The organism is Streptosporangium sp. NPDC006007 (assembly GCF_040614315.1).
In the GTDB taxonomy this organism is placed as follows: domain Bacteria; phylum Actinomycetota; class Actinomycetes; order Streptosporangiales; family Streptosporangiaceae; genus Streptosporangium.
Genome location: NZ_JBEXUG010000013.1, coordinates 1 through 56,523, shown reverse-complemented (window position 1 = coordinate 56,523; position 56,523 = coordinate 1). Strand labels below are relative to the sequence as shown.

Below are 56,523 nucleotides of genomic sequence, written 5' to 3'. Positions count from 1 at the left end.
CGTGGTCCTCACCGGGCACGGGATGCCGGCGGGGCGGTGGCGCGGACGGGTGTCAGCCCGGCATCCAGTCCTTCCACACGATCCTGTTCGCCTCGATCCACTTCCGGGCGGCCTGGTCCGCGGTCATGCCGTTGTTGGTGATGTCGTTGGCCACCGCGTTCTGGTCGGCGTTGGTCCAGGAGAAGTTCCTGACCAGCTCGTAGGCCTTGCCGCCGGTGGCCGCGAACCTCTTGCTCACGATCTTGTCGAGCAGGTAGGGCGGATAGTCGCACGCCACCTTCCGGGGGACGGCGTCGCAGCCGATCGAGTAGGGGGGAAGGCTGATCTTGGCCAGCTTGATCTCGGTGAACAGCCACTGCGGTTCATAGAAGTACAGTAGAAGCGGGATACGCCGCTCGGCCGCCAACTTCGCCGCCTTTATCAGGGCCTTTTCACTTCCCGCGTACACCACTTTGTAGTCAAGGTGGAGATTGCGCACCAGGGCCTCGTCATTGGTGGCGTATGACGCATCGCCGTCGAGAAGTTGACCGAGGTCACCTGATTTTTCGGTCTTGAAAAGGTAGGCGTATTTGTTGAGCCGCCGCCAGTCGGTGATGCCGGGATACTTTTCCGCCATCCACTGAGGGATGTACCATCCGATAACACCTCTGTTGCCGTTTTTCCCGGCAGAAACCGCGACCTTCTTCTCCTCGATGTAGGTCTTCTTCTCCGCCTCCCGGCCCCAGTTCTCGACGATGACGTCCACCGTGCCCTTCGCGAGGCCTTTCCAGGACTGGGTCTCGGTGAGTCTTACCTTGCGCACCGCGTAGCCGAGGTGTTCCTGCAGCAACTGGCTCAGGACCGTGGCGCTCGCCTGGTAGCCCACCTCTGAGGTGATGGCGATCCTCACGGTGCCGCCGCCGGTCTCCGCCGGCACCTCCTGCCGCCTGTCGCAGGCGGACAGCAGGAGAAGTACCGCGCAGGCGCCGGCGAGCCGCCTTTTCAACGATCTTTTCATGGGTGGTGGCCGATCGGTCATCGGGGGGTGATCCAAGCGGTCCGGACGGCCTCGCCGGTCTCGATCCGCTTCCGGACGGCCTGGTCCGCGGCCATGTCGCGGCCGGCGGTGCCGGGGTGTCCGTCCACCGTCCACGCCGTGCCGCCGCCGGTCGCGGACCGCGGCGCCGGGCCGGTGCCGGTCTTCGCTCCGCCGTCGCGGCACGCGACCGGCGGTGCGGGTGCCGGAACCCCGGCGGGCGGGCGGACTCTACGTCCGATCCTCATGCGATCCTCTTCTTTCGCGAGAACTTCCAGGAAGACGTGCGGGAAGACCTTGTGGAACCTCGCGGGCGGCGGGCGCCCGCCGGCCCCCGGGTGACTCGGCCGAACATGGTTCCGGCGAGTACGGCGGTCACCCCGGCGGCGAGTCCCATGCCGGAGCCGGCGCGCCGGGAGAACCCGGAGACGACCGCCGGCCGGCGGGGTCGCAGGACCGCGCGACCTCGACCGCGGAGGGGGAGTGTTCCTGGTGCGGCCGGCCACGCGGTTGTCGGACGGGGGCCGGAGATCTTCCACGGTCCGTGCACCTCGATCGCGGCGGCGCCGGACGCGGCCACTGTCTCCTCCGGAGCGGGACGCTCGGATTTGGTGAGGCTACGGACACAGTGAGCCAAGATATGGGGGAAATATCATGAATCACAATGATCTGCCCCATAGAGAACGTCGCGCTTCCGGTACGTTACCTTCCGTGCATTTCGCTGGACCGATGTAAACGGTCATACGTACCCATGAACGATTGATGGTGTTAGAGGGTGTCCGCGCGGGAGGCCCCGCCCCTAAAGTGGAACCCCCGTCCCTACCCCTTATTGCCTTATAAGTGGGTATTTGTGGATATCTGTTCGATTGGCCCTGCGCGTTGAGATGTGCTCGAATTACCGGGAACCAGGAAATTCGGGCAGAGGGTTCATGCACCGAGAGGTAGCGTTCGGTGAGTACACACAAAATCCACGATGTAGGAAGCGCCTTTCGCCTGCGGAACTGGCGAGTGCGCTCCAGACTGATCGCGCTCATCGTGGTTCCCACGGCCGCGGCGGTACTGCTTGGCGGCCTCCAGGTCCTCACCTCGATGCGCGCCGCCACCGAGTACCAGCAGGTCAACGAACTGGCCCGGCTCTCGGACCACATCGGCGCGCTCACCCACGAGCTGGCCCAGGAGCGTGACCGCACCGCCTGGTACATCGCCCGGGGCCGCCCGGAAAACGAGGCGCAGGCCATACGGCAGCAGATGAACGCGGTGGACACGGCGGCCGCGCACGTTCGCGAGAGCGGCGCCCTGCTCAGGCAGACGGTGACCGGCCGGACCTGGGACGGGATCGAGACCGTGCTCACCCGGCTGGAGGAACTCGGGCCGCTGCGGCAGCAGGTGCTGGGACCGTCGCTGCTCTCCGACGCGGCCATCGACGCCTACTCGCGGGTGATCGACGACCTGCTCTCCCTCCACGACGAGCTGGGCAAGGGCAGCGACGACGACGTGCTGTTCAGCCAGGCCCTGACGCTCAGGGCGCTCGCCCGCGCCAAGGACGCCCTCTCGACGCAGCGGGCGCTGCTCTCGGCCGTCCTGGTCGAGGGCCGGTTCGGGCAGGAGCAGATGGAGAGGTTCCTCGGCGCGATCTCCGCCGAGCGCAACGAGCGCAGAACCTTCATCGCCGAGGCCGGAAGCGCCGAGCGCCGCCTCTTCGACGAGACCGTCAACGGCCGGACCGCCGACCGAGCCGAGTTCCTGCGGGAACTGGTCCTGCTCCGCGCGGACTCCGGGACCTCGCTGAAGGGCCTCGACCGGTCGAAGAAGGACGACGCCAAGGAGTGGTACAGCGCGGTGACGGTCACGATCGACCGAATGCGCGAGGTCGAACGGCGGCACACCCAGGCCATCGTCACCCGCAGCGAGGAACTCGGCCAGGCCGAGCAGACCCACGCCCTGCTGGTCGCCGCGGCCGTCGTGGGCCTGCTGCTGATCGTGCTGCTGATCACCACGGGGGTGGCCCGCTCGCTGGTCAAGCCGTTGCGGCGGCTGCGCAGGGAGGCGCTTCAGGTCGCGGGGGAGCGGCTGCCCGCCTACGTCCAGCAGGTCCGGGAGTCGCGCGACGGCGAGATCGTCGCCGACGTGGCCCCCATCGGGGTCCTGTCCCGCGACGAGATCGGCGAGGTCGCCAGGGCCTTCGACGAGGTCCACCGCGAGGCCGTCCGGCTGGCGGGCGACGAGGCCAGGCTGCGCACCACGGTCAACGCGATGTTCGTCAACCTCTCCCGCCGGAGCCAGACCCTGGTGGAGCGCCAGCTCTCCCTGGTCGAACGGCTGGAGCGCGGGGAACGCGACGACCAGCGGCTGGCCGACCTCTTCAAGCTCGACCACCTCGCCACCCGGATGCGCCGCAACAGTGAGAGCCTGCTCGTCCTCGCAGGTCAGGAGGTGACGCGACGCAGGCGCCGGCCGGTCGAGCTGATGGACGTGGTCCGGGCCTCGCTGTCGGAGGTGGAGAACTACGAGCGGGTGGTGACCCGGATGCAGTCCGAGGTCGCCGTCGTGGGGCCCGCGGTGAGCGACGTGGTCCATCTCCTCGCCGAGCTGGTGGAGAACGCGCTGTCGTTCTCCCCGTCGGAGAGCAAGGTCGCGGTCGCCAGCAGCCCGGTCGAGGGCGAGGGCGTCATGGTCCTGGTGACCGACCAGGGCATCGGCATACCGCCCGACGAGCTCTCCCGGGTGAACTGGCGGCTGGCCAACCCGCAGGCGGCCGACGCCTCGGTCGCCCGTCGCATGGGCCTGTTCGTGGTGGGGCGGCTCGCGCTCAAACACGGAATCCGCGTCCGGCTCCGTCCCCAGGAGACCGGGCTGACCGCCATGGTCCTGCTCCCCGACGCGATCCTCGTCTCCGCCGCGTCCCAGACCGGCGCACCCCAGCTCGGCGGGTCCACGCAGCCCGGCAGGCTCTCCCCGGCGGCCGGCGGAAGGTCCCCGGCGGCCGGCGAGCCGGGGAGCACGGCCGGTCCGGCGCTTCCGGGCGACTCCGGCGCGCCCACGCCGTCGGAGTCCACGGCGCCGACGCTCCCCGCCCTGTCGGCGTCCGTCGCACGGCGGACACGCGTCGTACCGTCGCAGACCAGGCCCGAGCGGCCCGCCAGGAAGAGCGAGCGAGGGGCGCTGCCGAAGCGGCAGAACACCCCCTCCCGGCAGGACGACCGGCCCTCCCGATCTCCCCGGAGGGAGGAGGGCCCGGCCCACCGGCCGTCCCCGGTACCGCTCGGCCGTCCCCCCGTCCCCGGCCCGCCCGCCCCCGACGTCGCCGAATCACTGCCGGGGGTGGGGACCTCGGCACTGGATCCGGGGGAGGAGTTCCTGCCGATCTTCGCCTCGGTCGAGTCGGGCTGGTTCCGCATCGCCGACTCCGCCGGGGACCCCGGCCGGTCCGGAGAGCCCAAACGCCCGGGCGACTCCACCTCCGTCACGTCCGAGCCCGCCACGTGGTCGTCCCCGGGCGACAGCGGCTGGCAGGCCGCCCGGGCCGTGAGCGCCCCGGTGCTCGGCGGGACGACCGTCGCGGGACTGCCCAAACGCACTCCGAGGGCCAACCTGGTTCCCGGCTCGGCGGTCTCCGACTCGCCTCAGCCGGAGCACCCTCCGATCCGCATGACGCCGGAGCATGCCCGTAGCCGGCTGGCGAGCTTCCAGCAGGGCGTGCGCAGGGCTCGTAACGAGATCCCGAAGAGGGAGAGCTGAGCCGTGAAAGGAGAACACCGGGGCGGCTGGGGCGGCTACGGCGCGCCGCAGGGCGGGTTCGAGGGGTACGGCCCGCCGGGGAACCTGCCCTCAGGGTACAGCCCCCTGCAGGGGGGAACCGCGGGGTACGACCCCTCGCGGGAGGGGGCGGAGGGGTACGGCCCGCCGGGGAACGGGTCTTCCGGTTACGGGGCGTCGCGGGATGAGCGCTCACCGTACGAGTGGCTGTACGAACCGTCGTACGGTGGGCCGCCCGGCGAGCCGGACGACGAGCCTGACGAGGAATCGGACGACGAGCCGTACGAGGAGGAGAGCTCGCTGGTCAGGCTCTACACCGTCACCGGGGGACGGACCGTGCCACGTAGCCGGCTCGCGATGGAGGCCCTGGTCTCCTCCACGACCTCCGCGGGGCTCGGCCTGTCCTACGTCCGGGAGTACCGCGCCATCAACGAGCTCTGCGGCCAGGTCCGCTCGATCGCCGAGATCTCCGCTCTGCTCGGCATCCCCCTCGGCGTGGTCCGCGTCCTGATCTCCGACATGGAGTCCGAGGGGCTGGTCCGGGTCCACCAGCCCCGCCTCAACGGGAACGGCCCCGATCTCGGACTGCTCGAACGCGTCCTCAGCGGCCTGCACCGGCTGTGACCGCCCGGTGGTGGTCCGACCACCACCGGGCGGCGATCAACTCGGCCACCAGGGTCTCGGTGAGCAGGGCGACGCCGGGATCGTCGTCGTGGCGGTAGCGGACGGCGCCCCCGGTGCCGGGCGGTTCGCCGCCGACGGTCAGCACCGTGGAGCCGCGCCGCCGGATCCACTCCATGGCCTGCTCGTCGTAGCGGGAGCCGGGGAAGATCAGGGCGCGGTAGTCGAGGGTCTTGGTGAGGTAGACGTCCACGTGGGACCAGTCGCCGGTCTCGCAGGCGTCGGCCGCCCTGCGGGGACCCTCGCGGAACATCAGCGCCGACTGCTCGGCGGAGGAGAGGCGCTCCGCGGGGGCGATCGTGTACACGCCGTCCGGGCCGTCGAGCAGGGCCGCCGCGGCCTCCAGCCACCGCTCGCGGCGTTCCAGCAGGTCGTCGGTCGCCTCGGCGGTACGGCGGAGCAGCGCCGGCACGTCCAAGCCGGCGCCGGTGAGACGGTTCCGCAGGGCCAGCAGCAGGCCCAGGGTGTGCTGGAAGGTCCGGCAGGCCACGCCGCCGCGCTCCTCGCCGGCGAGCATCGGCACCACCAGGTCGGCGCCCTCGGTGATCGCCGAACCGGCCCTGTTGGTCATCGCCAGCACGAAGGACCGGCCGCGATGGCGGGCGAGCGCGTCCAGGGTCTCCCGGCTTCCGCCGGTCGCGGAGATCGCGACGACCAGGGTGTCCGGGCTCGCGGGAGAGGAGACGGAGGCCGAGGCGTACTCGGCCACGGCGTCCACCCCCGCCGCCCGCAGGCGGAGCGCGGCGGCCCCGGCGGCGTACCGGGAGCTGCCCATGCCGAGGAGGACCACCCGCCGGATGTCGTCGGGGAGAGCGGCGAACGGGTCGCCGGTCTCCAGGGTGGCCGCCAGGCCGGTCAGCGAGGCGGGCTTGGCCTCCAGGTCGGCGAGGTACAGCTCGGGGTCCACTTTTTTCTCTCTCCTTCGGGTTGGGGCGCCGGTCCCCTTCATGCCGGGGTCGCCGGTCCGGGACGCCGGCGCTCCGTCACGGATACCAGGACCGCAGGACGCCCATCGGGGCGTAGCGCCAGCGGGGAAGGTGCCGGGCGGCGTAGACGAGCTCCCGGCACTCCTGCTCGATCTCGAACGGGCGGATCAGGGAACGGTCCAGCAGTGCCCCGTGGCCGAGTTCGGCCAGCCGGGCCAGGTAGCCGGTCTCCAGGGCGGCGCGGGCGGCGGCGGCCCACGTCCCGATCCGGGCGGGGGCGGCGCCCCGGCGCTTGATCGCGACCTGGCCGACGTGTTCGAGGCTGGTGGTGAGCTGCGCGAGGTCCCGGGCGGCCGGTTGGAAGGGGCCGGCTCCGGTGACCGTGGGGTTGCCGTCGAAGTCGATCACCGCGTAGCCGCTCCGCAGGCGGAGTATCTGGCCCACATGCAGGTCGCCGTGGATGCGGATGAGGGGGGTGGCCTCAGCCGGGGCCGGTGCGGTGAGCTCGGCGCGGAGCTCGGCGGCGTGGGCCGAGAGCCACTCGCCGTCCGGGCCGCCGGTCAGTGCGAGCGCCTCGTCCACCGCGTCCGCGGCGCGGGCCGCCCAGGGTGCCGGTCCCGGTCCCCGGTGGGCCGGCGCGTGCCGTACCGGGTCGGGGAAGGTCGTGGACGGCGTGGCCATCGCCGCGTGCAGGTCGGCGGCGAGGGAGCCCAGGTCGGCGGCGAAACCCGTGCCGCCGGACACGGCCTCGTCCACGCACCACCTCCAGCCGTCCTCGGCCCCCGGCAGATAGGCGGTGACCAGGGCGAGCAACAGCTCACCGTCATCACCGCCACGCCGTACGCGGCGTGAGATCGCCGCGTACGGCGTGGCGGTGGCGGTGAAGCCGACCGAGGTGAGGTGGGCGAACACGTCGGGGGCCGGGTGGGGGAGCGGCGCGGGCGGGGTGAGCCATTTGACGACCACGCTCTCGCCGACCACCACGGAGCGATTGGTCTGGTCCACGTCGAATCCCCGTTCGCCGGGGTGAGAGGTTCCGGGGGATGCCGTTAGTTGAACTCCGGTTGAAAGGTCTGAGGACGCGGCTGCGGGGAGTGGATGGAATCGGCGGACGGTGAACGGGGCGGGAACATCACAGGTAAGAGCGTTGACAAGCTCGCTGGTCCGCCCGTCACCGGCATGTGGCGCGGTGTCGAGCCGGTTCCATATTGAATCTTGACTCAACTGTCTAACCAAACTTTCCATGGGTGATGTCGCGCAAAGTCTTGCCCAAGTTATGGTTGGCTGCAACACTCCTGATTTGGTCTGCCGTGTCCGTAACGGCCGGTCTGCCCCACTTACGCTGAATTCAGAAGGAGTAGCGGCCGTGTTCAGTGCCCGGTACCCCCGTTCCTCGCCGGCTGCCGCCCTGGTGGCCGGTCTCGCGCTCGCGGTCTCGGCCTGCGGCGGGGGATCCACCGGCGCGGACTCCGCCGCCGACGCCCCCGCCGCCCAGCTCAACCCGAACGCGGACCTGTCCAAACAGGGCCTGACCATCTCGGTCTGGCCGGGTTACACCCCGGAGGACCTGCCCAAGCGGGTCAAGGACAGGCTCAAGGTCGACGTCAAGATCACGCTCCATGACACCAACGAGATCATCATGGGCAAGCTGACCGGGGGAGCCGACACCGGCCTCGACGTGGCCTTCGTCTCCGGTCAGTACGCCCAGGCGCTCAACGAGGCCGGCCTGCTGGAGCCGATCCACCCCGAGCTCATCCCCAACCTGGTCAACCTCTACCCCGAGGCCAAGGAACTCTCCTACGACAAGGGCAACGCCTTCTCGGTCCCCTACACCTGGGGCACCACCGGCATCTGCTATCGGACCGACCTGGTGAAGACGCCGCCGACGAGCTGGAACGACATCCTCGACCCGCCGGCCGACGCCAGGAAGAAGGTCACCATGATGACCACTGAGCGCTGGCTGGCCCTGCCCGCCGTCAAGGCGCTCGGCATGTCGGTCAACACCAGGAGCGACGAGGACCTGGCCAAGGTCAAGGAGAAGCTGATCGCGGCCAAGCCGAACCTGCTCGGCTACGACGACGTCACCTTCGGCGACCGTCTCAAGAGCGGCGAGGCCGTGATGGTCGAGGCGTGGGACGGCTGGTGCCCCACGACTGAGAAGAACATCGCCTTCACGGTGCCCAAGGAGGGCAGCGACCTCTGGGTGGACACGATGGTCGTGCTGAAGGGCTCCAAGAACAAGGAGGCCGCGCACGCGTTCATCAACTTCATCCTGGACCCGGAGATCCACAGCTGGGCCGCGCGGAACATCCTCTACAAGGTCCCGAACAAGGCCGCCATGGACGCCCTCCCCGCGGACCTCAAGGAGAAGAACGCGCCGCTGCGGATGACCCCCTCGCAGCTGCTCGCCGGAGAGTCCATCGTCGACCTGGGTGAGGACTCCACCAAGTTCACCCGACTCGCCACCGAGGTCAAGGCCGCGAAGTGACAGACCCCACCGTGACCGGCGGGACCGTGCGATCGCGGTCCCGCCGGTCACGTGTGCTGGGACGGCTGTTCTTCCTCGGGCCGGGCCTGACCTACCTGATCGCCTTCCTGCTGATCCCGCTGGTGCTGGTCCTCAGCTACTCGTTCTTCCGCAGGGGGCGTTTCGGCGGTGTCGTCCACGACCTGACCGGGGAGAACCTCACCCGGTTGTTCGACCCGCTCTACCTCGACGTCGTGCTCGGCTCGCTGAAGCTGGCCACCGCCGCGACGCTGATCTCCATCCTGGCCGGCTACCCGACGGCCTATCTGATCGCCGGGCTTCCGCGGCGGTGGAAGACGATCGCGCTGATCGCGATCGTGCTGCCCTTCTGGACGAACTTCCTGGTCCGCATCTACGCCTGGATCGTGCTGCTGAGTGGTCCGGGACTGGTCAACAGCGCGCTGGGAGAGCTCGGCCTGGGCCCGTTCGAGTTCCTCTACAACGACGGCACGATCGTCACCGGCCTGGTCTACTCCTACCTGCCGCTCATGGTGCTCCCGCTGTACGCGGCGATCGAGAGGCTGGACCCGCAGCTCCGCGAGGCCTCGGCCAACCTCGGTGCCAGGCCCGCCCGCACGTTCCTGTCGGTGACGCTGCCGCTGACCCTGCCGGGCGTCCTCACCGGCTGCATGTTCGTCTTCGTGCCGAGCTTCGGCAACTTCGTCATCCCCGAACTTCTCGGCGGCGGCCGTTCGATCATGGTCGGCAACCTGATCAGGGACCAGTTCCTCACGGCACGCGACTGGCCGTTCGGGTCCGCTCTCGCGCTGGCGCTGCTCGCCATGCTGATCGTCCTGCTCCTCCTGCAGGCATGGAGTGCCCGCCGTGCGTAGATCCCCCCTGCTGTACGTCCCCTTCTGGGCGACCTACGTGTTCCTCTACACGCCGATTCTGGTGCTCGTCGTCATGTCGTTCAACTCCGGCAGGTCGCCCTACTCCTTCACCGGCCTCAGCCTGAAGTGGTACGGCGAGCTCGCCGGAAACGCGGCCATCCGCGAGGGCCTGCTCAACACGCTGGTCGTGGCGGCCGGATCCACGGCGCTGGCCACCGTGCTCGGCACCCTGCTGGCGGTCGGGCTCGCCAGGCACACCAGGTCACGGCTGCTGGACGCGCTCGGCGTGCTGCCGGCCATCCTGCCCGACCTGGTGCTGGCCATCGGCCTGCTGGTGTTCTACGCCGCGGTCAAGATGACCCTCGGCCTGCACTCGGTGCTGCTGGCCCACACGGTGTTCGGCACGGCGTTCGTGACCGCGGTGGTCCGCACCCGGCTCACCCAGTCCGACACCTCCCTGGAGGAGGCGTCCAGAGACCTCGGCGCGACGCCGCTCACCACGTTCGTCCGTGTCACGCTGCCCCAGCTCGCACCGGGTATCGCGGCGGGTGCCCTGCTGGCGTTCACGCTCTCCATCGACGAGTTCGTGATCGCCTTCTTCACCGCGGCGCCGACCACGCCGACCCTGCCCATCGTCATTTACTCAATGGTCCGCTTCGGGGTCACCCCGGAGATCAACGCGCTGGCGACCCTGTTGCTGGCCGTGAGCTTCACCGTGGTGATCGTGGCCCAGCGGATGACCCGACTGACGGAGTCGCTGTCCTAATGCTGCAGATCACAGGTGTCAGCCGCCGGTTCGGCGACGTCATGGCGCTGTCGAAGGTCTCCCTGGAGATCCGGCAGGGCGAGTTCTTCGCGTTGCTCGGCCCCAGCGGCTGTGGCAAGACCACTCTCCTGCGCATCCTGGCGGGCTTCGAGTTTCCCGACTCGGGCACCGTCACACTCGACGGCGCCGACCTGCTCGGCCAGGCCGCGCACCGCCGCCCGGTCAACCTCATGTTCCAGTCGTACGCGCTGTTCCCTCACATGACCGTGGCCAAGAACGTCGCCTACGGCCTGGAACGGGAGAAACTGCCCAGGACCGAGATCCGCGAGCGGGTCGCCGAGGTCCTGGAGAAGGTCGGCCTGAACGCCATGGCCACCCGCAAACCGCAGCAGCTCTCCGGCGGCCAGCGGCAGCGGGTCGCGCTGGCCCGCGCGATCGTGAAGCGTCCGCGCGTGCTGCTGCTGGACGAGCCGCTGTCCGCCCTGGACAAGAAGGTCCGCGCGGAGATGCAGCTTGAGCTCAAGCGGCTCCAGAACGAGGTCGGCATCACCTTCGTCGTGGTCACCCACGACCAGGAGGAGGCCATGTCGCTGGCCGACCGGATCGCCGTCTTCAACGCCGGCCGGGTGGAGCAGGTGGACGCGCCGGTGGAGCTCTACGAACGGCCGCGCACCCCGTTCGTCGCCGGGTTCGTGGGGGCCGGCAACCTCTTTCCGGGCACGGTGCGCGCCGGCGGGCTCTCCTGCGAGGGACTCGGCGTGCTTCCCGGGGTGTCGGACCTGGCGGAGGGGGCGTCCGCGCTGCTGGCCGTACGGCCGGAGCGGATCGGCCTGGCCGGCGAGGACGCGTCGGCGCGGGGCGAGGGCGTGCTGCGGGGGAAGGTCGCCGACGTCAGTTTCTACGGCGGCGTCTCGCACATCTCGGTCCTCGTGGCCGGGCACCCGACCCCGATCCTGGTGGCCACCCAGGGGGCCACCCAGGTTGAGGTGGGGTCCTCGGTGGCCCTCACCTGGGCTCCCGAGGACGGGGTGCTGATTCCTCAATGAGCTCAATGAGACGTCTTGAGCGGGTTGCCGGTGGCGGTCCTGGCGTAGGCCAGGATCAGCTCCACCGCCTCATCCGGGCCGATCACCGGGTGGCGGGCCGTTATGCGGTAGCCGTACGCGTCCTCAAGCGCGACCAGGTTGCGCGCGATGACAAGGGAGTCGCCGGACAGCTTGAAGATCTCCAGCGCGGCTCCGGTCTCCAGGACGCTCTGGTAGAGCGAGACCTGACGGTCGTAGAGCGTGGTGAGCAGCAGCGCGTACATCCGGTTGCGGGAGGCGGCTCCGCCGAGCTCGTTGAGCAGCCGCACGTCAGGGTCGTCCGGCCCGTGGGGCAGGCCCGAGCGGATGGTCACGACGAGCTTCTCCACGGGGTCGCGCATGCCGCTGATCCGCTTGAGGCGCTGCTCGTAGAAGCGCTCCATCCCGGCGTGGTGGGCGTCCACCAGCAACTCGCCGAGCTGGGGATAGTGGTAGAGCACGGCGCCGGAGGTCAGACCGGCCTCCTCGGCGACATGGTTGAGGTGCACCCCCTCGGTGCCGTGCCGGATGATCGCCCGGTGTGCGGCTGCGATGAGATCCAGGCGCCGGTCCGCCCGCCTCTTGCGCGTCATAATCCCCTACTTGTTGAAGGCCACGCTCTCTGCCGGGGTCCATAGTGACCGTTTTTCAGGGTTTTAGCTAGACCGGGAATTGAACCCCTCTTCAAAGTCGTCAACCACCAGACCATGGAGGCGTCATGTCTCTCACGATCTTGTTCATGCCGGAAAGCGCCTACGGGCCGACGAACAACTGCATCGGCATCGGTGACATTCTTCGCAAGCGCGGGCACCGAGTCGTTTTCGCAGCCGAAGCCTCTTGGAAGGGGAAATTGGCCGCCCTCGGATTCGAGGAGGACCTCGTCGACCTCGCCCCGCCCTCCGAGGAGGAGCAGGACGCCGGCCAGTTCTGGAAGGACTTCATCCGGGACACCGCCCCGGAATACCGCAAGTCCACCGTGGAGCAGCTTGAGACGGTGACCAAGCCGATCTGGGAGGCGCTCATCGAGGGCGCGAAGTACTGCGAGCCGCGGTTGAAGGCGATTGTCGAGCGCGTTCAGCCGGACGTGATCGTCGAGGACAATGTGATCACTTTCCCGGCGCTGCTCACCGCGGGCAAGCCGTTCGTCCGGATCGTCTCCTGCAACCCGCTGGAGGTGCGCGGCGAGGGGGTGGCCCCGGTCTTCTCCGGCCTGCCCGCCGGCGACCGGTCCGAGTGGGGCGCCTTCCGCGCCGAGTACGACCGGACACACCGCGAGATCTGGACCGCCTTCAACGAGTGGGTCGTCGCCCAGGGGGCCGAACCGCTGCCCGACCTGGACTTCATCCACCGGGGCGACCTGAGCATGTACGTCTTCCCGGAGATCGCCGACTACACCGGCGCCCGGCCGCTGGGCGACACCTGGCACCGCCTGGACTCCTCGGTCCGCGAGACCGACGGCGGCTTCGAGGTGCCGGCGTCGCTGGCCGGCGGGGAGGGCGAGCTGATCTACTTCTCGCTCGGCTCCCTCGGCTCGGCGGACGTCTCACTGATGCGGCGGGTCATCGACGTGCTGGCCACCACCCCGTACCGCTTCATCGTCTCCAAGGGGCCGCTGCACGAGGAGATCAAGCTCGCCGGCAACATGTGGGGCGCCGAGTTCGTCCCGCAGACCAAGATCATCCCGCTGGTGGACCTGGTCATCACGCACGGCGGCAACAACACCGTCACCGAGGCGCTGCACTTCGGCAAGCCGATGGTCCTGCTGCCCCTTTTCTGGGACCAGTACGACAACGCGCAGCGCATCGACGAGCTCGGCTACGGCGTGCGCCTGGCCACCTACACGTTCACCGAAGAGGAGCTGACCGGCGCGCTGGCCAGACTGCTCGGCGACACCGGGCTCCGCGAGCGCCTGGCCGCCGCGGGCGAGGAGATCCGCCGCCGCGACGGCCTGCGCGGGGCGGCCGACCTGATCGAGCGGGCCGGGGCCTGACGGCTTTTCGCACCATCACCACGAGGGATGCTTCATGGGCAAGTTGATCAATCCGGCCGACGGCGGACTCCTGCCGGAGGTGCCCGACACCCCTGTGGGGGAGGTGGCGGACGCCGTACGGCGGGCACGGGTGGCGCAGGAGGAGTGGAGCGGGGCCACCGCGGCCGAGCGGGCCAGGGTGCTGCTCCGCTTCGCCGACCTCGTCGAGGCCGACGCCGAGGAGCTCACCCGGCTGGAGGTGGCCGAGACCGGCAAGCCGGCGGCGGTGTTCCGCGACGGCGAGCTGCCCTTCGCGGCCGACAACCTCCGCTTCTTCGCCGGGGCGGCCCGCTCGCTGGAGGGCACCGGGGCCGGGGTGCTCAGCTCGGGCTACACCTCGGTGCTGGTCCGCCGCCCGGTCGGCGTGGTCGGCTCGATCGCCCCGTGGAACTTCCCGCTGGTGATGGCCGTCTGGAAGCTCGGCCCCGCGCTGGCCGCGGGCAACGCGACGGTCATCAAGCCCGCGCCCCGGACGCCGGGCACCACGCTACGGCTGGCCGAGCTGTTCGCCGGGGCAGGGGCGCCGGAGGGGCTGCTCCAGGTCGTCCTCGGCGACGCCGAGGTGGGGGAGGCCCTGGTCACCGACCCCGGGGTGGACATGGTGAGCGTCACCGGCTCCACCGAGACCGGCCGCGCCGTCATGCGCGGGGCCGCGGGTTCGCTGAAGCGGGTCCACCTGGAGCTCGGCGGCAAGGCGCCGGCCCTGGTCTTCGCCGACGCGAACCTGGCCGAGATGGCCAGGGGCGTGGCGATGGGCGCGACCTACAACACGGGCCAGGACTGCACCGCGGCGACCCGCGTCTACATCTCCCGTGACGTGTACGGCGAGGCCGTCGAGGCGCTGCGCGCGACGCTGGAGCGGATCACGGTGGGCGACCCCTGGGACCCGGCCACCGACATCGGCCCGCTGATCTCCGCGGAGCACCGGGCCCGCGTGCACGGCTCCGTGGAGCGGTCGGTCGCGGCCGGAGCCTCGGTGCTCTGCGGCGGCTCCCCGCTCGACGGTCCCGGCTTCTACTATCCGCCGACCCTGGTCGCCGGCGCCCGCCAGGAGAGCGAAATCGTGCAAAGTGAGCTTTTTGGTCCGGTTCTTGTGGCTCTGCCGTTCGACGGTGAGGACGAGGCGGTCCGGCTGGCCGACGACACCCCCTACGGCCTGGCCTCCTCGGTCTGGTCCACCGACGTGGCGCGGGCGCTGCGCGTCTCCCACCGGCTCGACGTGGGCGTGACCTGGGTGAACGATCATCTGCCCATCGCGTCCGAGGCGCCGCACGGCGGGGTCAAGGGGAGTGGTTTCGGCAAGGACATGAGCCAGGAGGCGGTCCAGGAGTACTCGGTGACGCGTCATTTGATGATCAAACACCAGGCTCCCGAGGCCAGGGAGTCGTTTCGGCCCGCCTGACCTTTGATGCCAAATATCCCTTTTATGGTGATATGTCGGCACACACTCCATTCGAAGTGCCATATAAGGATGTGCTCAAATTGCTACCGCCGTATCCAAAACCGGCGAGGGGTTGTCAAGGCCAGTGAAGAAACAAGACCGTCGGGGTCACCGCGCGTCAGCGGTGGGCAGCCGACTCCTGCCTTCGAACTGGCGGGTGCGTCCTCGTCTGGTCGCGCTCATCCTGCTCCCCACGGCGGCGGCGGTGGTGCTGACCGGGCTCCAGCTCACCAGTTCGCTCACCCGTGCCGCGGAGTACCGCAGGACGGCCGAGGTCGCCTCGCTCATCGAGCGGCTCGGCACGCTCTCCCACGAGATCGCCGAGGAACGCGACCTCACCGCCTGGTACATCGCCGAGGGGCGCAGCCCGGCCCGGCTCGCCAAGGTCACCCAGCAGCGCGAGAGCGTCGACCGGATCCGTGCGAAGGTGACGACCTCCATCGAGGGGCTCGAAGACGGGCAGCCGAGTCGCGTCGGCACCGAGACCGCCCAGATCCGCAACTGGCTGAACGGCCTGCCCGGCCTGCGCAAACCCCTCACCGAGGGCGGTGTGCTCCCGCGCGCCTCCCTCGGCATGTACTCGCGGATGATCGCCGACCTCATCACCCTCCACGACGACCTCGGCCGGAGCGGCGGCGACGACCGCCTCACCGGTGACGCGCTCGCGCTGGGCGCGCTGACCAGGGCCAAGGAGCAGGTCGCCCGGCAGCGGGGCATCCTGCTCGTCGGCCGGATCGAGGGCCGTTTCGACTTCGACGACCCCGCCGACTACCTGGGCGCGTACAAGAGCCAGCTGAGCGAGCAGGCCGCCTTCCAGGCGACCGCCTCCCCCGCCGACGTCAAGCGCCTGCGCGACGTGCTCGGCGGGCAGAAGGCCGACCGGGCCGACGCCATGCGCGCCCTGGTCATGTCGCGCATGCGCGAGGGCCTGGGCCTGCCCAGGGTGGGGATCAACGCCTGGTTCGACTCCGCCACGGCGATCGTGGACGGGATGCGGAGCGTCGAACGAGGCCTGGCCGCCTCGGTCGTCACCCGCAGCCAGGAGCTGCAGAGCTCCGAGCAGCGCAGCGCCGTGATCTCCGGTGCCGCGCTTCTCGTCCTGCTGGTCCTGATCCTGCTGATCACCGGCTGGGTGGCGGGCACGCTGATCCGGCCGCTGCGCAGGCTGCGGAGCGAGGCACTTGAGGTGGCCGGTGCCCGGCTGCCCGAGACCGTCCGCGTGCTGCGGGAGTCCGGTGAGCTCGCCCCGAACGTGGAGGTGTCCTCCATCGGGGTGGTCTCCCGCGACGAGGTCGGGGAGGTCGCCAGGGCCTTCGACGAGGTCCACCGCGAGGCCATCCGGCTGGCGGGCGACGAGGCCCGGCTGCGGAACAACGTCAACGCGATGTTCGTCAACCTCTCCAGGCGCACCCAGTCGCTGGTGGAGCGGCAGATCGACCTCATCGACGACCTGGAGCAGGGCGAGCAGGACGACGCCCGGCTGAGCAGCCTCTTCAAGCTGGACCACCTGGCCACCCGCATGCGCCGCAACTCCGAGAACCTGCTGGTCCTCGCGGGCCAGGAGCAGAGCCGCCGGTGGAGCGAGCCGATCCCGCTGAGCGACGTCGTCCGCGCCTCACTGTCGGAGGTGGAGAACTACGAACGGGTGACCCTGCGCGTCGAGTCGGGCGTCTCGATCCTCGGTTCGGCCGTCAACGACATCGTCCACCTGATCGCGGAGCTCGTCGAGAACGCCATCTTCTTCTCGCCGCAGGACACCAAGGTCACGGTGACCGGCAACGCCAACGAGACGGGAGCCGTCATGCTGGCGGTCACCGACATGGGCATCGGCATGAGCGACGAGGAACTGGCCGAGGCCAACCGGCGGCTGGCCGAGCCACCGGCGGTGGACCTGTCGGTCTCCCGCCGGATGGGCCTGTTCGTGGTCGGCCGCCTGGCCCTGCGCCACGGCATCCGAGTCCAGCTCCGCCGCCCGGAGTCCGGCGGCCTGAGCGCCGTCGTCCTGTTCCCGGCCGAGGTGGTGGACCAGCCGCGGATGGTGCCCGAGATGGCGATGGCCGCGCGGAACACGTCCGCCCCGCCGAGCCACGACCCGTTCGGCGCGTCGCCGGACCACGACCCGTTCGGGAGTCTCCCCGCGCACGGCGGTTTTGCCCACGCGCCCGCCGGGCCGGACGCCGGAGCGGGGCGGCCCCCGGCTCCGGCGGTGGCCGACCTGTGGTCGGCGCAGGTGGTGTCCGCCTCCATGCTGGAGGACCTGTGGTCGTCCCCGCTGACGCCGACCCCGTCGCCGCCCTTCCCCGCGCACCCGTCGCCTCCGGCGGGGGGCCCGCCGTCGCCGCCGGTCACCCCGCCCTTCCCGGTGGCGGATCCCGCCGCGTCGGCCCCGAACCCCTCGTTCCCGCAGTCGTGGCCGGAGATCCCGCCGGTCGACCCCTGGACGCCGCGGTCTCAGGGATCGGCGGACGACTTCCGGGCGCTGCCCGAGGTGGAGGTGTCACCGGCGGAGTCGGATCCGGAGGAGTTCCTGCCGATCTTCGCGGCGGTCGGGTCCGACTGGTTCCGCAACGGTTCCGCCGAAGCGGAGGCCGAGGCCGGAGACGAGATCGGAGACGAGAGCGGAGACGAGAGCGGGGCCGGAGCCGATGAGGCGCCCACCGGGCACGAGGCCGGACTCCGGCCGCCCGTGCGGGATCAGCCCGTGCGGGACCGTTCGGCCCTGCCCGTCCGGCGGCCGGGCCGGACGGGCATGGGGAGGCAACCGTGGAGCACCCCCGCCGACCAGGGCTGGGCCGCCGCCGAGGTGGTCAGGACGCCGGTGGAGGGCGGGGTGACCGGAGTGGGCCTGCCCAAGCGGGTGCCCAGGGCCAACCTCGTCCCCGGATCCGCCTCCGCGACACCGGCGGCACAGGCCGCCCCGGTGCCCCCGGTCTCGGCGGAACGGGTGCGCAGTCGTCTGTCCAGTTTCCAGCAAGGCGTACGGCAGGGCCGCGCTGAGATGAGCCGGCGGTCGAACGCCGCCGAGGGGGAGAACCAGTGAACCACCAACTCAGTCAGGCCGCTCGCGGCTTCAATTGGCTGATCACCGAGTTCGTCAAGGAGATGCCGGGGGTCGCCCACGCGGTGATCGTCTCCGCCGACGGCCTTTCACTGGCCTACTCGGAGAGTTTCCCCAGGGACCGCGCCGACCAGCTCGCCGCGATCACCGCCGGTCTGATCAGCCTGACCCAGGGCGCCTCCCGGGTCTTCGAGGGCGGTCCGGTCGTCCAGACCGTCATCGAGATGCAGCGGGGCCTGCTGCTGACCATGTCGATCAGCGACGGCTCCGCGCTCGCCGTACTGGCCTCGCCCGACTGCGACATGGGCCTGGTGGCCTATCAGATGACGTTGCTGGCGGAGCGTGCCGGTCAGGCGCTCACGCCCGCACTCCGAGCCGAACTGCAGTCGGCTCAGCGATAGGGGGGTGGTATGGACGCACCGGGTTGGCGTGGACCGGGGGAGGAATCCCCTCTCGCGCCGCAGGTCAAGAGCGGGCGAGATCGTCTGATCCGCCCGTACGCGGTGACCGGGGGGAGAACGGTTCCCCGGACGCGGCTCGCACTTGAGGCGCTGGTCTCCTCGGCGACGTTCGTGAGCGTGGATTCGGCCACGCTCTCCACGGAGTATCAGGCGATCATCTCGCTGTCCCAGCAGGTACGTTCGGTGGCGGAGCTCTCAGCCCTGCTGCGCATGCCACTGGGGGTGACCCGGGTCCTGATCGCGGATATGGCGGCCGAGGGCCTGGTACAGATTCATCAGCCGTCCCTGGACGCCGGAAAGCCGGATCTCAACTTGCTGGAAAGGGTGCTCAGTGGGCTTCGCAGGCTCTGACGCCGGAATGACCTCGACGAAGATCGTTGTCGCCGGGGGGTTCGGTGTCGGCAAGACGACCTTCGTCGGCGCGGTCTCCGAGATCATGCCGCTGACCACGGAGGCGGTGATGACGGAGGCCAGCGCCGAGGTGGACGACCTCTCGCACATCCCCTCCAAGCGGACCACCACGGTGGCCATGGACTTCGGTCGTGTCTCGCTGGACCGTGATCTGATCCTGTACCTGTTCGGTACACCGGGTCAGCATCGCTTCTGGTTCATGTGGGACGACCTGGTGAAGGGCGCGATCGGCGCGATCGTGCTGGTCGACACCCGGCGGCTGGCCGACAGCTTCCCGGCGATCGACTACTTCGAGGAGGCCGGACTGCCGTTCATCGTGGCTCTGAACGGCTTCGGCGGCACGCACTTCCACGGTGAGGCGGAGGTGCGGGAGGCTCTGACGATCTCCCCGCACATTCCGGTCGTCCGGACCGACGCCCGGTCCCGTGAGTCGGTGAAGTCGACTCTGATCACCCTGGTGGAGCACGTCCTCACCCTCCGGGGCTGACGGGCGGGGCGCGGGATCCGCCCTCGGGTCCCGCACGCGCCCACCGCCCCGGACGCTTCCCCGTTCCGGAATAGCCATCCGGCCCATCCGAAATTACCTATTTAGTTACGACTTAATCCGATAAGTTATGATCATCGGCCTGGGGTGCCGTGAATTGCCTGGCCGGAGTGTGAGGAAACATGCGCGCGTTGATCGTCGGAGCGGGAATAGGCGGTCTCACCACCGCCCTCAGCCTCCATGCCGCGGGAATCGAATGCGTCGTCGCCGACTCGGTCGCGGAGTTACGCCCGCTCGGTGTGGGAATCAACATTCAGCCGCACGCGGTCAGGGAGCTCACTGAACTCGGCCTGGCGGAGAAACTCGCGGAGATCGGCGTTCCGACCAGCTTCCAGATCTACACCGACTGTTTCGGCGGCACGATTCTCCTCCTGCCCAGGGGCAGGGGCGCCGGATATCGCTGGCCGCAGTACTCGGTCCACCGGGGCGTGTTGCAGATGGCGCTCTTCGACGCGGTGCGCGAGCGGCTCGGCGACGGAGCGGTCAGGACCGGGCTCACCTTCCAGGACGTCGTCGAGGGGCCGGGCGGGATCGTCGCCTCGCTGCGGGACGCCCGTACCGGCGAGCCGGTCGAGCTGGCGGCCGACGTGCTGGTGGGCGCCGACGGCGTCCACTCCACCGTGCGGGCACGCCTCCACCCGGACGAGGGACCGCTGCTCTGGGGCGGGGTGCGGATGTGGCGCGGCATCACCGGCAGCCGGCCGTTCCTGGACGGGGCGACCCTGGCCATCGCGGGTTCCAACGACTCGCGCAAGTTCGTGGCCTACCCCCTCTCGCCGGACGGGACCCGCATCAACTGGGTCGCCGAGGTGAAGGTGGCCGAGGGCGGGGCGGTTCCCCCGGCGGACTGGTCACGGCGGGGGCGGCTGGAGGACGTGCTGCCGCACTTCGCGCGGTGGAGTCACGCCTGGCTGGACGTGCCGGGGCTGCTCGCCGGCGCGGAGCGGATCCTGGAGTATCCGATGGTGGACAGGGATCCGCTCCCGTGGTGGGGCCGGGGCCGGGTGACGCTGCTCGGCGACGCCGCCCACCCGATGTATCCGGTCGGGTCCAACGGCGGCTCACAGGCCGTGCTCGACGCCCGGGCGCTGGCCCGCCACCTGGCCGAGTCAGGGCCGGTGGAGGGGATGACCGCCTACGAGGAGGAGAGAAGGACGGCCACCACGCCGCTCGTGCTCGCCAACCGGGAGATGCCGATGGAGCGGACCGTCGCGCTGGTGGCCGAGCGCGCGCCACTGGGTTTCGACGACGTCTCCCAGGTGCTCACCCCCGACGAGCTGGCCGCGATGGCGGCCGACCAGCGGCGGATCACCGACATGGACGTCAGTTTCCTCAACGAGCGCGCCTCCTGGAGCGTCTGCTGACGGGGTGTCCGCGCCTTCGGTGACGCCGGCGGCCGGTGACGCGGGAACCTCCGCGTCACCGGCCGCCCTGACGCCCGGCCCGGCCGGGTGCCGCCGGGTGCTCAGATCGGCAGAGCCTCGACGACACCGGCCCCGCCGGGCAGCTCGACCAGGTCGCCGATCCGGAATCCGGCCTCGCCCAGCAGCTCGCCGTACTCGGAGACGCTGCGCTCCATGCCCTCGCCGAACAGGGCGAGCATCCGCATGTCCACGTCCTTGCTGATGTGCGGCGCGTCGTCGTCCGGCACGACGAGCTCGACCAGCAGCACCCGGCCGTCGTCCGCCATGACGTCCCTGATGTTGCGCAGGATCCGCACGGCGTCCTCGTCGGACCAGTTGTGGATCACACTTCCCAGCAGGTAGGCGTCCGCCCCCGCGGGCACCGAGACGAAGAAGTCGCCGGCGACGCAGCTGCACCGGTCTTCAAGGCCGGCCTCGGCGAAGAACTCCCGCGCGGCGGGGACCACGTGTTCCTGGTCGAACAGGACTCCCCGGGGTTTTGAATGGGCCTTCAGGATCGCGGCCAGGATGTGCCCCTTGCCTCCGGCCACGTCCACCAGGGTGCGCACACCGGAGAAGTCGTAGCGGGAGGCCACGGCCTCGGCGAACGGCCGGGCCCTGGCCACCATGTAGTCGTCGAACAGCCGCCGGGCGGCGGGGTTGCCCCCGAGATAGCCGTACACCGAGCCGTGGCGTTCGGCGAAGGCCGACCTGCCGGCGCGTACGGTCTGCGGCACCGTGCCCATGCCGTACCAGAACCCCTCCTCGGCGATCATCCGTACGGCGGGCCGCAGCGAGTCGGGTGTGTCCTCGCACAGTGTGGTCCCCGCCTCGGTCAGCCGGTAGACCCCCGGGCCCGTCGGCGCCACCATGCCCATGGAGGTGAGCTGACGGAGCACCCTGCCGAGCGCGGCGGGGTCGGCCCCGCAGCGTGACGCGAGCTCGCCGACGCTCAGGGGGCCGTCCCATAGATGGTCGGCGCAGCCCAGCTCGGCCATCGCCGCCAGGGCCGCGAAGCGGGAGACCCCGCCGATCGCATCCCAGACCGGTGCCTGTGGGTTGCTCATTCACAATCCTCTCGTTGTACGGTTCTCGTTCCGCGGGCCGGAAGGCCGGTGCCCCTCGTGGGATCGCCGCGGATCACGGGGTGGCGGCCGACGGGTTGCGCAGGCCGCGGACCAGGCGGCCGACCTCGGCGCGCAGGTGCACGAAGCCGGGGTGCTCGCGGGTGGTGATCTGGTCGCGCGGGCAGGGGAGGTCCACCCGCAGGTCGCCCACCACCTTCGCCGGGGCCTTGGACAAGACCACGACGCGGTCGCCGACGTAGACGCTCTCGTCGATGTCGTGGGTGATGAGCAGGATGGTCATGTTGTGGTGGCCGCGGACCCGCAGGGTCAGGTCCTCCAGGTCCTCGCGGGTCTGGGCGTCCACCGAGCCGAAGGGCTCGTCCATCAGCAGCAGGGCGGGCCGGTAGGCGAGCGCGCGGGCGATGGACACCCGCTGCTGCATGCCTCCGGACAGCTGCCACGGGTACTTTCCCTCGGCTCCGCCCAGCCCGACCTGGGCCAGGGCCTCCATCGCGGCCTCCCTGCGCCGCCTTCTGTCCAGCTTTCTGCGGCGCAGCGGGAGGGAGACGTTGTCGGCCACCGACATCCAGGGGAACAGCGAGCGGCTGTAGTCCTGGAAGACCACGGCCAGGTTGTCCGGTGCCTGATCGACGGGGGTGCCGTTGAGCAGCACCTCGCCGCCGCCGGGCCGCAGCAGGCCGGCGACGGAGCGCAGCAGGGTGGACTTGCCGCACCCCGAGGGGCCGACGATGCACACCAGTTCGCCCTTGGCGACCGACAGGTCGACGCCGCCCAGCGCGTGGTGGGCGGCCGGCCCGCTGCCGTAGGTGTGGGTCAGATTCGAGATCTCAAGCACAGCAGGTCCTCAGGTCGTCTGCTTGGCGGACCGGTGCCAGGACAGGATGCGCCGTTCGGCCGCGAGGAACGCCGAGTTGAACACGTATCCCAAGACACCGAGTAACACGATCGTCGCCCACACGCCGGGCAGGTCGTAAGACCTCTGCGCGTCCAGAAGCTGGAAGCCGATCCCGTCGGTGCTGCCCACCAGTTCGGAGATGACCATCAGGATCAGCGCCAGGGACAGGCTGAGCCGCAGACCGGCGAAGATCTTCGGCATCGCCGAGGGCAGGATGACCCGGAGCAGGCGCTGTCCGCGCGACAGCCCGAAGACCTCGGCGGTCTCCAGGTGCCGGCGGTCGACGTGGCGTGCCCCCTCCGCGGAGTTGATCAAGATCGGCCAGATGACGCCGAACACGATCACGTTGATCTGCATCCGCGCCCCGATGGCGAACAGCGCCATGAAGAACGGCAGCAGCATCGGCGGGGGGATGGCCCGGGCGAACTGAACCAGCGGATCCACGAGGCGGAAGAGCAGCGGGGACCGGCCCAGCGCGATGCCCAGCGCGGTCCCGGCGACTCCGGCCAGCGCCCATCCGGCCAGCAGCCGGCCGACGCTCGTGGGAATGTTGGCCAGCGCCGCGTCGCTGAGCCAGAGCCGGTCGGCCGGCCCGGACAGCCACATCGCGCGCATGGCGGCGGCGATCCGGGTCGGCGCGGGAAAGGAGAGGTCGCCGACGGCGCGGGTGACGAGCTCCCACACCACCAGCACCGCCGGCACCGGCCAGAGCCGGGCCGCGGCGCGCGGGGCCCGGCCCATCAGGCCGCCTCCGTCCGTGCGCCGTACCAGCGGAACATCCGCCGCTCCGCCAGCACGAACAGGCCGTTGGAGACGTAGCCGATGACCCCGGCCCAGATGGCGGCGGCGACGATGTACTCCACCGCCTCGACGCTGCCCCCGGCCTTGATGAGGAAGACCCCGATGCCGCTGGAGCCGCCGGCGAGCAGTTCCGCGCTGATCGCCACGATGAGCGCGACCGCCGCGGCCAGCCGTACGCCGGTAGCGATGAACGGCGCCGTACTGGGCAGCGACACCCGCCACAGCACGGCCAGCGGGCCGAACCCGAAGCTGCGCAGTGTCTCCTTGGCAAGCGGGTCGACATCCTTGAGGCCGTACATCGTGTTGATCAGGACCGGCCAGGTGGCCGCGTAGACGATCAACGTGACCTCCATCTCGAACTTGTCGGAGAACAGCACGAGCGCCAGGGGGATCAGCGCGACCGAGGGGATGGGGCGGAGGAACTCCAGCAGCGGCCGGAGCGCCCGCTCCACCCTCGGCAGGGTGCCGAGCAGGAATCCGGCGGGCACCGCGACCACTACGGTGAGCAGCAGCCCGAAGAGCCAGGCGCCGAGGGTCGAGACGACGTCGGCGCGGAAGTCCGGGTCGGCGGCGAGCCCCGCCGCGCGGGTGAGCACGGTCGACGCGAGGGGGAACACGGCCGGGCTGATCACCCCGGTACGGCCCAGCGCCTCCAGGAGGCAGAACAGCCCCGCGGCGCCGAGGGCGCCGCAGAACAGTCTGCTGCCGAGCAGTCCTCTCACGATCACCCGGAGGTTCCGGGCAGCATGGCCTTGACGTCGATCTTCTCCGACAGGTAACCCTGCTCCACCATCAGGTCGACCACCCGCTGCAGGCGGGTCTGGTCGAGGCTGGTGGGGAAGCCGCCGAGCGTGATGACGGCCGCGGTGGCGGCGTCGATCTTGGTGTAGGTCGGCAGGATCTCCTCCACGGCCTTGCGGTCGGTGGCGGCGATCTCCTGGCCCTTGGCGAGCGCACGCTGCATGGCGGCGACCGTCTTGGGGTTCCTGCTCGCGAACTCCTCGGTGACGACCACTCCGGCGATGGGGAAGTCGGAGGTGGCGGCGGTCATGGTGTCGGCGAGCTTCTGGGCGCCGATGTTCTTCTGGACGGCGGTCAGGTGCGGCTCGGGCATCCAGGCGGCGTCGACCACGCCCTGCTCAAGCTTGCCCGCCATGTCGGGGAAGGGGAACTCCACGAACTGGACGTCCTTGTCGGTGAGCCCGTGGGTCTTCAGCACCGAGGTGATCGACAGTGTCCCGATGTTCCTGAGGCTGTTGACCGCGACCTTCTTGCCCTTCAGGTCGGCGGGCGACTTGATCGAGGAGTTCTTGGCGACCATGATGACGAAGGCGTTGGGAGCCGCCTGGTAGAGGTCGGCAATGATCTTCAACTTGTTCCCGGCCGCCTGGGCGAGGAAGGTCGAGACATAGTTGGTCTGCGTGGCGTCCAGGGAGCCGCCCAGGAGGCTCTGCTGCGCCTGCGCGCCGCCCTGGACCATCTGGATGTCCACCGTCAGGCCCTCTTCCTTGAAGAAGCCCCTCTTGTTGGCTATGTAGAGCGAGGCCGAGTCGGGGATGGGCAGCGCGCCGACAGCGATCTTGCTCTTCTCAAGTCCGCTCGCGCCGGGGGTCTCGGCCTTGGTGCCGGAACCGCCGCAGGCGCTGAGCGCCAGCATCGCGGTGAGTCCCGCGATGACCGCCCGGCTCGCAAGTCTGAACCTCACAGGGTCTCCTTAGCTGCGTTTGACCGCCCCTGCCGGAACTCGCTGGAGTTGTCAAGCGAAACGGAGAAAGTCCCGGAAGGAACGTGACCAAAGGGGGGTGTGCTGATCGCGGATCAGAGTAGCGGAGCGGATCGGTCAAATTACAATTATCGACCTAAGGGCTCAAAATGGTCACAATCGGGCTTAGTTCCCCCGTGCCCCCGAAGTGGTGATCCAATTTTGTCTAGTGCTCTCACTCTTGGCTGTCAAGGACGGTGTTTCATAGCTTTGTGAAAGTTTGCGTACTGACTTAGAGGGGAACTGTCCGGTTGCAGATGCCGTGTGTCGGTTGCGTCTTGAAAGCGAGTTATGTGCGGTTGGCTGAAGTCATCCGGCTGTGCTCCAATAACCCCTACCCCATGGATGCGTCGGCGTCACTTGCCCCTGTTGCGTGACGCGATCCCCTCCAAGCAGACGATCCGAGGAGAGGCAGCGGAGGCCAGTGAGGACAGCTTCAATCCCCGGCGAACGCGAAGCCGGGTCGGTACCCGCCCCGGCATTCGGCGCCGAGGGGGGGCCGCCGCGGAGCGGCCGGCCCCCGGCCCCCGGAGGGCGCGGATCCCGTAAGGGGGGTTCCCGCAGGAGCGGCGGCAAGCTCGCACTCAAGAACTGGCGGGTACGATCGCGACTCGTCGCGCTGATCGTCATCCCCACCACGGCCGCGATCGTCCTGGGCGGCCTGAGGGTGACCGCCTCGATCAACACCGCCGCCGAGTACGAACGCGCGCACACCAGCGCCGAGCTCACCGCGGCGCTCAGCGAGCTGGCCCACCACATGGAGACCGAGCGCGACCTGTCGGCCAGATTCGTCGCCCAGGGGCGCGGCGGCACCGGACGGGCGAAGCTGCAAGAGCAGTACAGAACCGTCGACCAGCTGGTCAAGGGCGTGCGCGACCGGATCGACATCATCACGGCGGGCGACGCCGTGGAGAGCCTCGGCGAACAGGGCAAGGCCGAGCTCGACCAGGTGCGCGACCGCCTCGACGAGCTGGCGAGCGTGCGCAAGACGGCGATCAACACCCAGTTCCCCGCGCTGTCCACGATCAGCATGTACACCGGGACCATCTCCGACCTGCTGGCCCTGCACGACGAGTTCCAGAGCGTCGCCGACCAGTCCCTCGCCGGCGGTGCCACCGCGTTCGGCGCGCTCACCAGGGCCAAGGAGCAGGCGTCCAGGGAGCGGGCCTACCTCGCGGTCGGCCTCGCCGCCAGGAGCTTCACCCCCGAGGGACTGAACGCCCTCCTGGCCGCCAGGGCGCAGCGCGACAGCGAGCTGGCCGCGTTCCGCGCCGAGGCCTCGATCACCCAGCGCCAGCTCTACGACGACATCGTGAGCAGCCAGAAGAAGGACCGGGCGGAGTCCATCCGAGCCCGTTCCCTCGTCCTCGCCCTCAACGGTCAGCCGCTCATCCGGGTCGACGCCTCGGGGAGCGGGGCCGGTGACCAGACGAGCTGGTTCGACGCCTCCTCGGACGCCGTCGACCGGATGCGCGCGGTGGAGAAGCAGATCGCCGACACCCTGATCGAGCAGAGCCGCGCCCTCCAGGAGTCCGAGCAGCGCGGCGCGCTGATCACCGCGGGGCTGAGCATGCTGCTCCTCCTCCTGGTCCTGACCGTCACCGCGATCATGGCGCGGTCGCTGGTCAGCCCGCTGCGCAGGCTCCGCACCGAGGCGCTGTCCATCGCCGGGCACCGCCTTCCCGAGACCGTGCAGAACATGCGGGAGGCCGGTGAGGGCGCGGACGCCGAGGTCGCCCCGATCGGAGTGGTCTCCGACGACGAGATCGGCGAGGTGGCCAGGGCCTTCGACGAGGTCCACCGCGAGGCCGTCCGGCTGGCGGGCCAGGAGGCCACGCTGCGGAGCAACGTCAACGCGATGTTCGTCAACCTCTCCCGGCGCAGTCAGACGCTGGTGGAACGCCAGCTGTCGCTGATCGAGAACCTGGAGCAGGGCGAGCAGGACGAGAACCGGCTGGGCAGCCTGTTCCGGCTCGACCACCTGGCCACCCGCATGCGCCGCAACAGCGAGAACCTCCTGGTCCTCGCCGGGCAGGAACCGGCCCGCCGGTGGAGCCAGCCGGTCGCGATGATCGACGTGGCCCGCGCCGCGCTCTCGGAGGTCGAGAACTACGAGCGGGTCGACCTGAGGCTCTCCAGCGGCGTGTCCGTGGTCGGCACCTCCGTCAACGACGTGGTGCACCTGATCGCCGAGCTGATGGAGAACGCGATCTCCTTCTCCCCCAGGGAGACCAAGGTCGTCGTGTCCAGCAACCGCATCGACGGCGGCGGCGTGATGGTCTCGGTCACCGACATCGGCATCGGCATGACCACCGACGAACTCACCCAGGCGAACTGGCGACTGGCCAACCCGCCGGTGGTGGACGTGTCGGTGTCCCGCCGGATGGGCCTTTTCGTGGTCGGCCGGCTGGCCCTGCGGCACGGTATCCGAGTCCAGCTCAGGCAGCAGGACAACGGCGGCCTGACCGCCATGGTGCTGCTCCCCGAGAACCTGCTCTCCGTTACCGGCGTCCCTCAGATGCCGGGCGTTCCCGGCCATTCCGGCGTTCCGGGGGGCGACTGGCCCTCGGCCCCGGGCTCGGGAGACCGGGCGGCGGTGCTGTCCAGTCCCACCACGCTCGACCCCGCGCAGTCCGCGTTCACCTCGTTCGAGGCCGCCCAGCAGTCCTTCAACTCCTTCGACGTGCGGCGGCACCTCGCCTCCTTCGAAACCCGGCAGCCCCCCGGCGGAGGCCACGCCGGCCAGGCGCCGGTGGACACCCCCTGGCCCGACCACCTGCCGCCGCCCGGCGCCGGTCCGGCCTGGCCGGCCGCGCCCCAGGCCGACACGGGGACACCGTGGCCCGGCACGCCGGCACGCGGCGAAGAGGCCGCGGCCTGGCCGGACACCTCCCAGGCGGAGACGTCGGTCTGGCCCGACGCGCCCGTACGCGGCGGGGACTCCGGCGTCTGGACGAGCACCCCCGTCCGCGACGGGGACGCCATGGGATGGCCGTCCACCGACCGCAGGGGCCCCTTCGAGAGCCGGGGGTTCGACATCGCGGACAGCACCGGCCCGCTGCCGGTGGTCTCCGACCCCTCTCCCATGGAGGAGGCGAAGGAGGAGTTCCTGCCGATCTTCGCCGCGGTCGAGTCCGACTGGTTCAAGAAGGTCGACGCCTCCGCCCCGGACGAGGACCCCGCCAGGGAGACCATGGGCGCCGCGGGAACCGGGGCCGCCGAGGCCGAACCCTCCCCGGCGTATCCGGTCTCCGACGCCTGGTCCTCGCCCGCGGACGCGGGCTGGCAGGCGGCCCAGGCGGCCAGTGAGCCCACCCTCGGCGGGCTCACCGGCTCGGGGTTGCCCAAACGGGTGCCGAAGGCGAATCTGGTGCCCGGTACGGCCGCCCCCGACCCGGGGGCGGCACCCCAGACCCCCCTCCGGCCGACCGTCTCCCCGGAGGCGGTGCGCAACCGGCTGTCGAGCTTCCAGCAGGGAGTACGGCAGGGCCGCGCGGCGGCCAGGGGTGAGCTAGGCGACGGTCAGCCGTATCCCGACTTCGGCCGGGACGTTGAAGAGAGCAAGGAGGACCGGTGAGCGAGCTCATCATGGTCGCCAAGGAGGATGACACGTGCGCGAAATGAGCCAGGCCGCTCGGGGGGTCAATTGGCTGATCACCGACTTTGTGAACAACGTCCCAGGCGTGGCGCACACGGTCGTGGTGTCGGCGGACGGTCTGCCGTTGGCGTTTTCCGATGGATTTCCCCGGGACCGCGCCGACCAGCTCGCGGCGGTCGCCGCCGGGCTGATCAGCCTGACCCAGGGCGCCTCCAGGGTCTTCGAGGGCGGGGCGGTCACCCAGACGGTGGTGGAGATGCAGCGAGGGCTGCTGCTCATCATGTCGGTCAGTGACGGGTCCTGCCTGGCGGTACTGGCCGCCGCCGACTGTGACATGGGCTTGGTCGCCTACCAGATGACCCTACTTGTCGAACGAGCGGGCCAGGTGCTCACGCCGGCCGTCCGCGCCGAACTCCAGGCCTCCCACCCCCGGTGATGGCGATGATCATAGGAGGATGCCGTGGCAGGCCGCGGCTGGCCAGGTGAGAGCGGCCCGTTAAGCGGGCCGCCCTACCAGTCGATGGAGGATCCCCGCCGACATAGGGGGGATCCCGCACATCTCATGCAACCGGTACCCGGGGAGCAGAGCTCCCTGGTCCGGCCGTATGCCGTGACCGGGGGACGGACCGTCCCCCGGACCCAGCTCGCCATGGAGGCCCTGGTCTCCTCGGCGACGTCCGTACACCACGATCTATCCACCCGCACCCCGGAGTATCAGGCGATCAGCGCCCTGTGCCGGCAAGTGCGTTCGGTCGCTGAGATCTCCGCGATGCTCCGCATCCCGCTCGGCGTTACCCGGATCCTGGTGGCGGACATGGCGGCCGAGGGTCTGCTCCAGTTGCATCAGCCGCAGCTGGACGCGGGCAAGCCGGATCTCAACCTGCTGGAAAGGGTGCTCAGTGGACTTCGCAGGCTCTAGCCGCGCCGGCGGCCTGACATCGACGAAGATCGTCGTCGCCGGTGGATTCGGTGTTGGTAAGACCACCTTCGTGGGGGCGGTGTCTGAGATTCTCCCCCTGACCACGGAGGCGGTGATGACCGACGCCAGCGCCGGCATCGACGACCTCGGCCTCACTCCGAACAAGACCACCACCACGGTCGCGATGGACTTCGGCCGTGTCTCGCTGGACCGTGATCTCATCCTGTATCTGTTCGGCACGCCGGGTCAGCACCGGTTCTGGTTCATGTGGGACGACCTCGTGCGCGGCGCCATCGGCGCCGTCGTGCTGGTCGACACCCGGCGGCTGGCCGACAGCTTTCCGGCGATCGACTACTTCGAGGAGGCCAAACTCCCCTTCGTGGTGGCGGTCAACGGCTGGGACGGGACCTACATGCACGGTGAGGAGGAGGTACGGGAGGCGCTGACACTGGCGCCGCACATCCCGATCTCGCGAACCGACGCGCGTTCCCGCGACGCGGTGAAGGCCACCCTCATCACGCTGGTGGAGCACGCCCTCACCATGAGGATGGCCGTTCCCGGCTGGGGCCGCTGACCGCCGGGGCATAATTCGCGCCGCCCAGCGGATAGGCTGGGTGGTCGAGTCGCAGACCTGTAGCGCAGAGGCTGGCCAATCACGTGTTCGAGACGCTTTCCGACCGGCTCACATCGGTCTTCTCCTCCCTCCGTTCCAAGGGTCGGCTGTCCGAGGCCGACATCGACGCAACCTGCCGCGAGATCCGCATCGCGCTGCTTGAGGCCGACGTCGCGCTGCCGGTGGTCAAGACGTTCGTCGCCCAGGTCAAGGAGCGTGCCCGGGGGAGCGAGGTCTCCCAGGCGCTGAACCCCGCGCAGCAGGTCGTCAAGATCGTCAATGACGAGCTGGTCGAGATCCTGGGCGGCGAGACCCGGCGGCTCCGCCATGCCAAGACCCCGCCGACCGTCATCATGCTCGCCGGTCTCCAGGGCGCCGGTAAGACCACCCTGGCGGGCAAGCTCGCCCGCTGGCTGCGCGACCAGAACCACACACCGCTGCTGGTCGCCGCCGACCTGCAACGTCCCAACGCGGTCCAGCAGCTCTCGGTCGTGGCCGAGCGCGCGGGCGTCCCGGTCTACGCCCCCGAGCCCGGCAACGGCGTCGGCGACCCGGTCGCGGTGGCCCGCCAGTCGCTGGAGCACGCCCGGCGCCAGCAGCACGACACCGTCATCATCGACACCGCGGGCCGCCTGGGCATCGACCAGGAGCTGATGAGGCAGGCCGCCGACATCCGCGACGCGGTCTCCCCCGACGAGGTCCTGTTCGTCGTCGACGCCATGATCGGCCAGGACGCCGTCTCCACGGCCCAGGCGTTCATGGAGGGGGTCGGCTTCGACGGCGTCGTGCTCACCAAGCTCGACGGCGACGCCCGCGGTGGTGCCGCCCTGTCGGTCCGCCACATCACCGGCAAGCCGATCATGTTCGCGTCCACCGGGGAGAAGCTGGAGGACTTCGACGCCTTCCACCCGGATCGGATGGCCTCCCGCATCCTCGACATGGGTGACATCCTCACCCTGATCGAGCAGGCGCAGAAGACCTTCGACGAGCAGGAAGCCGCCAGGATGGCGGGCAAACTCACCTCGGGTGAGGGCTTCACGCTCGAAGACTTCCTTGAGCAGATGATGATGGTCCGCAAGATGGGCCCCATCAAGAACCTGCTCGGCATGATGCCCGGCATGGGGCAGATGCGCGACCAGCTCAACCAGGTCGACGACCGTGACCTGGACCGTGTCGCCGCCATCATCCGCTCCATGACCCCGGGCGAGCGCCAGAACCCCAAGATGATCGACGGTTCTCGCAGGGCCCGCATCGCCAAGGGGTCCGGCGTGACGGTGACCGAGGTCAACAGCCTGGTCATCCGCTTCTTCGACGCGCAGAAGATGATGAAGCGCATGGCCGGCGGGATGGGCATCCCCGGCATGCCCGGCGGGCGCAAGGCGGGCAAGGCCGCGCAGAAGAAGGCCGCCAAGGGGCGCAGGGTCAGCGGTGACCCGCGGAAGGCGTCACTCGCCAAGGGCGCCTCCGGCACGGCGGCCTCGGACGACCCCCCGAGCGCGAAGGGCGCCCTCGGCAGACTGGGGGCCGGTCAGCTTCCGCCCGGCCTGGAGCTGCCGCCGGGCTTCGACCCCTCGAAATTCAAGCTCCCCGGGCAGAAGTGAGTGACGGCGGATTCCACGGACGGGCCCGCTGGATCTGGTTGATCATCATGGTGGGCTTCATCGCCGTGGCGGTGCTGGAACTGCTGGGGGTACGGCCCAAGTAGCACCCACGGGGGCGGCGGGAGGATCCGCCGCCCCCGCCCCCGCCCCCGCCGCCGTGTTCGGGTGCCCCGCTGTCTCCCTCCGATCGCCCCGTGCCGCCTTCCCACCGGGATCGGCCCGCCGGGCCGGCCGCGCCTGCCGGAGGGCGGTGGCGCCGGGGGCGGCGCGGGGATCGCCGACGGTGCGGAGGCCGTCGGCGTCAGCGCGGTGGCGGTGAGCAGCCGGGCGGCTGGACCAGCGTTCTCAGCAGCGCCGCCAGCAGCGGCGACATGCCGTCGGGGGTCCCGGCGCCCTCAGTGGGGGCCGCCGGACGCCGGAGTGCGCCGCCGTCGCACGCACCGATCTCCGGGGGCGGCGCGAGTTCGCCGGTGGCCGAGGCCGTTCTCAGGGTGAGCGCGATGCCCAGCACCGCGAGGGATCCGATCGCGGCCGGCAGCAGGGATCTCAAGGTGGTTGCCACGGCGGCCAATTAGCGCAGCAGGGGAAGCCGCCTGGCGTGCCGGACACACGGGAATTACCGAGATTTGCCCTCCGCCGGCCGTACGGGATGGGTGCTCGACGGCCGGGCACCTCCGTGAGTCTGGCACAATGACATGTTGGAACATCGTGACTACACGGGTGCCCTCTCACCCCCGCGTACCGCGCCTGTCCCTTGGGCGTCCTCTCCTCGTGCCCCACTCGATGAGATGCCGTTCACCCACGCTCTAATGCAGGAGAGACCACACCAGTGGCAGTCAAGATCAAGCTCAAGCGGCTCGGCATGATCCGCAACCCGCAGTACCGCATCGTCATCGCCGACAGCCGCACCAAGCGTGACGGCCGGGCGATCGAGGAGATCGGCCTGTACCACCCGAAGGAGCACCCCTCGCGCATCGAGGTCGACTCCGAGCGGGCGGCCTACTGGCTGGGCGTCGGCGCGCAGCCGACCGGCCCCGTGCTGAAGCTCCTCAAGCTCACCGGCGACTGGCAGAAGTTCAAGGGCGAGCCCGCCCCCGCTCCGCTGCTGGTCGCCGAGCCCAAGGCCGACCGGCACGCCGTCTACGAGGCCGCGGCCAAGGAGACGCTCTCTCTGGAGAGCGCCGCCACCACGCCGAAGAAGTCGGCCAAGAAGGCCGTGAAGGTCGAGGAACCCGCCGCCGAGACGCCGGCCGAGTCGGTCGCGGAGGAGAAGCCGGAAGGCGAGGCCTGAGGTGCTTGAGGAGGCCCTCGAGCACCTGGTGAAGGGCATCGTCGAATACCCCGACGAGGTCCAGGTTCACGCTCGCCGCATCCGCAGCGGACGTGTGCTTGAGGTCCGGGTCCACCCCGAGGACCTCGGCAAGGTCATCGGCCGTGGAGGCCGTACGGCCAAAGCGCTCCGCACCGTGGTGAACGCTCTGGGCGACGGTAAGTACGTCCGGGTCGATCTGCTCGACCTGAACGAGGCCCGCTAGGCCGTATTGTGTGGATCTTCGTTCTGACGGGGGTTCGCGCGACACGGTCTGGGCCCCTCCCGTGGATCTCGCCGCGGCGACGCGGCGGATAGAGGATCCAACGGGCGGGGCCGAGCCGACACGAGATCCATCGAGTGAACGGGTCACCCACCCACGGTGGGTGACCCGTTCGCCTTCCACCCCACGACCACCCTGGGAGGCGGACGTGCAGCTTGTCGTAGGCCGGATCGGCCGCCCGCACGGACTCCGCGGCGATGTGTCCGTGGAGGTCCGCACCGACGACCCGGAGGAGCGTTTCACTCCGGGGTCGGCCCTCGCCACCAACCCCGCGTCCGCCGGTCCGCTCGTCGTCGGTTCCCGGCGGTGGCACTCCGGTGTCCTGCTGGTCAGGTTCGAGGGCGTCGACGACCGCGACCGCGCCGAGGCGCTCCGCGGCGTCATGCTCGTCATCGACTCGGCGGACATTCCGCCGCCCGAGGACCCCGACGAGTTCTACGACCACCAGCTCATCGGCCTGACGGTCCTCACCCCCGAGGGCGAGCGGGTCGGCGAGGTGTCCGACGTGCTCCACCACGGCCAGGACCTGCTCGTGGTACGGCGCCCCGCCGGTGAGGCGTACGTGCCGTTCGTCAAGGCGCTGGTCCCCGTGATCGACCTGGACGGGGGCACCCTCGTGGTGGACGCGCCGGCCGGCCTGCTCGACCCGGACACGGCCGTCTGACATGCGCGTCGACATCATCTCGATCTTCCCCGAGTACTTCGCCCCGCTCGACGTCTCCCTCATCGGCAAGGCGCGCGAGCGGGGCACCCTGGACGTCCGTCTCCACCAGCTCCGCGACTGGGCTCACGACGTGCACCGCACCGTGGACGACACCCCCTACGGCGGCGGCCCCGGCATGGTCATGAAGCCCGGCCCGTGGGGTGAGGCCATCGACGCCGTCCTCGCGACCGGGCGGGGCGCCCCGCCCAGGATCGTCGTGCCGACCCCGAGCGGGGTGCCCTTCACCCAGAGGCTGGCCATGGAGTACGCCGCCGAGCCCTGGCTGCTGTTCACGCCCGCCCGCTACGAGGGCATCGACTCCCGGGTCATGGCCGAGTACGGCACGCGGACGCGGGTGGACGAGGTCAGCATCGGTGACTACGTGCTGGCCGGGGGCGAGGCGGCCGTGCTGGTGATGGTCGAGGCCGTCGGGCGGCTGCTGCCCGGGGTGCTCGGCAACGCCCGCTCGGCCGTGGACGACTCGTTCGCGCCGGGGGCGATGGAGAACCTCCTCGAAGGTCCGGTCTACACCAAGCCGCCCGAGTGGCGGGGGCACGAGGTCCCGGAGATCCTGCTCTCCGGGCACCACGGCAGGATCGCCCGGTGGCGGCGGGACCAGGCGCTCCGCCGTACCGCGAAGAACCGCGCCGAACTGCTGGCCGCGCTCGACCAGGAGAGCCTGGACCTCCACGATCGGCAGGTCCTGGCCGAACCCGACCTCCCCGTCTGACCTCAGGCCCGGCCGGTTCCCCGGAACCTCCCCGCGGTCTCTGCCCGCCTCCGGAGCGGCCGGCCCGCGTGCCCTGACCCGTTGATTTCCGGTCGGTCGTGAAAATATGGCAGACTGAAGCGTTGCCGCTTACTGTCCACGGGTTGGCGCGCGCCGCCGGGCAGACGGGCCCGACGTCAAGACACATCCACTTCAGCATGTGTGTCCGCCGCGATGTCGCCTCACGGCGGCCGGGCGAACCTCCGCATGCTCGCTCAGATGAGGTACCACTGTCATGCACACGCTGATCACCGAGCTCGAAAAGTCCTCGCTCCGCACCGATGTCCCGGACTTCCGCCCCGGTGACACGCTTGAGGTTCACGTCCGAGTGATCGAGGGCAGCCGCTCCCGCGTCCAGGTGTTCAAGGGCTTCGTCCTTCGCCGTCAGGGCAGTGGCGCCCGCGAGACCTTCACCGTCCGCAAGGTCAGCTACAGCGTCGGCGTCGAGCGCACCTTCCCGGTGCACAGCCCGGTCATCGAGAAGATCACCCTGGTGACCCGTGGCGACGTCCGCCGCGCCAAGCTCTACTACATGCGTGACCTGCGCGGCAAGGCCGCCCGCATCCGCGAGAAGCGCGAAGCCCGCTAAGGCCCTCCGCGCCGTGCCTGTCTGGCCCGTTCCCCGCCCGGGGATACGGGCCAGTCGCATGCAGGCGGGTTTGACCTCTTATGGCGTACCCATAGCTCTCAGGTAACCAGGCGGGCGACCGGTTGGCGCCCATCATCATCTAGGCTCGTCAACGATGACTAGCGAAGACCGGGAGTCCGGCGCAGCCTCGCGTCGACCTGTCGAGGACGAGGTGGACGTGGTCGCCGAAGAAACCCAGAAGACCGCCAAGGGCGGCAGGGACAAGAAGAAGGGCTCCTTCTGGAAGGAGCTTCCCGTCCTGATCGTCGTCGCGCTGGTCCTCGCGTTCGTCATCAAGACCTTCGTCATCCAGGCGTTCTACATCCCGTCGGAGTCGATGGAGAACACGCTCCTGACGAACGACCGGGTCCTGGTCAACAAGCTCGTCTACCACGTCCGAGGCATCGAGCGCGGGGACGTGGTGGTCTTCTCCGGGGTGGACTCCTGGGACGGCGAGGTGAAGCTCCAGGAACCGTCCAACCCGGTCGCCGCGTTCTTCCGCTGGGTCGGCACCGCGTTCGGCGTGGTGCCCGGCGAGAAGGACTACATCAAGCGGGTCATCGGGGTGCCGGGCGACACGGTGAGATGCTGTGACGCCCAGGGGCGGATCACCGTCAACGGGGTGCCCCTCGACGAGAGGGCCTACCTCCACCCCAACGACGAGCCGGCCCGTGACCCCTTCGAGGTCAAGGTTCCGCCGGGTCGTCTCTGGGTGATGGGCGACCACCGCTCGGTCTCCCTCGACTCCCGCTCCCACCTGGGCGACCCCGGAGGCGGGACCATCCCGGTGGACAAGGTGATCGGCCGGGCCTTCGTGATCGTCTGGCCGTTCTCCAGGGCCGAGATCATCCCCATTCCCGACACCTTCAACCAGCCGGCGCTCAGAGCCGCCGTCGCGGTGGGAGAGGCCGCCCCGTTCGCCGCAGGGCTCGCGGGGGCCGTGCCACTGCTGCTGTGGCGTCGCCGCCAGCGTTCGAGGCGGTAGCCGTACCCCATGACCGTGGAACCCCCCAACGAGTCCGTGACCCCCGACGCCGAGCCCGTCGTTCCTCCCGGCGCGGACCCCGGCGGTGACGGGAGGGGCAAGAAGAGGAACGACGCGAAGGCCCCCCGTAAGGGGGGCGGCCTCCGCGAGTCGCTGTTCCTGCTCGTGTCCGGTGTGCTCGTGGCCCTGCTGCTGCAGGCTTTCGTCTTCCGGTCCTTCTACATCCCCTCGGAGTCGATGGAGAACACCCTCATCGAGGGTGATCGCGTGATCGTCAACAAGCTGTACGGCGAGACCGAGCGCGGTGACATCGTGGTCTTCAAGGGCTGGCGGGGTGACGACACCATCAAACGGGTCATCGCGGTAGGCGGTGACACGGTGAGATGCTGTGACGCGCAGGGGCGGATCACCGTCAACGGGGTGCCCCTCGACGAGAAGGCGTACCTCCACCCCGACGACTTCCCCTCCGGGGACAAGTTCGAGAAGGTCGTCCCCAAGGGACGGCTCTGGGTGATGGGCGACCACCGCTCGGCCTCCTCCGACTCGCGGACACACGAGGAGATGGAGGGGGAGGGCACCATCTCGACGGCGGCGGTGATCGGCCGGGCCTTCGCGATCTACTGGCCGTTCTCCAGGGCGACCCTCCTGTCGACGCCGGAGACCTTCGTCAAGGTGCGATAGCAGTACCGAACGGTGAAGATGGGGCGTACTCTCGGCTCATGGTCGCTATGTCTGCCGTGGTGCCATGACAATCGCGTTCCGCCCCGCTCCCAGCGTGGTCCGGCGAGATTCGGGACTGTACGGTTATGAGCGTGCTCTCGCGCGCCGAGGGCTGGGGCCCGTGGCCGGGGTCGACGAGGCGGGCCGGGGGGCCTGCGCCGGGCCGCTGGTGGTCGCCGCGGTGGTGCTCGGACGCCCCGTCGACGGCTTGAACGACTCCAAGTCCCTGGCGGCCTCCCGGCGCGAGTCGCTGTACCGGCGGATCACGGCGACCGCGGAGGCGGTCGGCGTGGTGGTGATCCCGCCGGGCGAGATCGACGCGCGCGGCCTGCACCGGTCCAACATCGAGGGGATGCGCCGGGCCGTGGCACGGCTATCCTGTGATCTTGGCTATGTGCTCACCGACGGTTTTCCCGTCCCCGGCCTGCCCGTGCCGTCACTCGGCATGTGGAAGGGGGACCAGGTCGTGGCCTGTGTCGCGGCGGCCTCGATTGTGGCGAAGGTGACGCGGGACAGGATGATGATCGAGCTCGACGGCCGCCACCCCCGGTACGGCTTCGCCGTGCACAAGGGATATGGCACCCTGGGGCACCGCAGGGCACTTGAGACGTACGGCCCGTGTCCGGACCACCGATTCTCGTTCGCGACGGTGGCGCGGTCCAGGCCGGGGGAGGCGATGGGTGAGAATGAAGTGGGGGCCGGCATCGCCTGATCGGGCGGGCCGGGAAGGGCGTGCAACAGGAGGACCGGTATGAGCGCAGAGGATCTCGAAAAATACGAAACCGAGATGGAGCTGCAGCTTTACCGTGAGTACCGCGACGTGGTCGGACTGTTCACCTACGTCGTGGAGACCGAGCGGCGCTTCTATCTCACCAACTCCGTGGATCTGGACGTCCGCACCGCGGAGAACGGTGACGTGTTCTTCGACGTGAAGATGCAGGACGCCTGGGTCTGGGACATGTATCGGCCGGCCAGGTTCGTGAAGAACGTCCGCGTGGTGACCTTCAAGGATGTGAACGTGGAGGAACTGGCCAAGCCCGACCTGGAGATGCCCAAGGAGGGCTTCTCAGGCTGAGGACTCCGATCCGGAGGCAACCGCCCCGGCAGACCACCGGACCGGGGACCCCTCGCCCCAAGGAGCCGCCGGCCCGAGTTCCCCCGAACCGGGCCGCCGGCTTGAGGTCTCTCCGGGGTGGTTCGCCGGGGCGGGGGTCTTCCCGAGTTTCGGGCAACGCTTGGGGCGGGTCCTCTTGGACCGGAAGGTCGTTGGACCGAGACACCCCGAACCGGCCATCTGCTGGACTGAGAATCAGCCGGCCCGGGATATCCCGGGCCGGGTGCCTTGCTGAGGCTCCGGGGCAGGTTCTGGACTGGGTTTTCCACAGGTGTCCTCCGCGCCCGGCCGGATGTCCACAGAATCCGGTTCGGTCCGCCGGAGGCGGGGTGAGCTGAGCGAAAGTCTGGAACCGGAGGTGGTTCCATGGCCGCGAAGGACGAGCTCGGCAAGCATGGCGAGCAGATCGCCGTCGACTATCTGCTGGCCCACGACATGCAGATTCTGGATCGTAACTGGCGGTGTTCCGACGGCGAGATCGACGTGGTCGCCCGTGAGGGGCGGACGCTCGTCGTGGTGGAGGTGAAGACCCGCTCCGGCCGCACCCACGGGACCGCCTTGGAGGCGGTGACCTGGGCGAAGCTCGCCCGGCTGCGCAGGCTCGCCACCAGATGGCGAGGAGAGCGCCGTGACCGGTGCGAGCGGTTCGACGCGATCCGCGTTGACGTCGTCGCGCTGGAGCGGTTCGCCGGAGACTTCGTCATCCGTCACGAGCGGGGGATGTCCTAGATGCGCCCCGGGCCGTTCCTGACCGTTCGCCACGTCCGGGAGGTGGCCTGGTGACCGTGGCACGCACGCGCTGTGTCGCCCTGCTCGGAGTGACCGGCCATCCGGTCGGCGTTGAGGCCGACGTGGGCAGCGGCATGGCCGGCATGCATCTGATCGGCATGCTGGACACCGCGCTGAGCGAGGCCCGCGACCGGGTCCGCTCGGCGGTGGTCAACAGTCGCCATGCCTGGCCCGACGCCCGGATCACCGTCAGCCTGTTCCCCGCCAGCCTGCCCAAGAGGGGGAGCATGTTCGACCTCGCGATCGCGGTGGCATTGCTCGCGGCGGCCGGGTTCGTGCCCGCGGCGAGGGTCGCCACGCCGTTCTTCCTGGGCGAGCTCGGCCTCGACGGTTCGGTGCGTCCCTTACGGGGCGTTCTCCCCGCCGTGCTGGCGGCCGTCGCGGCCGGTGCCCGTATGGTCGTGGTCCCCGCGCTCAACGCCGCCGAGGCCGGCCTCGTGCCGGAGGTGACGGTGATTCCCGCCTCCAATCTGGGGGAGCTGGTGAGCTGGCTGCGCAGCGACAATCCGGTGAACATTCCCATGGCCGAAGGCGTCGCGCGGAGCGGGGCCGGGCTCGGCGGCGCGTTGCCGCCTTCTCCGGGGGAGGCCGGGGAGATCGTCCCCGACCTGGGCGACGTGGCGGGCCAGCCCTTCGCCCGCCGGGCGCTGGAGGTCTGTGCCGCAGGAGGACACAACTTCTGGATGCTGGGGCCGCCCGGCACCGGCAAGACGATGCTCGCCGAGCGGTTGCCCACCCTGCTGCCGCCTTTGGAGCGGGAGCAGGCGCTGGAGGTCACCGCGATCCACTCGGTCGCCGGGACGCTGCCCCTGGACCGCCCGCTGCTTACCCGTCCACCGTTTGTGGCGCCCCATCACACCGCGACGGTCGCGGCCGTGATCGGCGGGGGCAGCGGCATGATCCGTCCGGGCGCGGTCTCGCTCGCCCACCGGGGAGTCCTGTTCCTCGACGAGGCGCCCGAATATCCGGCGATCGTTCTCGACTCGCTCAGGCAGCCGCTCGAATCGGGCAAGGTGACCGTCTGCAGGGCATTGGGCTCGGTGACGTTCCCGGCCAGGTTCATGCTGGTGCTGGCCGCCAACCAGTGCCCGTGCGCGCGGCCGTCCAGCCCCGAGGACCCGTGCCGATGCACCCCCACGGCCCGGCGCCGCTACCTCGCCAGGCTGTCCGGTCCGCTGCTGGACCGCATCGACGTCAAGACCATGCTGTATCGCTCGACCCGTCGTGAGCTTCTCGCCGACCGCCGATTCATCGAGCCGAGCCGGGTGGTGGCCGAGCGGGTACGCGCCGCCCGCGCAAGTGCCGCGGAACGCTTCGCGGGCAGGCCCTGGCGGTGCAACGCGGAGATGCCGTCGCGGGCGCTCCACACCGACTACCGGCCGGCGCCGAAGGCGATGTCCCCGCTCCTTCGCTGCCTGGACAGCGGGGAGCTGAGCGCTCGCGGACTCGATCGCGTGCTCAGGGTCGCCTGGAGCCTGGCCGACCTCGGAGGCCGGAGGGTGCCCGAGATCACGGAGACCAACGCCGCCCTCGGACTGTGGCTGGGGGAGGAGCGGTGAGCGAACGGCTCGCGCGGGTCACGTTGATGCGGTTGGCCGAGCCGGGTGACGCGGTGATGGGCAGGCTCGTCGCCGTCCACGGCCCGGAGGCCGCCGTCGAGCGGATTCGCCGGGGGCGCGTGGACCCGGAGTTCGTCCGCTGGTTCGCGAGATCCCGCGACCGTGGCTCGCCCGAGCCCCGAAAGAACAGATTTCCGGCCGTCGGTGACCCGTTCCCGGTCGGACGCGACCGACCTCCGGCTATGAGCGATCAACTCCCGTTCACGAACGATCCGCCTCCGGCTGGGAGTGATCAATTCCCGGCTGGGAGCGGTCCGCGTCGTGTCGCGTGCGACCGGTCCCCGGCCGTCGGCGATCCGTTTCCGGTCGAGGGTGACCGGCCCCCGGCTATGAGCGACCGGCTCCTGCCCAAGCTCGAACGGCTGCTCGCCTCCTGGACGGCTCGGCTGGAGACGGCCGACCCCGGCCGGGATCTGGCCGAAGGGGAGTGGAGCGGGGCCCGGCTGCTGATTCCCGGCGACTCCGAGTGGCCCACCCAGCTGGACGACCTCGGAGATTCCCGCCCGTATGCCCTCTGGCTCCATGGGCAGGCGAACCTGCGGTTCTCCTGCCTGCGCTCCGTCGCGATCGTCGGCTCCCGGGCCGCCACGCCGTACGGCACGCATGTCGCGGCGGAGTTCGGGGCCGGGTTGAGCCAGCGAGGCTGGAGTGTCGTGTCAGGCGGCGCGTACGGCATCGACGGAGCGGCCCATCGGGGTGCCCTCGCCTGCGGGACGCCAACCGTCGCTGTGCTCGCCTGCGGCACCGATGTCACCTATCCCAGCGCCCACCATGACCTGTTCGCGATTGTGCGGTCCCAGGGCGTCCTGGTGAGCGAGTGTCCGATGGGCACCCGTCCGACCCGGCCGCGTTTCCTGGTCCGTAACCGGCTCATCGCCGCCCTGTCCAGGGGGACCCTGGTGGTCGAGGCGGCTGTGCGCAGCGGGGCACTCAACACCGCCGGGCACGCGACCTCGTTGAACCGTCTCCTGGCAGCCGTTCCGGGGCCGGTGACCTCTGAGACCTCGGCCGGATGCCACCGGTTGATCCGTCAAGGGGCGGCGATCTGCGTCACCACCTCCGAAGAGGTGATCGATCTCGTGGGCGCGCTGGGAGACGACCTGGCCCCCGAAGCACGTGGTCCGGTCTTCCCCCGTGATCGGCTGGAGCCGGAGACGCGCCGGGTTCTGGAGGCCGTCCCCGTCCGGACCGGGGTGGGCCCGGCCACCATAGCCGTGGCCGCGGGTGTCGACCTGCAGACCGTGCTGTCCTGCCTGGGGGGTCTGGCCGCCGCCGGATACGTCGAGCGAGTCCCCCGAGGCTGGCGCCTGCGCCCCGACAGACCTCCCGCCCTGTAGAGGCCCCGCTCCCGGTTCCAGTCGGACTACCCACGGAGGCGGGTGACAACGACCCCATACCTTTATCGGGTTGACCGCCCGTTCCGTACGCGGCTGAGCTGATTTCTCGTTCTTTTTTCATCGGGTTGGCCGGTGGGGCTCCGGCAAGTTAGGGGTTTCCCGATTCGTGTCACACGTATGAGCGTGTGCGGAGGCCGAGAGACCGGGGCGACCAAGGGGGGGCGGTCACTGCGATGCTCAGGGGCCATGCCGGCGAAACAGATAAAATGGTAAATTTCCGAGATCCTGGGGCGACTACCGGTTTCTCGGGCGATCGTGTGCTTCGCTCTTCATGTCTTGACCGGGCTGGCCGTTCGCTTCGCTTCTTCGCCGAGTTGGTCACCTGCCCTGCTTTTTCTGAGTCGTCTGCCCTGCTTTTTCTGAGTCACCTACGCTGTTTTTCCTGAGTTGATCTCCCATATGCTCGCGGGATTGGTTGTCATCCATTTGTCCGTCAGGTTGACCGTCCACTGGGGTGGTCGCCCACTTATCTGTGGGGTTGGTTTTCCGCTTACCGGGCCGGTGCGGTGAGGGGGTCACCGGCCCGACCGGCGCCGGTGGATGATGCGTAACCCGGTGTACATCATCGAAAAGTCCTGCGGGGCGGCCTCCCCGGTTTATTCATGGTTCTCTGGCCGGAGAGGCAGCAGTCTGACCTGACCTTGGCCCAGCAGGAGCAGCGGGTCGAGGTACAGGTGGTCGCGGAGCAGACCCCAGTGCAGGCAGGTGGCCGGGCAGTGGCCGGGAGCGTCCTGAACGACGCCGATGACCTCGCCCCGGTCCACCGCCTGGCCGCGCCGTACGGACGGCTGGACAGGTAGGTAGGTCGTACGCAGGCCACCGGGGTGGAGCACGGTCACCACACCCCGCTCCGCGAGCGGTCCCGCGTAGCCGACCATTCCGGCACCCGCCGCCCGAACCTCCGCGCCGGGCGTCGTGGTCAGATCGACTCCACGGTGGCCGGTCAGCCACGGCTGCGCGGGAGGCGCGAAGCGGCGGAGCACGCTGAGGCTGCCTTCGAGCGGCCGGCCCCAGCGAGCCGGGGTTGCCGGAGGTGCCGGGGATGGCGAGAGCGCCGCGGACGCAGGGGGTGTGAGGGGTGTGGGGGGTTTCGAAGGTGCTGAAGGTGCTGAAGGTGCTGAAGGTGCTGAAGGTGCTGAAGGTGCTGAAGATGTTGAAAGTGCTGGGAGTGACAGGCGTGCCGGAGCCGCTGGAGACATCGGATCGGCTTGGGATGCCGGGGCCTTTTGACGGCGTACCGGGGCCTGACTCATCCGGGTGCCCGTGTCGTGTGCGCCTTCGGCGCCCGGAACGGTGAGCAGCATTGTGGACAGCAGGGCTCGCGCCCCGAAGAGGCGTAGGAAACTCACCTGTCCGAGGGTGGGGGACCCGCGCCGGCTGTGAGTGGGCCGAACCGGATTCTGTGGATGGGCCGTACGGCCCCGCGGATTCTGGGGACAGGGGATGTGAGGTTGGAATCTCTGGGGGCGCTGCGAGGCCGGGGACGGAGGACGTTACCCGTCTACGGACGTCATGGAGTTTCGGCCGCTTGAGGTGAGGCTGATTGATCGAAGGCGAGAGGTGGTGGGTGCTCGCCGGTTTCACCGTCCCGCCGGTTTCACCGTCGTCCCACTGCGCCGGAACGGCCCAGCGGGGAGAGCCGGATCCACGGGGCCGTGAGCAGGACCCCGGCCCCGCCGATCCACAGCACCGGCCGTAGCCCCAGCAGTTCGCCGAGTACACCGCCGGTGAGGCCGCCGAGGGCGAGAACGCCCTGGATCACGAAGGTGTTGGTGGCGTTGACGCGGCCCTGCAGTTCGGCCGCGTTCAAGCCCTCGCGGATCTCGGTCCACATGCCGCGCGGGGGAGCGGGGGTGTGCCGCTCCGGCGCGGCGTCGGCGCGGAGGGGAATCGGCTGACGCGCTGAGGTCGTCGGGGTCCTGTTGAGGTCAGGGCGCGGTCCGGCTGAGGGTAGACTTTTCGATGGCCTGTTACTCACGGGCCAACTTCGCATGCCCCTTCGAGAATCGTCCCCTCGGTCCGGGTGAGAGCCCGGCAGGAGCCGGTTCGGAGCATCAGGGCGGCGACCGCGGGTCGCCGCGCCAACCGAGAACAGCGCCCAGAGATGGGCGCTCCGACCTGGAGGACAATCACATGTCCACCCCCGTCGTCACCATGCGGCAGCTGCTGGAAAGCGGCGTCCACTTCGGTCACCAGACGCGTCGCTGGAACCCGAAGATGAAGCGCTTCATCTTCACCGAGCGCAACGGCATCTACATCATCGACCTCCAGAAGTCGCTGGCCTTCATCGACAGGGCCTACGACTTCGTCAAGGAGACCGTCGCGCACGGCGGCACGATCATGTTCATCGGCACGAAGAAGCAGGCCCAGGAGGCCATCGCCGAGCAGGCCGCCCGGGTCGGCATGCCGTACGTCAACCAGCGCTGGCTGGGTGGCATGCTCACCAACTTCTCCACCGTGCACAAGAGGCTCCAGCGTCTGAAGGAGCTTGAGGAGCTCGACTTCGACAACGTGGCCGCGTCGGGGCTCACCAAGAAGGAGCTCCTCATGCGCCGCCGCGAGAAGGAGAAGCTGGAGCGCACCCTCGGCGGTATCCGCGACATGTCCCGTGTTCCCAGCGCGGTGTGGGTCGTCGACACCAAGAAGGAGCACATCGGGATCAGCGAGGCCCGCAAGCTCAACATCCCGGTCGTCGCGATCCTCGACACCAACTGCGACCCGGACGAGGTCGACTACCCGATCCCGGGTAACGACGACGCCATCCGCGCCGTCGGCCTGCTGACCCGCGTCGTCGCCGACGCCGTCGCCGCCGGCCTCATGGCCCGCGCCGGTGCCGGCCGTGGCGACGACAAGCCGGCCGTCGCCGGTGGCGCCGAGCCGCTGGCCGAGTGGGAGCAGGAGCTGCTCGCCCGGGTTGAGACCGCCCCGGCCGCCGCCGCTGCCGAGGCTCCGGCCGCCGAGGCCCCCGCGGCCGAGACGGTCGAGGCCGCCGAGGTCGTCGAGGTGGCTGAAAGCGCCGAGGCCGCCCCGGCCGCCGAGAACGACGCCGCCGCTGCCGAGGCTCCGGCCGCCGAGGTCGCGGACGCCGGCAAGTAGGTCCAGGCCCTTCTCGTACGGCGCAGCCGTACGACCCGCAAGGCCCTTTCCGGGTGGGTGCGCTCGTCACGAGCGCACCCACCCGATCCACGACGATTCCCACGAGGAAAAGACAATGGCTTCCGTGAACATGGCCGACGTCAAGCGGCTTCGTGAGCTGACCGCCGCCGGCATGATGGACTGTAAGAAGGCTCTTGAGGAGTCCACCGGCGACTTCGACCGCGCCGTCGAGCTTCTGCGCCTCAAGGGCGCCAAGGATGTCGGCAAGCGTGAGGCCCGCACCGCCTCCAACGGCCTGGTCGCCCTGAAGCAGGACGGCGACTCCGCCGCCGCGCTGCTTGAGCTCAACTGCGAGACCGACTTCGTCGCCAAGGGTGAGCGTTTCCAGGAGCTCGCGGCCCAGGTCGTCGCGCACATCCTGGCCGCCAAGCCGGCCGACGTGCCCTCCCTGCTGGAGTCCGAGCTCGACGGCAAGACCGTCAAGGAGCACCTGGACGAGGCCAACGCCGCGCTCGGCGAGAAGATCGAGATTCGCCGGTTCGCGCTGCTTGAGGGCGGCTTCGTCGGCGCCTACATGCACAAGACCGACCCGCAGCTCCCGCCGACGGTCGGCGTGCTCGTCCAGCTCGACAGCGCGAACGCCGAGGTCGCCAAGGACATCGCCCAGCACGCCGCCGCGATGGCCCCCAAGTATCTCAGCTCCGCCGAGGTCCCCGCCGACGTCATCGAGAAGGAGCGCGCGCTCTTCGAGGAGATGACCCGGGAGGAGGGCAAGCCCGAGGCCGCCGTCGGTAAGATCGTCGATGGCCGGATCAACGGCTGGTACAAGGACTTCACCCTGCTTGAGCAGGCGTTCGTCAAGGACAACAAGAAGTCCGTTGCGAAGTTCGCCGACGAGAACGGTGTTCAGGTCCAGGCCTTCGTCCGCTTCAAGGTCGGCCAGGCCTAGGTTTGACCCAGCTTCTCTCATCAGAGTGCTAAACGAGGAGGCCGCCGCCGTGCAGGAGAATCCAGGACCCGCTACGTCGGCGGTTTCGTCGTATTCGGGTCCGCTCCGCTGGAAACGCGTCATGCTGAAGCTGTCCGGCGAGGCCTTCGCCGGCGGTGAGCCACTGGGCATCGATCCCGGTGTCGTCGGCCATCTGGCCGACTCGATCGCCGAGGCGGTCCGCGAGGGCGTTCAGGTCTCGGTCGTGGTCGGCGGTGGCAACATGTTCCGCGGCGCCGCTCTGTCCGAGCGGGGTATGGACCGCGCCAGGGCCGACTACATGGGCATGCTCGGTACGGTCATCAACTGCCTGGCCCTCCAGGACTTCCTGGAGAAGCGCGGCATCGACACCCGCGTCCAGACGGCGATCACCATGCAGCAGGTCGCCGAGCCCTTTCTGCCCCGCCGCGCCATCCGCCACCTTGAGAAGGGGCGCGTGGTCATCTTCGGGGCAGGGCTCGGCTCGCCCTTCTTCTCCACCGACACCTGCGCCGCGCAGCGCGCGCTGGAGATCGGCGCCGAGGCGTTGCTCAAGGGCACCCAGGTGGACGGTGTCTACGACGCCGACCCCCGGAAGAACCCCGATGCCGTCCGGTTCGACCACCTCGAATATGGTGAGGTGCTGACCCGTGGTCTCGGCGTCATGGACGCCACCGCGATCAGCCTGTGCATGGACAACGGTCTGCCGATCGTGGTCTTCGACCTCATGGGTGAGGGCAACATCCTGCGGGCGGTGCGTGGTGAGAAGATCGGCACGCTGGTGAGTCCGGCAGGGAAATAGGAAGCGAGCCCGACCGCGGCGAGCGGAGCGGGGGCGATACGTGTCCGCCGGGGGAGTGCCTCCGGTGGGAGGACACCCCGCGAAGCCGCCGGGGAACGGCGCGCGACCCAAAAGACGGGGAGCGAGCCTGACCACGGTGAGCGGAGTGGGGGAGACGCGTGTCCGCCGGAGCGTGCCTCCGGCCGGAGAACACCCCGCGAAGCGAGTGTGCAATGGTGAGTGACCGAGAAGGCAGGGAGCCGCTGTGATCGACGAAACCCTCCTCGAAGCCGAGGAAAAGATGGAGAAGGCCGTTGTGGTGGCGAAGGAGGACTTCGCAGCCATCCGCACGGGCCGAGTCACCCCGTCGATGTTCAACAAGATCAGCGCTGAATACTACGGGACACCCACTCCCATTCAGCAGCTGGCCTCGTTCCACGTCCCCGAGGCTCGCATGGTCATCATCCAGCCCTTCGACAGGAGCTCGATGGCCGCGATCGAGAAGGCGATCCGCAACTCCGACCTGGGCGTTAATCCCGGCAACGACGGTCAGGTCATCCGGGTGGCCTTCCCCGAGCTGTCGGAGGAGCGCCGCAAGGAGTACATCAAGGTCGCCCGGACCAAGGCGGAGCAGTCCAAGGTCTCCATCCGGAACATCCGCCGCCATGCCAAGGAGACCCTCGACAAGATGGTCAAGGACGGCGAGGCCGGTGAGGACGAGGTGCGTCGCGCCGAGAAGGAACTCGACGACCTCACCCAGAAGCATGTCGCCAAGATCGACGAGCTGCTCAAGCACAAGGAAACCGAGCTGCTCGAAGTCTGAGCCGTGATCCTTGTCCCGTGCGGGTCCTTCCGCGCGGGACAGGGATTTCGCGTATGAGAGTAGGACCCCTTGGAATCTGCGGCGGGCGGTAGCCGAACCGGCCGGAACCTTCCCGTCGCGATCGCGGTGGGCGCCGGTCTGGGAGCGGTCATCATCGCCTCCCTCTATCTCGTCAAGGTCCTCTTCCTGGCCGTGCTGGTCGCGGCGGTGGGCATCGGCGTGACGGAGCTGGTCAGATCGTTCGAGGCCAGGGACATCAAGGTGCCGATGATCCCGGTCCTGGCCGGGATGGCCGCCATGATCGTCGGCGCCTACCTGGGCGGGGCCGCCTGGCTGCTCGGCGTCTTCGCGGCGACCGCGCTGGTGATGATGGTCTGGCGGATGTTCCAGGGCACCGAGGGCTACGTCCGGGACGTCTCGGCCACCCTCCTGGTCACGATCTACCCCTCCATGCTCGCCGGGTTCGTGGCGCTTCTGCTCGCTGACCCGCACCACGGCGCGGATCTGGTGGTCGTCTTCATCGCCACCACGGTCGCGAGTGACATAGGTGGATATTTCGCAGGAATATCCCTCGGTAAGCACAAGATGTCCCCGCTGATCAGCCCCAAGAAGACCTGGGAGGGCTTCGCCGGGTCGGCGCTGGCCTGCATGGCCGTGGGCGGCTGGCTGGTGGCGTGGCTGCTGCACGGCGCGGTCTGGAAGGGCGTGCTGGTCGGCGCGGTCGTGGTGGTCTTCGCCACCCTCGGCGACCTCGTCGAGTCGGTGATCAAGCGGGACCTCGGCGTCAAGGACATGGGCAGCGTGCTCCCGGGCCACGGCGGTCTGATGGACCGCCTCGACTCCCTCGTCGCCGCGCTGGTCCCGGTCTGGGCGCTGCTCACCCTCTTGCTCTGAGCCCTCACGCCCCGAGCTCCGAAGGATTCCGAGCTCCGAAGGGGCCCGGTCTGGAGGTTTCGCCTTCTCGCCGCGCGCGGGGCCGGTCCTGACCGGGAGCCCCATCCCCATCGCGAGCGGGGCGGCCGTCACCGGCGCCGAGGCCCCGAGGCGGATGACTCACCTCCTCGCCGCGAGCCGGGAAGGTCCGGCCCGGTGGCCTCACCCTCCCGGTGTGAGCCGGTCGGCCGACAGCCGGGGGAGCAGCGCCCGGTAGTCGGACTCGGCGACCAGGCGCAGCTCCTCCGCGGTGATCGGGACCAGCCAGAGCCACTGCACGGCCTCCCCTCCGAAGGCGAAGCCCGACAGGTCGGGCAGGCCCGGCAGCCCGGTCAGCATGACGACGCCGCTGTAGCCGGAGCCCAGCGGGAACGTCTCGGGCCGGTGATACCACTTCGCGGTGTGCCCGTGACCCAGCCAGGTGACCGAGTGCCAGGGATACTGGCCCAGCCACAGGAAGAGCCTGGCCGCGTCGCGGGGGTCGCCGGGGGTGGCCACGGCCAGCTCCACCCGGGCGTGAGCCTCCGGCTGCTCGATGTACTGCTCCACGGTGGGCATTCGCTGGCAGCTCATTCCCACGGTGGACAGGATCGTGTGCTCGCGCCCCCGCTCCGGCGGCCGTTCGGTGATGCCCACTGTGGGCATCCGCTCGCCGCCCGCGTCCCAGAACCTGCCCGCCGTACCGACCTTCCGGTCCAGATGACCCATCACGAACTGCTGGAACGTCGCCCAGGTGCCGTCGCCGCCACGCCAGTCCCAGTAGGCCCGCGCCTTGGCCAGCCGGGGCGCCAGCCCTTCCAGGGCGTCCTCCAGCGACCAGGCGAAGGGCCACTCACCCACCGCGTCGAGGGAGTAACCCGGCATGTCCCTGCTCATGTCGGCCCAGCCGGGAATGACCGCCAGCAGCTCGTCGTTCTCGTACAGGGCGACGCCGTCGCCCTCCTCGAACCAGAGCGTCCGCAGCCCGGCGGGCGGCGGCCTGCCGCCGGGACGCCTGGTGTTCGCCCGGGGAGCCACCGGGGGCAGCCCGGAGGCCAGGCGGCTCGGGTCGGCGGTCTCCGGGGCCTGACCGTGATTGGCCAGCCACACGGCTCCGTGCACCGTGCCCTCCGGCCCGCACAGGTAAGCTACCGATGAGGTCTCGTCGCCTTCGACCACCAGGGTGCGGCTCCCATAGGGATTGACGTCGGTGAGCACGATCTCGACGCCGTCTCCCCGCTCACCCCTGGAGCGGATTGTCGCCATACCTCCGGACTCTAGAGCAGGGGCGAGCGCCGCTCCGAGTATTCGCACAACCGTCGAGAGAAGGCTTTTGGACGTGTCGACTGCCAGCCCGACCGGGGCCCCCGTACCCGGCCAGCTCACTTTTGTGGCGCCCCGCAGGGCCAAGCCCGCGCGTCACCTGGCCGACCTGACCATGGCCGAGCGGCGGGCGGCCGTCGCCGAGCTGGGCGAGAAGCCGTTCCGCGCGGACCAGCTCTCCCGGCACTACTTCGAGAAGCTCAACGGCGACCCCGAGCTCATGACGGACCTTCCGGCCGCGGCCAGGGAGAAGTTCGCCACCGCGCTCTTCCCCAGGCTGCTGACCTCCGTCCGGGAGATGACGACCGACGGCGGCACCACGCGCAAGACGCTCTGGCGGCTGTTCGACGGTGCGCTGGTCGAGTCCGTCCTCATGCGCTACACCGATCGCACCACCATGTGCGTGTCCTCCCAGGCCGGCTGTGGCATGAACTGCCCGTTCTGCGCCACCGGCCAGGCGGGCCTGACCCGGAACATGACCACCGCCGAGATCGTCGAGCAGGTCGTCGCCGGGGCGCGGGCCCTGGGCGCCGGAGAGGTTCCGGGCGGTCCCGGCCGGGTCGGCAACGTGGTCTTCATGGGCATGGGCGAGCCGCTCGCCAACTACCGGGCCGTGATCGGCGCCGTGCGCCGGATGGTCGAACCCGTCCCCCACGGCCTGGGCATCTCCGCCCGGGGCGTCACGGTCTCCACCGTCGGCCTGGTCCCCGCGATCGGCAAGCTCGCGGACGAGGGCCTGCCGGTGACGCTGGCGCTCTCCCTGCACGCGCCCGACGACGAACTGCGCGACACCCTGGTGCCGATCAACACTCGCTGGAAGGTCGCCGAGGTCCTCGAAGCGGCCTGGGGATACGCCGCCAAGACCGGGCGCCGGGTCTCCATCGAGTACGCCCTGATCAAGGACATCAACGACCAGGAGTGGCGGGCCGACCTGCTGGGCAGGTTGATCAGGAACAGGCTCGTGCACGTCAACCTGATCCCGCTCAACCCGACCCCGGGTTCGAAGTGGACCGCCTCCCGCCCCGAGGACGAGCGGGCCTTCGTCCGCCGCCTGGAGTTCCACGGCGTCCCGGTCACCGTCCGCGACACCCGGGGCCGCGAGATCGACGGCGCCTGCGGCCAGCTCGCCGCCGCCGAGTAGGCCCCGGTAAACCGCATAACCCGCGCGGGACACCGATCAGGGGCGGGTACGGCGCAGCCGTGCATAGAGGGTCATCCCCGCCGAGGCCCAGAAGAGTGTCGCGGCGGTGAGCGGGAGCAGGGCCGCGTCGAGTCCGCCGGTGTTGGCCGCGCGCATCCACGGCATGATCGGCACCGTGAAACCGCCCACCGGAGTCAGGCTGAGCAGCAGCATGGCGAGATAGCCGCCGAACAGCACCAGCAGCGAGACGGCGGGGGAGGGCATGATCGGCTTGCTGGTCAGCGCGCCCAGAGCCGTCCCGACGCTCAGGCCGAGCAGGTGCAGCCCGAGGCCGCGCAGCAGGTCACCCGGGGTCGGCAGGGCGGTGAAGCCGTGGACCAGGGGCAGCGCCACCGCGATCGCCGTCAGGCCGAGGTTGACGGCGAGGGCGGCGAGCAGTCCGGCCCCCACCTCCCGGCCAGGCCGACCGGCGGCCGTCATCGAGATCAGCCGTTGGGTGGGCGGCTCGGTGTCGAGCAGACTCCGGGCGGCCCAGGCGAAGACGAGGATGAGCAGCCCGGCCGAGTCGCCGTAGGAGGACAGCTCCTTGCCCGCGGGGATGGGCGAGGAGTAGAAGACGACCATCATCGCGAACAGTGCGATCACCGGCTGGAGCAGGCGGTGCGACCGCGCGTAGGCGGCCAGCTTGAAGCGGACGAGGGGGATCATTTTCCTCCGGCCTCCTCCAGCACGGAGACTTTCGGCAGCGGGGAGGAGGTCACGCCGTCCACCGTGCGGTCCGCCGGGTGGTGTAGCCGTCCGCCTGGAGCCGCTGCTCGACCTCGTCGGCCCGGTCGGCGTCGACGAGCACCTCGATGACCGCCTGCCGGGGCCGTTCCCCGGCCTCGACGGCGACCGTGCCACCGCCGACCAGCCAGTGCTCGGCGCCGGGGAAGGTGTCAAGCTGATTCTGGTGGTCGCTCACCACGACCGTTCCGCCGGCCGCCGCGATCTCGCCGATGATCGCGGGGAGTTCGCCACGGGTGTGCGCGTCCAGCCCGGCGAAGGGTTCGTCCAGGATCAGCAGGTCCGGCCGGGCCAGCAGCGACTGGATCAGCCCGACCTTCTGGGCACTGCCCTTGGACAGGTCGCCGAGCTGCCGGTCCAGCAGCGGGGCCGCGTCCAGCCGCCCGGCCAACTCTCCTATCCTCGTGGGCGAGACGTCCCGGATCCCGGCCAGATGGGTCAGGTAGGCCATGGCCGTGAACGGCTGGTTCACCGGGAAGACATCGGGGGCGTAGCCGACGGTCCGGGGCTGTCCGAAGATCGAGCCTCTGGACGGCGGGACGATCCCGGCCAGCAGCCGCAGCAGCGTTGACTTACCGGCACCGTTGCAGCCGGTGACCTCGACCACGGAACCGGGACGGAGCGCGAGCTCGACGTCCCGAAGAACCCAGGGATCCCGGCGGGAGTACCGGAAGCAGACCTCGGAGAGCCGCATGTGTGGAAACCCTACCGTGATCACCCATTCTGTCGCCGACACTTTCCGACCCGGAGAGAGGGGGCGGATCCCACCGAGGTCCCCGGCGGCCCCTGGTCGCCCTCGCGGACCGCCCGGATGGGGATGCGCGGCGATCCCGTGGTCAGGGCCGGGTGGTCGACCTCCCGGGCATGGTGATCTGGACACGGTGGAGTCTGGTCGGGTACGGCGACGCGGAACGGGGGAAGGCCACGCCGCCGTACCGGCTCCATGGGGTGGGCCGCCTCACCCGGTTCCGCAGTCGGCCCAGCCCAGCCCAGTCCAGCCCGGTCTGGTCTGGCTCAGCTCGGCTTGACCCGGCTGAGCCTGGCGTGAGCCGCCTCGGTCATATCGGGTCCGCGCGGAGGGGTCGCGGGTGGGGGTAGGGGTGCTGGGTGCGGAGCCGGGCGTAGTGGCGGGCGATCCGGCCGGCGGCCTGTTCCGGTTCGCTCGCCCGGTGGGAGGCGTAGATCGGCCGGTGCCGCCGGGTGTCCCGGCCCGCGCACCACCAGAAGCGGTCGCCGTTGGACCAGACCACCAGGCCCGTCCAGACCGAGACCAGCGCCAGGCCGTACCCGCCGTGCACGTCCACCGTGATGTGGTGGGGTAGGAGTGCGGGTATGACACGACGACCCTTTCCACCCCTCTGATCTGACCGATGAGCGGTGGGCGCTGATCGAGCCGCTGCTTCCCGCGCCGCACTGGGACGGCCGCAAGGAGAAACACCCGCGCCGGGAGGTCGTGGACGCGATCGTGTACGCGGTGCGGACCGGCTGTTCCTGGCGGCAACTGCCGGCCGACTTCCCGCCCTGGCAGACGGTGTACCGGCATTTCGTGCGCTGGGAGGACCAGGGCGTGACCCAGCAGATCCTGGACATGCTGCGCCGGCGCGCCCGCAAACGAGCCGGTCGTGATCCGGAGCCGTCGGCGGCGGTCATCGACAGCCGGAGCGTCAAGGGCGCCAGCACCTCCCGCAGCCGCTCCACATCGCCCGCCGAATAGGTCCGGTACCCGGCCGCGGTCCCCGCCGACGGCCGAACGAGCCTGATCTCGTCATAGTGATGCAGCGTGCGGACGCTCACGCCGGCCAGCTCGGCCACGCGTCCCACGGTCCAGTGATCCTCCACGGCACCGACTATGCAACCTGACGCCACGTGAGGGTCAAGAACGCACTCACGGCAGCAAGAGCCGAAGCGGAGGCCATAGCCGCACTCCGCGTTACCGTCAGAAACGGTCCTTTTCCGGAGCAAAATCGGAAACGGTCCGCGTCGGCGGCCCGGACTGCCGATCCGCTGTCACAACTCGTTCTCACTCAAAAGTAGAGCGGGGCAAGTTTCGGGAATGGTTTGTGACGACATCCGGAGTCATGACGGACCCTCAAACCGCACACCCGAGCGACGCGGACGACGTCGAGCGCCACCCGTGCCCGCGCTGCACGGCCCAGCCCGGATCACCGTGTCGCTCACGCTCCGGCGCGGTCGCCGGCACCTACCACACCGGCCGCTTCACGAAGGTGCCCCGGCTCGCCAAGCTCCTGCGCGTGCCGACCCCGGCCGACCGCGCCCCGGGGCAGCCGTGGCGGCCTGGCACCCCCGCGCCGGTGCCGGTCGCCCCGGACACCCCCAGCGGACATTCGTATCGGCTACGCTCGCTGCTCAACCCTGACCCAAGAACTCCAGACGCAGCTGGACGCGCTCGCCGCGAAGAACATCCCCCGGGACAAGATCTTCGCCGAGAAGATCAGCACCCGCGTGCGGGGCCGGCCGAAGTTCGAGGCCGCGCTCGACGCCGCCCGCGAGATCAAGGCGCATGCCCCGCACTGCCGGGTCATCTTCACCGTGTACGAGATGAAGCGGCTCGGACGCGATGCAGCCGAGCTCACCGCGCTCGCCGACCACCTCGCAGCCCACGGCCTGGTCCTGGAGATGCTCGCCGGGCCCCTGGCCGGGATCTACGACCCGAGCGGGCACGGCCGCCTACTGTTCGCGTTCTTCGCGGCGATGGCGGAGACCGAGCGGGAGAACATCCGGGAGTCGACACTGGAAGGGCTCGACACCGCGGCCCGCAAGGGCAAGCACGGCGGCCGGCCGCCGGTCATCACCGACGACATGCTGCACACCGTGCTCCGCCGCCGCATGGGCGGCGAAGCCGTCGAGCAGATCCAGTCCGACCTGATCATCCCCACCGGCAAGCGCAAGGGGCAGAACCCGAGCCTGTCCAGCATCTACCGAGCCCTGGCCGAACATGAGAAGCGAGCCGCGTACCCCGAAGCCGTCACTGCGGCGCACATCGACTTCGCCGCCCTCCAGGCCGCTGGGGGCCTTCCGGGACAGGGAAGCACGAAGGAGTCGGCCAACCTCTCCGGGCCAGCTCAGAGACCATGATCAATCTCAGCGCCAACCACGGTTTCATTGATCCCCGGGGCCGCTGTAGCGGGAAGCCTGAGCCGCGCGATGTTCCCGCTCGGACGTGTCGGGCCGCACAGGGGGCGAAGCGAGTCGTTACCGTGCTGGGGTGGCACGCCCTGCGAAGTTCGACCCCGACCAGATCCTCGACGTCGCGGCGGCCGTCGCCGCCGAGAGCGGGCACGAGGCGGTGACGATCACCGCGATCGCGGCCCGGCTCGGCGCGCCCAGCGGCTCGATCTACCACCGGTACGGCTCGCGCGACCTGCTGCTGGCCCACCTGTGGGTCAGGACCGTGCGCCGTTTCCAGGAGGGCTTCCTCCAAGCGATTGCGACCCAAGACCTGGAGCAGGCCGTACGGCTGGCAACCGCGCACACCGTGCGATGGTCGGCGGCCTACCCCGACGAGGCGAGGCTGCTGCTTACGCAACACGTGCGCGACCTGAGCGCACGCTGGCCGGACGAGCTCGGTGAGGAGCTGTCCAGGCTCAACGACGCGATGACGAGGGCGATGGCCGAGCTCGCCAGGCGCAGCGACTGCGACCTGGAGCGCATGGTGTTCGCACTGGTCGACGTGCCGCTCGCCGCGGTGCGGCGGCACCTGCAGGCAAGGAAGCCCATCCCGGATTCGGCCGCGGAGATGGCGGAAACCGCCGCCCTTGCCGTAGTTTTAGCGACATGTCTCTAAAACTGGTGGAAAAGTTCTACGAGGGATTCGAGAAGGCCGACGTTGAGCTGATGCTCTCGGCACTCCACCCCGACTTCGTGTTGCGGGTCAGCGAGGGCATGCCCCTCGGGGTCGGCGGCGTGCACCACGGCCCGCAGGCGGCCTTTCGCGACTGCTGGGGCATCATCTTCACCGCCTACGACACCAGGCCGGTACCTGAGGAGTACCTCTGGGCGGATGCCGGGCGCTGCGTCGTGCTCGGCCATTACCGCGGTACGGCCCGCGCCGGAGGGCAGGCCTTCGACGCGGCTTTCACCCACACGCTCACGCTGCGCGAAGGCCGCATCGCCGAACTGGTCCAGATCACCGACACCGCGAGCTGGGCGCCGCCAGGATCCTAGG

57 protein-coding genes and 2 pseudogenes are annotated in these 56,523 nt (G+C 69.8%); 41 read left to right on the top strand and 18 right to left on the bottom strand.

Annotated elements, in window-relative coordinates; all coding sequences use genetic code 11:
• Positions 1-52: 52 nt before the first annotated feature.
• Positions 53-985 (bottom strand): ABC transporter substrate-binding protein, encoded by a 933-nt coding sequence (locus ABZ194_RS13060; protein ID WP_355595559.1) that lies wholly within the window; start codon positions 983-985, stop codon positions 53-55.
• Between the two features lie 29 nt (positions 986-1,014).
• A complete protein-coding gene (locus ABZ194_RS13055) occupies positions 1,015-1,263 on the bottom strand; it encodes a hypothetical protein (RefSeq protein WP_355595557.1) in 249 nt (82 codons plus the stop codon).
• Between the two features lie 760 nt (positions 1,264-2,023).
• Here ABZ194_RS13055 and ABZ194_RS13050 point away from each other — a divergent pair.
• Together ABZ194_RS13050 and ABZ194_RS13045 are read left to right on the top strand one after the other, a co-directional pair.
• Entirely contained in the window at positions 2,024-4,753 is a 2,730-nt protein-coding gene (locus ABZ194_RS13050; RefSeq protein ID WP_355595555.1) for a nitrate- and nitrite sensing domain-containing protein, read from the top strand.
• 3 nt (positions 4,754-4,756) lie between these two features.
• Complete coding sequence (locus tag ABZ194_RS13045) at positions 4,757-5,395, top strand: DUF742 domain-containing protein (protein WP_355595553.1); 639 nt, start codon at positions 4,757-4,759, stop codon at positions 5,393-5,395.
• Here the strand turns inward: ABZ194_RS13045 and ABZ194_RS13040 are convergent.
• Both ABZ194_RS13040 and ABZ194_RS13035 read right to left on the bottom strand, forming a co-directional pair.
• Complete coding sequence (locus ABZ194_RS13040) at positions 5,373-6,359, bottom strand: SIS domain-containing protein (RefSeq protein WP_355595551.1); 987 nt, start codon at positions 6,357-6,359, stop codon at positions 5,373-5,375. The genes ABZ194_RS13045 and ABZ194_RS13040 overlap by 23 nt on opposite strands.
• Before the next feature lie 76 nt (positions 6,360-6,435).
• Entirely contained in the window at positions 6,436-7,383 is a 948-nt protein-coding gene (locus tag ABZ194_RS13035; protein ID WP_355595549.1) for a hypothetical protein, read from the bottom strand.
• 361 nt (positions 7,384-7,744) lie between these two features.
• Here ABZ194_RS13035 and ABZ194_RS13030 point away from each other — a divergent pair, with 361 nt between their 5' ends.
• From ABZ194_RS13030 to ABZ194_RS13015, 4 genes are read left to right on the top strand one after another with little or no spacing between them, the layout of a single operon-like run.
• Positions 7,745-8,866, top strand: coding sequence for a spermidine/putrescine ABC transporter substrate-binding protein (locus ABZ194_RS13030; protein ID WP_355595547.1), 1,122 nt, complete (start codon positions 7,745-7,747; stop codon positions 8,864-8,866).
• Positions 8,863-9,738: an ABC transporter permease gene (locus ABZ194_RS13025; protein ID WP_355595545.1), complete on the top strand. Its 876-nt coding sequence runs from the start codon at positions 8,863-8,865 to the stop codon at positions 9,736-9,738. The genes ABZ194_RS13030 and ABZ194_RS13025 overlap by 4 nt, the downstream gene beginning before the upstream one ends.
• Positions 9,731-10,504, top strand: a complete 774-nt coding sequence (locus tag ABZ194_RS13020) for an ABC transporter permease (protein WP_355595543.1) — start codon at positions 9,731-9,733, stop codon at positions 10,502-10,504. Before ABZ194_RS13025 ends, ABZ194_RS13020 begins: the two co-directional genes overlap by 8 nt.
• Entirely contained in the window at positions 10,504-11,550 is a 1,047-nt protein-coding gene (locus ABZ194_RS13015; RefSeq protein ID WP_355595541.1) for an ABC transporter ATP-binding protein, read from the top strand. The genes ABZ194_RS13020 and ABZ194_RS13015 overlap by 1 nt, the downstream gene beginning before the upstream one ends.
• A gap of 2 nt (positions 11,551-11,552) precedes the next feature.
• Here the strand turns inward: ABZ194_RS13015 and ABZ194_RS13010 are convergent, their stop codons facing one another.
• Entirely contained in the window at positions 11,553-12,161 is a 609-nt protein-coding gene (locus ABZ194_RS13010) for a TetR family transcriptional regulator (protein WP_355595539.1), read from the bottom strand.
• A gap of 125 nt (positions 12,162-12,286) precedes the next feature.
• On the opposite strand from ABZ194_RS13010, the gene ABZ194_RS13005 reads away from it, so the two are divergent.
• From ABZ194_RS13005 to ABZ194_RS12975, 7 genes are all read left to right on the top strand, one after another.
• Positions 12,287-13,558 (top strand): glycosyltransferase, encoded by a 1,272-nt coding sequence (locus ABZ194_RS13005; protein ID WP_355595537.1) that lies wholly within the window; start codon positions 12,287-12,289, stop codon positions 13,556-13,558.
• Between the two features lie 34 nt (positions 13,559-13,592).
• On the top strand, positions 13,593-14,999 hold the full coding sequence (locus ABZ194_RS13000) for an aldehyde dehydrogenase family protein (RefSeq protein WP_355595535.1): 1,407 nt from the start codon (positions 13,593-13,595) through the stop codon (positions 14,997-14,999).
• 196 nt (positions 15,000-15,195) lie between these two features.
• The gene (locus ABZ194_RS12995; RefSeq protein ID WP_355595533.1) at positions 15,196-18,078 is read left to right on the top strand and encodes a nitrate- and nitrite sensing domain-containing protein; all 2,883 of its coding nucleotides are present in this window, start codon (positions 15,196-15,198) and stop codon (positions 18,076-18,078) included.
• Positions 18,075-18,497: a roadblock/LC7 domain-containing protein gene (locus ABZ194_RS12990; protein ID WP_355595531.1), complete on the top strand. Its 423-nt coding sequence runs from the start codon at positions 18,075-18,077 to the stop codon at positions 18,495-18,497. Before ABZ194_RS12995 ends, ABZ194_RS12990 begins: the two co-directional genes overlap by 4 nt.
• A 9-nt stretch (positions 18,498-18,506) precedes the next feature.
• Positions 18,507-18,908, top strand: coding sequence for a DUF742 domain-containing protein (locus ABZ194_RS12985; RefSeq protein ID WP_355595529.1), 402 nt, complete (start codon positions 18,507-18,509; stop codon positions 18,906-18,908).
• 7 nt (positions 18,909-18,915) lie between these two features.
• A complete protein-coding gene (locus ABZ194_RS12980; RefSeq protein WP_355595527.1) occupies positions 18,916-19,455 on the top strand; it encodes an ATP/GTP-binding protein in 540 nt (179 codons plus the stop codon).
• Positions 19,456-19,634: 179 nt separating this feature from the next.
• Positions 19,635-20,876, top strand: coding sequence for a flavin-dependent oxidoreductase (locus ABZ194_RS12975; protein ID WP_355595525.1), 1,242 nt, complete (start codon positions 19,635-19,637; stop codon positions 20,874-20,876).
• Positions 20,877-20,977: 101 nt separating this feature from the next.
• Here the strand turns inward: ABZ194_RS12975 and ABZ194_RS12970 are convergent, their stop codons facing one another.
• The 5 genes from ABZ194_RS12970 to ABZ194_RS12950 all read right to left on the bottom strand — a co-directional run bounded on the left by ABZ194_RS12970 (position 20,978) and on the right by ABZ194_RS12950 (position 25,404).
• Positions 20,978-21,982 carry a methyltransferase gene (locus tag ABZ194_RS12970; protein ID WP_355595523.1) on the bottom strand — a complete coding sequence of 335 codons (1,005 nt, stop codon included), beginning with the start codon at positions 21,980-21,982 and terminating at the stop codon, positions 20,978-20,980.
• A gap of 73 nt (positions 21,983-22,055) precedes the next feature.
• Positions 22,056-22,838 (bottom strand): ABC transporter ATP-binding protein, encoded by a 783-nt coding sequence (locus ABZ194_RS12965; protein ID WP_355595521.1) that lies wholly within the window; start codon positions 22,836-22,838, stop codon positions 22,056-22,058.
• A 9-nt stretch (positions 22,839-22,847) separates the two neighbouring features.
• Positions 22,848-23,639, bottom strand: a complete 792-nt coding sequence (locus tag ABZ194_RS12960) for an ABC transporter permease (RefSeq protein ID WP_355595519.1) — start codon at positions 23,637-23,639, stop codon at positions 22,848-22,850.
• A complete protein-coding gene (locus tag ABZ194_RS12955; protein ID WP_355595517.1) occupies positions 23,639-24,427 on the bottom strand; it encodes an ABC transporter permease subunit in 789 nt (262 codons plus the stop codon). Before ABZ194_RS12955 ends, ABZ194_RS12960 begins: the two co-directional genes overlap by 1 nt.
• The gene (locus ABZ194_RS12950; RefSeq protein ID WP_355595515.1) at positions 24,424-25,404 is read right to left on the bottom strand and encodes an ABC transporter substrate-binding protein; all 981 of its coding nucleotides are present in this window, start codon (positions 25,402-25,404) and stop codon (positions 24,424-24,426) included. The genes ABZ194_RS12955 and ABZ194_RS12950 overlap by 4 nt, the downstream gene beginning before the upstream one ends.
• A gap of 481 nt (positions 25,405-25,885) precedes the next feature.
• On the opposite strand from ABZ194_RS12950, the gene ABZ194_RS12945 reads away from it, so the two are divergent.
• From ABZ194_RS12945 to ffh, 5 genes are all read left to right on the top strand, one after another.
• A complete protein-coding gene (locus ABZ194_RS12945; RefSeq protein ID WP_355595513.1) occupies positions 25,886-29,038 on the top strand; it encodes a nitrate- and nitrite sensing domain-containing protein in 3,153 nt (1,050 codons plus the stop codon).
• A 43-nt stretch (positions 29,039-29,081) separates the two neighbouring features.
• Positions 29,082-29,495, top strand: coding sequence for a roadblock/LC7 domain-containing protein (locus ABZ194_RS12940; protein ID WP_355595748.1), 414 nt, complete (start codon positions 29,082-29,084; stop codon positions 29,493-29,495).
• Between the two features lie 126 nt (positions 29,496-29,621).
• On the top strand, positions 29,622-29,978 hold the full coding sequence (locus ABZ194_RS12935) for a DUF742 domain-containing protein (RefSeq protein WP_355595511.1): 357 nt from the start codon (positions 29,622-29,624) through the stop codon (positions 29,976-29,978).
• The gene (locus tag ABZ194_RS12930; protein WP_355595509.1) at positions 29,959-30,552 is read left to right on the top strand and encodes an ATP/GTP-binding protein; all 594 of its coding nucleotides are present in this window, start codon (positions 29,959-29,961) and stop codon (positions 30,550-30,552) included. Before ABZ194_RS12935 ends, ABZ194_RS12930 begins: the two co-directional genes overlap by 20 nt.
• Positions 30,553-30,635: 83 nt before the next feature.
• A complete protein-coding gene (gene ffh / locus ABZ194_RS12925; protein ID WP_355595507.1) occupies positions 30,636-32,192 on the top strand; it encodes a signal recognition particle protein in 1,557 nt (518 codons plus the stop codon).
• 301 nt (positions 32,193-32,493) lie between these two features.
• Here the strand turns inward: ffh and ABZ194_RS12920 are convergent, their stop codons facing one another.
• Entirely contained in the window at positions 32,494-32,754 is a 261-nt protein-coding gene (locus ABZ194_RS12920; RefSeq protein WP_355595505.1) for a hypothetical protein, read from the bottom strand.
• Between the two features lie 267 nt (positions 32,755-33,021).
• On the opposite strand from ABZ194_RS12920, the gene rpsP reads away from it, so the two are divergent.
• The 12 genes from rpsP to dprA all read left to right on the top strand — a co-directional run bounded on the left by rpsP (position 33,022) and on the right by dprA (position 42,448).
• Positions 33,022-33,483, top strand: coding sequence for a 30S ribosomal protein S16 (gene rpsP, locus ABZ194_RS12915; protein WP_355595503.1), 462 nt, complete (start codon positions 33,022-33,024; stop codon positions 33,481-33,483).
• A 1-nt stretch (position 33,484) separates the two neighbouring features.
• Positions 33,485-33,727, top strand: a complete 243-nt coding sequence (locus tag ABZ194_RS12910) for an RNA-binding protein (RefSeq protein ID WP_355595501.1) — start codon at positions 33,485-33,487, stop codon at positions 33,725-33,727.
• Positions 33,728-33,932: 205 nt separating this feature from the next.
• On the top strand, positions 33,933-34,448 hold the full coding sequence (gene rimM / locus ABZ194_RS12905) for a ribosome maturation factor RimM (RefSeq protein ID WP_355595499.1): 516 nt from the start codon (positions 33,933-33,935) through the stop codon (positions 34,446-34,448).
• 1 nt (position 34,449) lies between these two features.
• On the top strand, positions 34,450-35,217 hold the full coding sequence (trmD, locus tag ABZ194_RS12900) for a tRNA (guanosine(37)-N1)-methyltransferase TrmD (RefSeq protein ID WP_355595496.1): 768 nt from the start codon (positions 34,450-34,452) through the stop codon (positions 35,215-35,217).
• Positions 35,218-35,491: 274 nt separating this feature from the next.
• Complete coding sequence (gene rplS / locus ABZ194_RS12895) at positions 35,492-35,845, top strand: 50S ribosomal protein L19 (protein ID WP_355595494.1); 354 nt, start codon at positions 35,492-35,494, stop codon at positions 35,843-35,845.
• A gap of 154 nt (positions 35,846-35,999) precedes the next feature.
• Positions 36,000-36,869 carry a signal peptidase I gene (gene lepB, locus ABZ194_RS12890; protein ID WP_355595492.1) on the top strand — a complete coding sequence of 290 codons (870 nt, stop codon included), beginning with the start codon at positions 36,000-36,002 and terminating at the stop codon, positions 36,867-36,869.
• A 9-nt stretch (positions 36,870-36,878) separates the two neighbouring features.
• Positions 36,879-37,550: a signal peptidase I gene (gene lepB / locus ABZ194_RS12885; protein WP_355595490.1), complete on the top strand. Its 672-nt coding sequence runs from the start codon at positions 36,879-36,881 to the stop codon at positions 37,548-37,550.
• Between the two features lie 64 nt (positions 37,551-37,614).
• On the top strand, positions 37,615-38,301 hold the full coding sequence (locus ABZ194_RS12880) for a ribonuclease HII (RefSeq protein ID WP_355595488.1): 687 nt from the start codon (positions 37,615-37,617) through the stop codon (positions 38,299-38,301).
• Positions 38,302-38,340: 39 nt separating this feature from the next.
• A complete protein-coding gene (locus ABZ194_RS12875) occupies positions 38,341-38,664 on the top strand; it encodes a DUF2469 domain-containing protein (protein WP_067184127.1) in 324 nt (107 codons plus the stop codon).
• Between the two features lie 405 nt (positions 38,665-39,069).
• Entirely contained in the window at positions 39,070-39,432 is a 363-nt protein-coding gene (locus tag ABZ194_RS12870; protein ID WP_355595485.1) for a YraN family protein, read from the top strand.
• A gap of 50 nt (positions 39,433-39,482) precedes the next feature.
• Positions 39,483-41,051 carry a YifB family Mg chelatase-like AAA ATPase gene (locus ABZ194_RS12865; protein ID WP_355595483.1) on the top strand — a complete coding sequence of 523 codons (1,569 nt, stop codon included), beginning with the start codon at positions 39,483-39,485 and terminating at the stop codon, positions 41,049-41,051.
• 389 nt (positions 41,052-41,440) lie between these two features.
• Positions 41,441-42,448 carry a DNA-processing protein DprA gene (gene dprA, locus ABZ194_RS12860; RefSeq protein ID WP_355595481.1) on the top strand — a complete coding sequence of 336 codons (1,008 nt, stop codon included), beginning with the start codon at positions 41,441-41,443 and terminating at the stop codon, positions 42,446-42,448.
• Positions 42,449-43,104: 656 nt separating this feature from the next.
• On the opposite strand, the gene ABZ194_RS12855 is transcribed toward dprA, so the two are convergent.
• Entirely contained in the window at positions 43,105-43,491 is a 387-nt protein-coding gene (locus tag ABZ194_RS12855; protein WP_355595479.1) for a M23 family metallopeptidase, read from the bottom strand.
• A 113-nt stretch (positions 43,492-43,604) separates the two neighbouring features.
• Here ABZ194_RS12855 and ABZ194_RS12850 point away from each other — a divergent pair, with 113 nt between their 5' ends.
• Complete coding sequence (locus ABZ194_RS12850; RefSeq protein WP_355595477.1) at positions 43,605-43,805, top strand: hypothetical protein; 201 nt, start codon at positions 43,605-43,607, stop codon at positions 43,803-43,805.
• A 300-nt stretch (positions 43,806-44,105) separates the two neighbouring features.
• Here ABZ194_RS12850 and ABZ194_RS12845 read toward each other — a convergent pair whose 3' ends face one another.
• Complete coding sequence (locus ABZ194_RS12845; RefSeq protein WP_355595475.1) at positions 44,106-44,342, bottom strand: hypothetical protein; 237 nt, start codon at positions 44,340-44,342, stop codon at positions 44,106-44,108.
• Between the two features lie 299 nt (positions 44,343-44,641).
• Here ABZ194_RS12845 and rpsB point away from each other — a divergent pair, with 299 nt between their 5' ends.
• From rpsB to ABZ194_RS12820, 5 genes are all read left to right on the top strand, one after another.
• Positions 44,642-45,604 (top strand): 30S ribosomal protein S2, encoded by a 963-nt coding sequence (gene rpsB, locus ABZ194_RS12840; RefSeq protein WP_355595473.1) that lies wholly within the window; start codon positions 44,642-44,644, stop codon positions 45,602-45,604.
• 115 nt (positions 45,605-45,719) lie between these two features.
• Positions 45,720-46,553 (top strand): translation elongation factor Ts, encoded by an 834-nt coding sequence (tsf, locus tag ABZ194_RS12835; protein ID WP_355595471.1) that lies wholly within the window; start codon positions 45,720-45,722, stop codon positions 46,551-46,553.
• A gap of 121 nt (positions 46,554-46,674) precedes the next feature.
• The gene (gene pyrH / locus ABZ194_RS12830; RefSeq protein WP_355595469.1) at positions 46,675-47,373 is read left to right on the top strand and encodes a UMP kinase; all 699 of its coding nucleotides are present in this window, start codon (positions 46,675-46,677) and stop codon (positions 47,371-47,373) included.
• Positions 47,374-47,617: 244 nt separating this feature from the next.
• Complete coding sequence (gene frr / locus ABZ194_RS12825; RefSeq protein ID WP_355595467.1) at positions 47,618-48,175, top strand: ribosome recycling factor; 558 nt, start codon at positions 47,618-47,620, stop codon at positions 48,173-48,175.
• A gap of 69 nt (positions 48,176-48,244) precedes the next feature.
• Positions 48,245-49,069, top strand: coding sequence for a phosphatidate cytidylyltransferase (locus tag ABZ194_RS12820; RefSeq protein WP_355595465.1), 825 nt, complete (start codon positions 48,245-48,247; stop codon positions 49,067-49,069).
• A 201-nt stretch (positions 49,070-49,270) separates the two neighbouring features.
• On the opposite strand, the gene ABZ194_RS12815 is transcribed toward ABZ194_RS12820, so the two are convergent.
• Positions 49,271-50,353, bottom strand: a complete 1,083-nt coding sequence (locus ABZ194_RS12815; RefSeq protein WP_355595463.1) for a suppressor of fused domain protein — start codon at positions 50,351-50,353, stop codon at positions 49,271-49,273.
• A 73-nt stretch (positions 50,354-50,426) separates the two neighbouring features.
• On the opposite strand from ABZ194_RS12815, the gene rlmN reads away from it, so the two are divergent.
• The gene (gene rlmN / locus ABZ194_RS12810; protein WP_355595461.1) at positions 50,427-51,551 is read left to right on the top strand and encodes a 23S rRNA (adenine(2503)-C(2))-methyltransferase RlmN; all 1,125 of its coding nucleotides are present in this window, start codon (positions 50,427-50,429) and stop codon (positions 51,549-51,551) included.
• A gap of 36 nt (positions 51,552-51,587) precedes the next feature.
• Here rlmN and ABZ194_RS12805 read toward each other — a convergent pair whose 3' ends face one another.
• From ABZ194_RS12805 to ABZ194_RS12795, 3 genes are all read right to left on the bottom strand, one after another.
• On the bottom strand, positions 51,588-52,259 hold the full coding sequence (locus ABZ194_RS12805) for a hypothetical protein (protein WP_355595459.1): 672 nt from the start codon (positions 52,257-52,259) through the stop codon (positions 51,588-51,590).
• Positions 52,260-52,308: 49 nt separating this feature from the next.
• A complete protein-coding gene (locus ABZ194_RS12800) occupies positions 52,309-53,031 on the bottom strand; it encodes an ABC transporter ATP-binding protein (protein WP_355595457.1) in 723 nt (240 codons plus the stop codon).
• 364 nt (positions 53,032-53,395) lie between these two features.
• Positions 53,396-53,641 (bottom strand): hypothetical protein, encoded by a 246-nt coding sequence (locus ABZ194_RS12795; protein WP_355595764.1) that lies wholly within the window; start codon positions 53,639-53,641, stop codon positions 53,396-53,398.
• Positions 53,642-53,700: 59 nt separating this feature from the next.
• Here ABZ194_RS12795 and ABZ194_RS12790 point away from each other — a divergent pair.
• Positions 53,701-54,018: pseudogene (locus tag ABZ194_RS12790) on the top strand (transposase); the annotation flags it as partial.
• Between the two features lie 50 nt (positions 54,019-54,068).
• On the opposite strand, the pseudogene ABZ194_RS12785 reads toward ABZ194_RS12790, so the two are convergent.
• A pseudogene (locus tag ABZ194_RS12785) lies at positions 54,069-54,131 on the bottom strand (hypothetical protein); the annotation flags it as partial.
• Between the two features lie 501 nt (positions 54,132-54,632).
• Here ABZ194_RS12785 and ABZ194_RS12780 point away from each other — a divergent pair.
• From ABZ194_RS12780 to ABZ194_RS12770, 3 genes are all read left to right on the top strand, one after another.
• Positions 54,633-55,433 carry a recombinase family protein gene (locus ABZ194_RS12780; protein WP_355595746.1) on the top strand — a complete coding sequence of 267 codons (801 nt, stop codon included), beginning with the start codon at positions 54,633-54,635 and terminating at the stop codon, positions 55,431-55,433.
• A 130-nt stretch (positions 55,434-55,563) separates the two neighbouring features.
• The gene (locus ABZ194_RS12775) at positions 55,564-56,142 is read left to right on the top strand and encodes a TetR/AcrR family transcriptional regulator (protein ID WP_355595455.1); all 579 of its coding nucleotides are present in this window, start codon (positions 55,564-55,566) and stop codon (positions 56,140-56,142) included.
• Positions 56,133-56,522: a nuclear transport factor 2 family protein gene (locus tag ABZ194_RS12770; RefSeq protein WP_355595453.1), complete on the top strand. Its 390-nt coding sequence runs from the start codon at positions 56,133-56,135 to the stop codon at positions 56,520-56,522. Before ABZ194_RS12775 ends, ABZ194_RS12770 begins: the two co-directional genes overlap by 10 nt.
• Position 56,523: the final 1 nt, after the last annotated feature.

Excerpts from the sequence above, each read along its gene's own strand:
- ABZ194_RS13000 (WP_355595535.1), top strand. The coding sequence starts at position 13,593 with ATGGGCAAGTTGATCAATCCGGCCGACGGCGGACTCCTGCCGGAGGTG.
- rpsB (WP_355595473.1), top strand. The coding sequence starts at position 44,642 with ATGTCCACCCCCGTCGTCACCATGCGGCAGCTGCTGGAAAGCGGCGTC.
- ABZ194_RS12880 (WP_355595488.1), top strand. The coding sequence starts at position 37,615 with ATGACAATCGCGTTCCGCCCCGCTCCCAGCGTGGTCCGGCGAGATTCG.
- ABZ194_RS13005 (WP_355595537.1), top strand. The coding sequence starts at position 12,287 with ATGTCTCTCACGATCTTGTTCATGCCGGAAAGCGCCTACGGGCCGACG.
- ABZ194_RS12845 (WP_355595475.1), bottom strand. The coding sequence starts at position 44,342 with ATGTGGACCGAGATCCGCGAGGGCTTGAACGCGGCCGAACTGCAGGGC.
- ABZ194_RS12935 (WP_355595511.1), top strand. The coding sequence starts at position 29,622 with ATGCAACCGGTACCCGGGGAGCAGAGCTCCCTGGTCCGGCCGTATGCC.
- ABZ194_RS12975 (WP_355595525.1), top strand. The coding sequence starts at position 19,635 with ATGCGCGCGTTGATCGTCGGAGCGGGAATAGGCGGTCTCACCACCGCC.
- ABZ194_RS12970 (WP_355595523.1), bottom strand. The coding sequence starts at position 21,982 with ATGAGCAACCCACAGGCACCGGTCTGGGATGCGATCGGCGGGGTCTCC.
- ABZ194_RS12815 (WP_355595463.1), bottom strand. The coding sequence starts at position 50,353 with ATGGCGACAATCCGCTCCAGGGGTGAGCGGGGAGACGGCGTCGAGATC.
- ABZ194_RS12980 (WP_355595527.1), top strand. The coding sequence starts at position 18,916 with ATGACCTCGACGAAGATCGTTGTCGCCGGGGGGTTCGGTGTCGGCAAG.
- ABZ194_RS13015 (WP_355595541.1), top strand. The coding sequence starts at position 10,504 with ATGCTGCAGATCACAGGTGTCAGCCGCCGGTTCGGCGACGTCATGGCG.
- ABZ194_RS12960 (WP_355595519.1), bottom strand. The coding sequence starts at position 23,639 with ATGGGCCGGGCCCCGCGCGCCGCGGCCCGGCTCTGGCCGGTGCCGGCG.
- trmD (WP_355595496.1), top strand. The coding sequence starts at position 34,450 with ATGCGCGTCGACATCATCTCGATCTTCCCCGAGTACTTCGCCCCGCTC.
- ABZ194_RS12940 (WP_355595748.1), top strand. The coding sequence starts at position 29,082 with ATGAGCCAGGCCGCTCGGGGGGTCAATTGGCTGATCACCGACTTTGTG.
- lepB (WP_355595492.1), top strand. The coding sequence starts at position 36,000 with ATGACTAGCGAAGACCGGGAGTCCGGCGCAGCCTCGCGTCGACCTGTC.
- ABZ194_RS12870 (WP_355595485.1), top strand. The coding sequence starts at position 39,070 with ATGGCCGCGAAGGACGAGCTCGGCAAGCATGGCGAGCAGATCGCCGTC.
- lepB (WP_355595490.1), top strand. The coding sequence starts at position 36,879 with ATGACCGTGGAACCCCCCAACGAGTCCGTGACCCCCGACGCCGAGCCC.
- ABZ194_RS12875 (WP_067184127.1), top strand. The coding sequence starts at position 38,341 with ATGAGCGCAGAGGATCTCGAAAAATACGAAACCGAGATGGAGCTGCAG.
- ABZ194_RS13010 (WP_355595539.1), bottom strand. The coding sequence starts at position 12,161 with ATGACGCGCAAGAGGCGGGCGGACCGGCGCCTGGATCTCATCGCAGCC.
- ABZ194_RS13055 (WP_355595557.1), bottom strand. The coding sequence starts at position 1,263 with ATGAGGATCGGACGTAGAGTCCGCCCGCCCGCCGGGGTTCCGGCACCC.
- ABZ194_RS12770 (WP_355595453.1), top strand. The coding sequence starts at position 56,133 with ATGTCTCTAAAACTGGTGGAAAAGTTCTACGAGGGATTCGAGAAGGCC.
- pyrH (WP_355595469.1), top strand. The coding sequence starts at position 46,675 with ATGCTGAAGCTGTCCGGCGAGGCCTTCGCCGGCGGTGAGCCACTGGGC.
- dprA (WP_355595481.1), top strand. The coding sequence starts at position 41,441 with ATGAGCGACCGGCTCCTGCCCAAGCTCGAACGGCTGCTCGCCTCCTGG.
- ABZ194_RS12985 (WP_355595529.1), top strand. The coding sequence starts at position 18,507 with ATGGACGCACCGGGTTGGCGTGGACCGGGGGAGGAATCCCCTCTCGCG.
- ABZ194_RS12800 (WP_355595457.1), bottom strand. The coding sequence starts at position 53,031 with ATGCGGCTCTCCGAGGTCTGCTTCCGGTACTCCCGCCGGGATCCCTGG.
- tsf (WP_355595471.1), top strand. The coding sequence starts at position 45,720 with ATGGCTTCCGTGAACATGGCCGACGTCAAGCGGCTTCGTGAGCTGACC.
- rplS (WP_355595494.1), top strand. The coding sequence starts at position 35,492 with ATGCACACGCTGATCACCGAGCTCGAAAAGTCCTCGCTCCGCACCGAT.
- ABZ194_RS12805 (WP_355595459.1), bottom strand. The coding sequence starts at position 52,259 with ATGATCCCCCTCGTCCGCTTCAAGCTGGCCGCCTACGCGCGGTCGCAC.